Here is a 57671-nt window from a genome sequence, read left to right as displayed (position 1 = left end):
AACTCAGCGATAACATGACGCAACTGCATCTGCCGGTAGCGCCGCATCAAACGCCAATAGACGATACCACAATCCGCAATGATCATCAAGGTGAATAAGCCCCCCCAACTCCAGACCTGGAGATCAGTCGGCCCTAAAAATAGCGACATCTTGATCTGGAAGATCCCATTTTGTAAACCCGGGTTATTCGAGATCTCCTGGTTAACGATCATAAAGATCGACATGTTGAGCAACAATAACAAGATGACCGTTACTATCCCTTCACCAAAGAGCTCACTTTTTTCCCGGGCTGTCAATGAAAATTTCATCCGCTCACCTCATCAGCTTACCTAACGTGATTCTATCTTATAACCTACGCCCCAAACCGTTTGGATAACTTTTTCGCCACCAGTAGCTTCTTCGATCTTATCGCGCAAGTGGCTCACATGGACCATAACTGTTTTAGCTGAAACAACGGACTCCTGTTGCCAAACACGTTCAAAGATCTCATCTGCTGAAAAGACACGGTTAGGATGACTAGCCAAGAGATATAAGATCCCAAATTCTAAGGCTGTCAATGAGATCTCCTTACCGTTGACCGTTTCGACTTCATGGGAATCTTTTTTGATGATCAAAGAACCCACTTCGATCTGATCAGGCTCGTTATTTTTTACTTCATGTTGTGAACGGCGCAATAATGATTTGACACGTGCCATAACTTCCAAAGGGTTGAATGGTTTGGTCACATAATCATCGGCACCTTGAACTAGGCATTGGATCTTATCAAGATCGTCTGTTTTAGCCGATAACATCAAGATCGGGATCTGGCTATCTTTTCGCACAGCTCGCACAACTGCCATTCCATCTAATTGAGGCATCATCACATCTAAGATCATCAGATCGATATCTGGGTTAGTATTGATCTTCGTGATCGCTTCTTTACCATTGTAGGCTTTTTCGACATCATAGCCCTCATTTTTAACATATATACTTAATAATTCAACGATATCTTTATCGTCATCGACAATTAAAATCTTCATAATGTCTGGTCTCCCTAAAGAAAACTTAATTATATTTTTATTTTACCAAATACTTTGCTAAATATACTTAAAGAAATTCGTAAAAATTACGACTATTTTACCCAAAATACTTGGTCATGAATAAAGTCAAACGGCCGATGTAAAGTATTCACTTCGGGTGGACGATCCAACTTAGCGGTTTGCCAAAATTGTGGTGAATTCGTCGCCCCCTTAGCTTCACCGATCACGATAAGATCACCGGACCAATGATGAGCACGCAAAAAGTCCAAAATAGCACGATCACAAGTCGTTTGCTCCGGTGCCCACTCTAAAATAATGTTATCTACCTGCTGATAATAGGTTTGGACCGCTACCAAGGCATCACACTGTTTGACATCACACCACGGGTGCGGGCGCGTATTATCTTGCGCTTGCCAATCAAAGTCATCGACCGCGATCACATTAGGTAGATTAGCCGCTAAAACAGCATTGCCACACATCACCACTAGTGTTTTCCCGGGCTTTAATCGCTGTTTGAAAGCCGCCAACCATGCCTGCGAAAAAACGTGCCAGATCCCAAAATTTTCGATCAGTACTTGGCGCAACTCATTTAAACAACTGACCAATTCAAACAACTCTGGGTGTTTAGTCATATGTAATTCAAGATAGTGGGTCGAAAAACTCAGCTTCGGCACTACTTGTGGGATTTCATGTCTACTATAGGCTGTAACTACGGCTTGGACTTGGGTGATCTTTTGGTGGACGGTGGTCAAATTACCACACATCCGGTCATAATATCGTAACCTAGCTAAATACTCATGCCATTCCATCAAACAACTTCCTTATCCAATAAGCTAAAAAAAGACCCAAATGACGCGCGGGTCATCGGGTCTTTACTTGGCTCACACTTCTTAAACCTATTATAACAAAATTATTCTTAAATCAAATCTAAAACACTTACCTTTTTAGACCAGGCACAACCCTTGAGCCTGGATCGCAGCCATTATCTCATCTCGCGAGCTCTTCTGGGTTGCCAATTTATTTGAACCGATCTGGGTGGTAAATTCATCCACGCGACGGTTAGTATCACGCAGATCATAGTATTGGTGGACTGATTTATCGTAGTCTTCAAACTCAGCCAAGGGAAAATCAGCGGGATATTTATCATCAAAGACTGTAAATTCTAGGGGCAAACGCGGCTTTAATTGAGGACTTTGAGCCGGATGACCTAGTTGGAGCCCTAATACCGGATATGTCAATTTAGGCAACTCTAGCACCTCGACCAATTTTTTAGGTTCATTATTGATGCTCCCTAAGACGACTCCCCCTAAGCCCATGCTTTCAGCCGCTAACAGCGCATTTTGAACGGCTAAAACCGTATCATTGACTGCTTGAAAAAAGAGATCGGCAGTCTGTAGACGAGCGATATCTTTTCCCAAGTGCTGTCTGATCTTAGCATTGCGATTTAGATCAGCTAAAAAGATCAATAGCTCGCCATTGCCTCCGACATAGTCTTGTTTGGCGATCTCACTTATCGCCTTGCGCTTTACTTCATCTGTGATCCGCAAAATACTGAACTGTTGCAGAAATTGGCTAGTCGAGGTATGCCTTACCGCTTCATAGATCGCAGTAAGTTGTTCTTTAGCGAGCGGTTCTTTTTCAAAAGCTCGGATACTTCGATGGTTCAATTGCGTCTTTAACGTTTCATTAGTAATTTCCATCCACTTCACCTGCTTACTTTAAGTAATTAAAAGGTACTATACCACTTTTGGGGGAGAAATACAAATTCACACCCGAAACAGGTACATATAAGATAAGGACACGAAATAGCGACGATTTACCATATACTCCCGAGCTATATAGTGGAAACGTGTTCGCCAATGTAACGCCTAGTGAATAACAAGGGCTTCACCAAGCTGCAAGAAAACACATCATGGCAAAGCCCTTGTTATTCATACGGCGCTGAGCGCATTGGCTCACACTCTATCTTATTTGTCCCTGTCCGCTGATCACGTACTTGGTCGTAGTCAAAGCTTCTAAGCCCATCGGTCCACGCGCATGTAATTTTTGCGTCGAAATACCGATCTCGGCTCCAAAACCAAAGACAAAACCATCCGTAAAACGCGTCGAAGCATTGATATAAACACTGGAAGCATCAACTTCATTTACGAACCGTTGCCCATTTGCATAGCTATCCGTCACGATCGCTTCAGAATGCTTCGTATTGTGCGTGTTGACATGCACGATCGCCTCTGTTAAAGTATCAACGACTTTTACTGCTAAAATATAGTCATTATACTCTGTATCCCAGTCGCGTTCAGTTGCTGGAACGGCTGCATCCCCTAAGATCTCACAAGTCCGGGCATCTCCACGTAACTCGACATTATACTTAGCCAATGCTTTTGCGACTTGAGGCAAGAACTCTTCGGCCACATCTGCATGAACGACCAAAGTCTCGGCCGCATTGCAGACAGATGGACGTTGGCACTTAGCGTTGACTACGATCTTTTCGGCCATTGCTAAGTCTGCTTGACTATCTACATAAACATGACAATTTCCCGCTCCCGTTTCGATCACGGGCACAGTTGCTTTTTGAACGACGGTTTGGATCAAACGCGCGGAACCACGTGGGATCAAAACATCTAAATAGCCATTCAGTTGCATGAATTTTTCTGCTACTTGGTGCGATGTTTCTGTGATGATCTGGATCGCTTCTTTAGCGATACCATTTTCAACTAAGACTTGTTGTAAGACCTCAGCCAATTTGATGTTTGTTGCTAAAGCTTCCTTACCACCACGTAAGATCACCGCATTACCTGATTTAAAACACAACCCTGCCGCATCGACTGTCACATTTGGACGAGCCTCATAGATCATCCCCACGACTCCTAAAGGTACTCGACGTTGGACGATCTGAAGGCCATCTTGATTGATCCAACCTTTATCGACATTTCCGATTGGATCTGGCAAAGCCGCGACCTGCCTTAAACCTTCAGCAATATCTTTGATCCGTGCTTCATCTAAAGTCAAACGATCAACAAAACTGGATTTCATCTCAGTTGCTTTTTCTAGATCGACTTGGTTAGCTGCAATAATCGCAGCTGTATTATCTACTAAAGCTTGCGCCATCGCTTTTAAGATCGCATTTTTTTGTTCAGTGCTCAGCTGTGCTAATTTAAATGCCGCTTCTCTTGCAGCAATTCCCATTTTTTCCAAATCAAGTGCCATTATTTTTCCTCCTTTACAAATAGCGTCCCTAAAGGTTCACCTTTAACGAGATCAAAAATGATCGCTGGGTCTTGCCCGTTAGCTAAGATCATCATCTTGTCATTTTCAAGCATTCTTTGAGCTGCTTTCAACTTGGTCATCATCCCGCCAGTTCCAAATTTAGAACCTTTGCCACCGGCTGCTTCTAAAGCTGTCTCATCGATCTTTGTGATCCGCTCAAATAGTTTAGCATCACTGTACTTTCGCGGATTCTTATCAAAGAAACCATCGATATCGGATAACATCACCAAAAGATCGGCATCCACGATCGAAGACACGATCGCTGAAAGTTGGTCGTTATCACCAAACTTAGTATGATGATCCATCTCATCGACAGCGACCGTATCATTTTCATTGACGATCGGGATCACACCCCATTCCAATAAGCTATTGAACGTATTCAAAGCATTTTGGCGACTCAAAGGGTATTCTAAAACGTCATGCGTTAACAAGATCTGTCCGATCCGTTGACCGTAAAGTGAGAAACGTTGTTGATACACTGACATCAAGCCACTTTGTCCGATCGCTGCTAACGCCTGTTGAGCTGGGATCGATTCGGGTCGTTCGTGCAAGCCCACTTGTCCCATCCCAACACCGATCGCCCCAGAAGAGACTAGAACGACTTGTTTACCGTCATTGACAAGACCGGTCAAGACATAACACAATTGGTCAATGGCATGGAAATTCACTTTACCGTTGGGGTGAATCAAGGTGCTTGTCCCCACTTTAACTACGATCCTTTTTGCATCAAGCTGGCGTTTTTTTGCCATGTTTTTTCCTCCAAAATAAAATTCTTGATTTAATTATACTATATTTTGTGCTAACTGTTTTCTTTGAGTTTCTTAGTCTTTTGATTTTGATCTGGCTCTAAGACATAGCGATCAAGCAATTCAATGATCTGATCATTTTGTGGCAAGTCAGAATGCTGGGCATCTTTTCCCGTCACCGTGATCTGCGTAAAGTGCTTCACGATCCCCTGGTAGATGTATTTTCCCGCTTCAACACTGCGCTCGGGAACTAAGCCATCAGAGTCATAGGTCTCAGTCCCAGCAACAGTATAGACTGAAAGGTCAGTCGGGAGTTTCTTGCGATTTTTGATAAAATCAGCCAACATTTGCGTCTTTCGTTGTAATGACGTTTCCGAGAAGTTATACGGCGTTCCGACCGTCATCAAGACTTTTGCTTGAATATCATATTTAGGCAGGTAATTTTCTAAAAAGGCCGTATAGATCAGGCCACCATTGGAATGCCCAAATGCTTTGAAGTTATTGAATTCGTACTGTTCACTTAACTGCTTGAAAGCTTTATCAAACATTTTGGCCTGCTTTAAGATATTGCTGTAACCATCTTTGTTGTTCTCAAAACCGACCACGATAAACGGCTCATTATCTTTAGCGTTGATCTTGCCCGAATACTTGACCGTGCCATCGTTGTAGACTTTGACTTTTAACAAACTGTGCTTTTTTTGGCTCCGACTGTTGATCTTTTTGATCAGGGCGTCAAAACGATTTTCGGTAGCCGAACTTCCGGGGATCATGATCACTGGTGACAGGCGTGAATTATGCCACCGAGCCAGATCTTTAACATTTTGCCGCGCCCAAATAAATGATGGGAGCGCTAGACTAAAAAGGATCAACAACACCAGTAATGTTATCCCCATGCCACGCTTATTGATCTTCATTTAACTCACCTGCTCTCTTGCAATCATTATCTAAAGCCCCAGCGATCTTCTCTGCAAATCTGACAAAGGGTATATATAACAAGATATCGCATAATAACAAACCAAAAGTAAAGATCAACACGCCCCAAGAACCATTTGTCCCGATAAAAGCGTATAAAACACCTGGTGTCGTCGTCAAAACCGGATAAACCGCTGGGGGGACTAAGCCACATAAGAGAGCCAAGCCCCCGATCACCATATTAAATAACGGGATCACCAAAAATGGCAGTAAATAAAACGGATTGAACAATACCGGTAAGCCGATCATAAAGGCGACATTCGTATTGAACATGCTTGGAATAACGGTCCAATTCGCTAGTTTACGCGTATTTTGGCGCTTCGCTACTAAAAAGATCGCTAAGACCAAGCCTAAAGTCGCCCCCGTTCCCCCTATGGCGCCATAACTAAAATACAAGGTGTTGGCATTGAATTTTTCAGGAACTTTAGCTAGATTATTATGGCTCAAAGCATAACTCAAATTCTTCAACGCACTTTGATCACTATCAAAGGTATTTCCCGTATATGGCCCACTTAGCCCTAGCCACGCAAGTAATAACGTGATACTAGCAAAGAACATGACGGGCCAAAAACCGCTTTGCTTAGTTGCTTGGCCTTGTAGCCAACTTCCGACTTCCTCAAAGATCTGATACTTGAATAATAAGCCTAGTAAAATATTGCAGACTACCGCAAACAATAAGGTAAATGTCAACGGCAACAACCCTTTAAAAGAGCGACTCAAAAGTTCTTGTCCATGCTCAGTCCCTTTAATAGTCGGACCACTCAAATATTTAAAGACCCAGCCCACACAATAACCCACGGCTAGACCTAAAATTAACCCGGGAAATCCCAAGAGATCGAGGCGGAAATTAAATTGGCCGTTATTGCCCGTTGTGCGTTGATAACAGATCGCTAAAAAGACCAACAAACCGGTCAAACCGGCCAATTGTTCATCACGTTTAAAAAACTGGGCGGTGTATTTAGCCGAAACGCCCGCCGCTAACAAAGCGATCACCCCCGCAGTCAGCATATAGATACTGCCAAATAACTGGTTGGCAGCGCGATAATGTGGTAACCACTTGCTGATCTGGATCAAATTTCCGAGATAGCCATCGGGATGTAGTAACGAAAATTCGATCACTTGTGCAAAACTTCCCAATAGAATAAATGGAAATAACACTGCAAATGTGCGCTGAATTATTCTAAAAAAAGACCATTTGCGAATTCTTAGACCTAAAGCAATAATTCTTTGTTCCATCGCTCTTTCCCCCAAAAGTTCATTCTTTGTTCTAGTATAGCCTAATTTATGCTGCTTTAACATATGTAGCACGCAAAAGAAATCTTGCATTTTTTAGCAATTACGGTATATTAGATAACGTTGCTTTAAATCAATTTATATTGTGAGGTATTTTTCAGTGAAAACTGCATTAGATAACTTTTTTGATCTGACTGGTCTTAAAACCAACGTCAAGCGTGAGATCCTCGCTGGTTTTACGACCTTCATCTCAATGGCATATATTTTATTTGTCAATCCTGAGATCTTAGGCGCTTCTGGCATGGACAAAGGCGCGGTCTTTACCGCAACTGCTCTAGCTAGTGCGATCGGTTGTTTATTGATGGGGCTGTTAGCCAAATATCCGATCGCTACTGCTCCAAGTCTTGGGATCAACGCCTTTTTTGCTTATTCAGTTTGTATCGGGATGAACATTCCATGGCAAACAACTTTAGCTGGGGTCTTCGTAGCTTCGATCATCTTTTTACTGATCACCGTTTTTAAATTACGTGAATTGATCATCGATGCGATCCCAGCTGATCTAAAAGCAGCGATCTCAGCTGGTATCGGCTTATTTATCGCCTTTATCGGACTCCAGGGTGGTGGCTTGATCGTCGCTAACAAATCTACACTCGTTGGCTTAGGAAGCTTTTCTGGCTCGACTTGGGTCACAGTCTTTGGCTTGATCGTCGTTTCGATCCTAATGGTCATGCGAGTTCCAGGGGCTATCTTTATCGGGATGGTCCTTTCAGCGATCTTTGGCATCGCAACAGGTAATATTCAAATGCCCCATGCTTTTGTCGCACCGGCACCAAGCATGGATCAAACTTTCTTAGTTGCATTATCGCACTTAAAAGATATCAATACACTGCAAATGTGGGTCGTAGTGATCACTTTTTTATTGGTCACCTTCTTTGATACAGCTGGAACTTTGATCGCCTTAGCTCAACAAGCTGGCTTCTTACAAAATAACAAGATGCCCCGCGTTGGGAAAGCTTTGATGTCAGATTCAACTGCCATGCTCTTTGGTTCGCTTTTTGGAACTTCTCCAGTGGGCGCTTATGTTGAATCTTCCGCCGGGATCGCAGTTGGGGGCCGTTCCGGTTTGACCGCGGTCACGACTGGGATCTGCTTTATCTTAGGCCTATTCTTTTCACCGCTTTTGACAGTGGTAACTTCACAAGTTACCGCTCCTGCTTTGATCATCGTCGGTGTTTTGATGGCACAAAGTATGGCTCGCATAACTTGGACTAAACTTGAGATCGCGATCCCAGCCTTCTTGACCGTAGCTGGAATGCCACTGACTTACAGTATTTCAGACGGATTAGCCCTTGGCTTCATCGCTTATCCGATCACGATGATCGCAGCGCGTAAAAGTAAAGAAGTACCTGCTTTGATGTATGTTTTATTCTTTGTCTTTGTGATCTTCTTCTGGGTCTTAAATATCGAAAAATAAACAAAATGGACACTCTTAAAACGAGTGTCCATTTTGTTAACTATCGATCAGCATTCGTCTTTTTATTGACCCTAAAAACACTGTCTAAAATGTAAAGCAACGGGCCACCGCCTACCAAACAAATGATCAGAAAGATGATCATTTTAGGCGTTGTTAAGAATTGTAAAAAACTAGTCTCACGATCTCCCCAAAACCAAAGGCCAAATGGAATTGCCAGCGCTTCTGAAAGAGGGAAGATGACGTAGCGTTTATTTTCTTTGATCCCCCCGGCCAGCCACCATTTCCATAAGCGCCTCATTGGCTTCGCCTTCTTTCATATCTCTATTGTATTATGTCACGAAAAAATTAACTGTTTTTGTCAAATATCGCACTTTTCCATTCCTATTCGGGCTATCTGAGCGCTTAAGTATGAAATATTTCTTTACAGCACAAAAAATATGCCCAAACGTGTTCGCCGATCCAACGTCCAATAAATAAAAAGGCTCCTTCCACGATACAAGATCATGGGAGGAACCTCCTTATTTACGCGGGAATGACCGCACTGTCTTACACGCTAAGACTTTTATTTTTCGTAGCTGGCAGCTTTAGCTTGATACATTGCGATCTCATCTTCAGAACAACGAACATAATGTCCCGGTGTGATCTCATGTAACTTGCGTGGCTTACCTTGCTTATCGTCTTCGATCGAAGCATCGTATTCTTTTTGCTTACGATTGCGTTCAAACTCTGGATCTGGTTCAGGCACAGCTGAGATCAAACTAGCTGTGTAATCATGCAATGGCTTGTTATAAACATCATCTGCTGGGCCCACTTCCAACAAACGACCATAGTGCATAACACCGATCCGATCTGAAATGTACTTCACCATGGAAAGGTCATGCGCGATGAAGAGATAGGTCAGACCCTTTTCTTCTTGCAATTCCTTCAATAAGTTGACGACCTGCGCTTGGATCGAAACGTCCAACGCTGAGATCGGTTCGTCAGCGATGATAAAACGCGGTTTGACCGCTAAAGCACGTGCGATACCGATCCGTTGGCGTTGCCCACCTGAGAATTCGTGGGGATAACGACTGGCGTGATCTTTGTTCAACCCAACTGTTTCTAAGAGCTCTTCGACTTTAGCCCGGCGCTCTTCTTTATTTTTAGCGAGGCCATGGATATCGATCCCTTCGGCGATGATATCTTCGACCGTCATCCGGGGATTCAAAGAAGCATATGGATCTTGGAAGATCATTTGCATTTCACGGCAAAATTCAAGGTGATCTTTACGTGAGGTCAACTTGCTGACATCTTTACCGTCAAAGAGGATCTGACCGTCTGTTGGTTCATACAAATGGATCACACTTCGACCAGTCGTGGTCTTACCGGAACCTGATTCACCAACTAAGCCAAATGTTTCCCCTTCAAAAATGTGGAAACTAACATCATCAACGGCTTTGACCATGCTAGGCTTACCCACGCCGAAGTATTGTTTTAAGTGCTTGACTTCAAGCAATTTTTTGCGTTTTTCTGGCATGTTAAATTCCTCCTGGTCTATTCAGCATCCGCATGCTTCATCGCTTCTGCACGCCGATTTTTTGCAACTTCTTCTTGTTCTTGGATCTCACGCCAGATCTCAGCCCGACGCATGATCTCTGCTGGCGGCTCGATCTGGGGTGCATCTGGATGCAAAAGCCAAGTAGCTGCATAATGCGTATCTGACACCTTAAAGAATGGTGGTTTCTTTTGCGCATCGATCTTCATCGCATATGGATTCCGAGCTGCAAATGGATCACCTTTTGGCGGATCTAAGAGATCTGGTGGTGTCCCTGGGATCGCTTCAAGTTTGGTACTTGAAAGAGTCGGCATCGAGTTCAACAAGCCCCAAGTATATGGATGTTTTGGATTGTAGAAGATCTCGTCTACCGTTCCATATTCAACGATCTGCCCCGCATACATTACGGCGACCCGGTCAGCCATCCCAGCAACCACACCTAAGTCGTGCGTGATAAAGATGATCGAAGTCTCGATCTTAGCTTGCAATTCTTTCATCAAGTTCAAGATCTGAGCTTGGATCGTTACGTCCAAAGCGGTCGTTGGTTCGTCAGCGATCAAGATCTCTGGATAACATACCAAAGCGATCGCAATCACGATCCGTTGGCGTTGCCCACCTGAGAATTGGTGAGGATAGTTATTGAAGCGTTTTTCAGCATTGGTGATCCCAACTAATTTCAAGATCTCTAATGCTTGCGCCATTGCTTTTTTCTTATCCATATTCTTATGGACCATCAAAGGTTCCGCAATTTGGCGTCCGATCTTCATCGTTGGATCAAGCGAAGTCATCGGATCTTGGAAGATCATTGCGATATCTTTGCCACGGATCTTTTGCATCTCTTTTTCAGATTTCTTCAAGAGATCTTGTCCTTGGAACATGATCGAACCACCAACTACTTCAGCATTACTTGCTAATAAGCCCATAATACTCTTAGTTGTGACCGATTTACCTGAACCGGATTCACCTACGATGGCTAACGTTTCACCTTTATTCAAATGAAAACTCACATCGCGAATGGCTTTAACATCACCCGCATAGGTATGGAAATTGATTTTAAGGTTTTTAACATCTAAAATTCGTTCAGCCATACTACAACCTACCTTCTAGTTTTTGGATCAAATGCATCGCGGAGACCATCACCTAACAAGTTAAATGAGATCATCAACACACACAAGACGATCGCTGGATACCACATTTGATATGGTAAGAATTGGAAATTCTTTTGCCCTTCATTCAACAATACCCCAAGGGAAGTTTCTGGGGCTGAGATCCCGATCCCGATAAAGCTCAAGAAAGCTTCAAAGAAGATCGCAGTTGGGATCGTGTACATCGTTTGGATGATGATGATACTTGATAAGTTTGGCACCAAGTGTTTCCAAGCGATCTTAGTTGGGGATTGCCCTAAAGTCCGCGCCGCCAAAACATATTCTTGACTCTTTAACTGGAGCGTCTCGGCCCGGATCATCCGCGCCATCGTCGTCCAACTAGAGATCGCGATCGCCAAAATGATCGATCCGATACCTGGTTTGAAGACCACCAACATCAAAACAACGATAACTAAACTTGGGATGGAGGAGATAACTTCAATGATCCGCTGCATCACGTTATCCGTCCTGCCACCCTTCCAACCCGATACGATCCCGTACGTGACCCCGATCGTCAAGTCAAAGAAGGTAGCAACTAAAGCAACGATCAAGGAGATCTTGGTCCCATAAACGATCCGTTGCGCCAAGGAGCGCCCTAAGTAGTCAGTACCCATAACAAAGTATTTGTCTTTGGATACGCCAGCTTGCGCATATTTATCGACCCAAACATCGCCAACTTTAGCCTTACCATTGAACCCATTGATATTTACACCAGGGATCTTAGCTGGTAAGTTAGCATATTGTGGTTGTGATTTGACCAAAGTATCGCGGTTAACAAATGGTGTCGAACCAAACGCTACAACGATCATAAATAAAATGATAAAGAGCGAAATGACCGCCCCTTTATTCTTCTTCAAACGGCGCCATGCATCTTGGGTAAACGTCAAGGAAGGCGCAGCAATTTTTTCAGCATCAAGCTCTTCTTTTACTTCTAAAGCTTGAAAATCTTCTGGTCGTAATTTCATTTTTTCTTCCATAAAGCTTAGCCCTCGTTTCCAGCAAGTCTGATCCGCGGATCAATGATACCGTAGATGATATCCGTCAATAGGATAACCGCTACAAGTCCCGCAGAAAATAGCATCGTAACACCCATGATCGTTGGGTAGTCGTTAGTCATGATCGATTTAACGAACTGTTCCCCGATACCAGGGATCGAGAAGATATTTTCGATGACCATCGAACCTGTCATCAACGCAACCGTATATGGCCCGATCAAAGTTACTAATGGGATCAAACTGTTGCGCAAAGCGTGATGGTAAACGATCTGGAACTTGCTCAACCCTTTAGCCTTGGCAAGCTCGATATAATCAGAATTTAGCACATCGACCATCCCAGTTCGCATAAACCTAGATGTTTCAGCCAGTGGCCCTACACCGAGCGCGATCGTTGGTAAGACTGTATAGGCAAAGCCACCCCAATCAGCGATCGGGAACCAGCCAAGTTTCAAAGCGATATAGTATTGAAGTAAAACAGCTAACACGAAGTTTGGTACTGATTTACCGATGATCGATAGGATCGTAACACCAGTATCGATCCAAGTGTTGCGGTTGATCGCAGCAATCGAACCAAAGATGATCCCAAAGAAGACCCCAAAGATCATCGCTTGGATCCCCAATTGAGCTGAAGCCCCGATCCGGCTTGAGATCAAATAGGAAACTGGTTGATTACTAAATTGGAATGATGTTCCCATGTCACCATGTAACATCCCTCCAATATAGAGTAAATATTGCATCCAGATCGGTTTATCCAAACCATATTGTTGGTTCATGATCGCAATCTGTTCGGGTGACATTTTTTCTTGGTTTGAATATGGCGTCCCGGGCATGAGCTTCATCAAAAAGAAGGTGATAGTTGCCACTAAAAATAGCGTCAACGCCATATAGAAAACCCTTTTTAACAGGTATTTCTTCATATCGTATATCCTCTCGTTTCTGAGATGTCTTTTTTGCCAAACAACGCAGGATAGTTAGTCCTGCGTTGTTTGATATTTTAAATCATTTTAAGTCTGATCTTATCTACCGTCAACTAAAAACTAGTTACCTGAGATGTAAGCTTCCTTAAAGTTGTAGTTTACACCAGCAGAGTTAAAGATAACATTTTTCACGGAAGGTTTTACCATCCATGGTTTTGTACTTTGGTAAAGCGGAATAACACCTTGATCGTCCATCAAGATCTTTTCAGCTTGCACTAAATCATCCCAACGCTTAGCTGGATCATTAGCATCAGTTGTCTTAGAAGCTTCGATCAAGCGATCGTATTCTTCATTCTTCCAACCACCAGCATTTTGGGAGTTATCAGAAGTCATCAAGTCTAAGAAGGAGATAGGGTCAGCAAAGTCAGCACCCCAACCGGAAACAACGACGTCAAAGTTCTTTTGTTCTGTCCGTGCTAAACGTGTCTTGAATGGTACGTTAGAAACAGTAACTTTGACCTTATCTGAGCCAAATGTTTCAGTGATTTCACTTTGTAAGAATTCCGTTGCCTTCTTAGATGTATCAGTATCATCACCTAAGATAGAAAATTCGATCTTATCTTGGCCAACTTCTTTGAGACCTTCTTCAAAGAGCTTCTTAGCGTCTTTTTCATTATACTCAACCGCTGATTTTACATAAGCTGCGTCAACGAAATCTTTACCATTACGTTCAGCTAAGTCACTGGAGACAAATCCCTTAGCTGGTGTAGAAGCACCCGCTAAAACTTGTTTAACGTATTGTTCACGATCGATCGCTTTAGAGATAGCTTGACGGATCTTAGTGTTAGCAAATTCAGCTTTTTGTTCGTTAAGTTGTAAGTAGAATACGGAAGCTTCCTTACGGTCTGTATAACCAGTTTGGCCCTTGAGCTGACGTGCTTGTTCAGCCCCTAAAACAGTTGCATCCACTTTACCAGATTGGTATAAGTTGTAAGCTGTTGTTGTAGACTTATTAACTTTATAGTTGATCTCGTCTAACTTAACTTTGCTCTTATCCCAATAGTTCTTGTTCTTAGCTAAAGTCCAGCTAAGGTTTGTCCCTGTCCAATCTTTCAAGACAAATGGACCATTGTAGACCATGTACTTGGAAGCTGTCCCGTACTTGTCGCCGTATTCTTCGACCACTTTTTGATTTTGTGGGAAGAATACTGGGAAGCCCATCAATAACTTGAAGTATGGTACTTGCTTATCAAGTGTTACGACTAATTTATGGTCGCCGTCAGCTTTGATCCCTAATTCACTAGGTTGCTTTTTACCATCCATAATGTCCTGTGCATTAGCTACACCGTCAAAGAGGTAAGCATATTGTGAACCAGTCTTAGGGTCGACTGTGCGTTGCCAAGAATAAACGAAATCTTTGGCAGTTACAGGATCACCGTTAGACCACTTAGCGTTCTTACGCAAAGTAAAAGTATAGGTCAAACCATCATCAGAGACCTCTGTCTTCGTTGCGATCCCTGGTTCGATCTTAGAGTTCTTACCTAAGCGATAAAGACCCTCCATCGAATTATTCAATTGGTTAAAACTAACAGTGTCTGTTGCTTTGGAAAGATCCATCGATGGCAACTCTGCACTTTCGCTCCAGTTGAGCACTTGCTTGTCGCTGGCACTATTATCTGAGCTCTTGCCACAAGCAGCGAGAAAAACAGCTGACAACGCCACAACAGCGCCCGCTTTGGCTAATTTAGCTAATTTCATAGATTCACAACTCCTTAATAATTACTTAATGGCTCTAAATTACATCCTACTTTAATAACTTTTGACTTAAATAATATATGATAACGAAATTAAAATCAAGTGTTTATTCTAATTCAAAACGTATAAATTTATATATATAAAATTATATCTCATTCAAAAAAGTTGATATATCAACGATTTTTCCATTTATTTTAGCTAATTTTTGTCTAAATTTTTTTGGTAATTCGGAAATATTTCCATTTAAACCTAAATTAGAGACACGATAATTCGGAATGTGCAATTAACCAAAACTGAATTCAAAGAAAGCATTTTCTCATTTATACTCCGCCCCGACTAATTTACTAGTACAGTGGTATAATTTTAGTAATATCACTTGATCAAGGAGGATCTTTATATGACACCAGTTATCATTGCGGGTATCGAAAATGAACAAGAAAATTTTGACTATACGATGGCAGAACTAGCTTCTCTAGCTGAGGCTGCCAACATGGAAGTCACCCGCCAGTTCAAACAAAAACTCGAACGTCCGATCGCTGCTACTTACCTAGGCAAAGGTAAAGCTGAAGAGATCAAAACGGCTGGGGCAGTGACCGACAGTCAGATCTTGATCTTAAACGACGAATTGACACCCACGCAGATCCGGAATTTAGAAAATATCACCGAAATGCGCGTTTTAGATCGCACAGCCTTGATCTTAGAGATCTTTGCAGCGCGGGCTAAGACCAAAGAAGCCAAACTCCAAGTCCAAGTGGCTAAACTGCAATATCAATTGCCCCGGTTGCATACTGGGCTTACCGATAAACTCGACCAACAAACGGCCGGAAACGCTGGTGGTGGCTATACTAACCGTGGGGCGGGTGAAACTAAGCTCGAATTGAATCGCCGGGTGATCGAAAAAAAGATCAGCGCTTTGAACAAAGAACTCAAAACGATCGACAAAGAACATCAGACCCGTCGTAAACAACGCCAACGCTCTGGGATCAAGACGGCAGCGTTAGTCGGCTACACCAATGCCGGAAAATCGACTACGTTAAATGGACTCCTTCGGCTATTTGGTGAAACAGAAAACAAAGAAGTCTTTGAAAAAGATATGCTTTTCGCCACTTTAGATACATCTGTTCGCCGTCTCCGTTTTGATGACAACAAAGAGATCTTGCTAAGCGATACGGTCGGTTTTGTCTCCAAATTGCCACACCAGTTGGTCAAAGCCTTTCGGACAACTTTAGCCGAAGCTGCCAACGCCGATCTCTTAGTTCAAGTCGTCGATCTTTCCGATGACCACTACCAAGAGATGATCGAAACGACTGAAAAAACTTTGGCCGAGATCGGTGTAACTGACATCCCGATGCTTTATGTTTTCAACAAAGCAGATAAGCTTGCTGTCAGCTACCCTAGCTTAGCTGGCAGAGAATTGACCTTCAGTGCCCAAGATGACGAATCGTTAAAAGCACTAGCTGAACTATTGAAACAAGAGCTCTTCAAGGACTATCAGACGCATACGTATCTCATCCCATATGCCAAGGGAAATCTCGTTGAAGAACTCAATCAAAAGGCGACTGTGCTTGAAACTGAGTATCTCGCTGATGGGACTAAGCTCAAAGCCGAAGTTGCACCGGCTTTGGCTGGCCGTTTAGCTGAACATCAACTTGACTAAAAATAGACGTGTTTCTTCTTTTGTAAGGAAGAAATGCGTCTATTTTTTATCACATACCTATAAACATAAACGAATCAATAGTATTTCTTAGCTACTATTTCAAAAGCCAGCTACATCATGCCCACCTCAATTTATAGCCGATTTTGCTTAAAAAAATTATCTGAAATTCTAAAATAAACTTTCTTTAAAATCTAAAATATGCTAACTTTTATCTTAGATACTACAAAAAGGTTGGTAATTTATGAAAAAAAATGAGCAAGTTCACTTAGATCGTTCGATCAATCTATTTTCCGCATTAGCGTTAGTGATCGGGACCGTTATCGGCTCTGGGATCTTCTTTAAACAAGCTTCTGTTTTAAGCTACTCCCATTCGACGACCATGGCTTTACTTGCTTGGTTCTTCGGTGGCGTTTTGACATTGACCAGTGGCTTGACGATTGCCGAGATCGGCTCTCAAATGCCGCAAACTGGTGGCTTATACATTTACATGCACAATCTTTACGGTAAAGTTTGGGGCTTTTTATCCGGCTGGATGCAGATCACTGTTTATGGGCCTGCTGTCATCGCCGCGTTAGGTTCGTATTTGGCGATCTTGTTACAAGCCTTCTTTGGCTTTCCCGCTAGCTATACACCTTTTGTCGGAGTCTTATCCGTTGTTTTGATCTCTGGCTTTAACTTCTTATCTAACCGCTATGGGTCTGCACTACAGATCGTTACGACATTATGTAAGTTAGTTCCGATCGCTGCGATCATCATTTTTGGTCTGCTCTTTGGTGATCAAAATGCCGTGGGTCAAGTTTTAGCCGAACGATCATCTAGTGTGGCGGGTAATTTTGGGGTCGCAATTTTAGCAACATTATTTGCTTATGATGGTTGGATCTTGATCGCTAATATGGGTGGTGAGATCAAAAATCCTCAAAAGATCTTGCCACTCGCGATCGTTTTAGGTCTGTCAGCAGTATTGATCATCTATGTTTTAGTTTCTTACAGTATTTTCAAAACGATGCCGGCTGAGATGATCGCTCGCTATGGTGAAAATGCTACCCCACACTTTGCGGAAATGGCATTTGGCAAGATCGGGGGTAAGATCTTAAACATCGGGATCATCATTTCGATCGTCGGCTGTATGAATGGTAAAGTCATGACCATCCCACGGATCATGTATGCGATGGCTAAAAACAATGAGTTACCATTTTCCAAGCAATTAGCTTATCTCAACAAAACGATGCATACCCCAATGGTCTCGATCTCTGCGATCGCAGTCATCGCTTCCGGGATGATCTTGACCGTGGATGCTGATCGTTTGACTGAGATCTGTATTTTTACGATCTATTGTTTCTATGTAATGACCTTCTTTGGCGTCTTCAAATTGCGTAAAACAACGCCAAGAGCGAAACGACCATTCTCAACACCACTTTATCCCTTGACCCCGATCGTAGCGATCTTAGGAGCAGCGTTTGTCTTAGTCAGTGAATTATTCTCTGACCTAAGTGGCGTCGTGATCTCCCTAGTGATCGTCTTATGCGGTCTGCCGATCTATTATTATAAGAATAGAGTGTAAGGCAAAGTGGGAAATGCCGTATGAATAACGGGAATACCGCCGTGATGCGTGTTTTGCATCATGGTGGTATTTTTGTTATTCACTAAGCATTGCTTTGTCGCACACGTTTCAATAGGGTGTAAGAACTGACGGGTTGCACCGTACAGATAACTGAAAGATCGCCAGGATGCGCTTCTTGCATCGTGGCGATCTTTTTGTTATCTGCTAGGTGTTGTCAGTTCGCACACGTTTCGATAGAGTGTAAGGCAAAGCGGGAAATGCCTAGTGAATAGTAAGAGCCCGACCAAGATGTGTGTTTTGTATCATGGCCGGGCTCTTACTATTAGTGCTTATCAAATTTATTGCTGGTGATCAATTCGATCGTTTGATCCATCTTGGTGCGGTGATCTTTTTCATCTAAAAGTAGTGTCGTGATGATATCCACAATATAAGTCATCGCAAATTGCGAATTGATAAAGCGGACGTTATCCACAAAATTACTATTCTTGACTAAAAGTGCCAGATCACTCAATTGGTATAACGGACTATCCTCGATCCCGGTGATCGCGATCTATAATCAGATCACAACCCCAAAAGAACATTTGATCTTACCGGAATGCGGTCATGAAGATATGCATGTTGGGGTCAACGATCAAGTCTTTAACTGGTTATTTAAAACACAGATCACTGACTGCTAAATAAAGCGGGACTCACTACGATACACAGTGAGTCCCACTTTATTTATGTTATTTATCGCGGCGGCGACGTAAAGATATCTCAGCCGTTTCATCTGCTTTTTTTACCCGCTCGATATCTTCTCTGATCTCAGAGCCTAAATGAGCTGATTCCTCTTCTTTAGGTCGATATGCGATCTGGATCCCTAGTCTATATGGTTCATCTTTTTGCATCATCGTTGACCGACCGGCAAACTTATACGGCCCGCCAGTCAAAGCAACGGCAGCTAAAGAGAGACGATACCGCTTCAAGGCTTCGATCCCACGCAGTAAGCCCACTTGGGTCACTTCCCCGAGTTCTTGGCGCTCGATCTGATTGACGCCACCATAGACGAGTAATTTGCCATTGACCTCACGCAATTCATAATACGGCAAGGCTACGGGCTCATTTAGGGCAAAGAAACGGTCACCACTCTTTGCTTTTTTAAAGAGCTCTTTATCTTTTGCTCCCCCAAAATCAAGCTGGAGATACCCGACCTGTTCTAATTGAGCCACAACTTTTTGTAAATTTTCACGTTGCTTGTGGTTTGTCCGCAACGTTGATGGTAAAAATTCTTCATCTTTGAAGATCCCATTAGTCTGCATAAACCCTGAAGCTACCCCAGCATTTTCTGCAGCACGCGTGTCGGGGATCTTGACGCCCAACATTTTTTCAACTTTAGGCGAGATATCGAGCTTTGAGACCCGATCTTCCGTAAAGAAATATAAAATATTGAGATATGTGAAATACAGTAACGCTAAGAAAGCTAAGATAAACAGCAGACCACGAACGATAAAACCGTTCGCAAAAAAGCGGTAAGCAACGTAAAGCAAATAGAAATTACCTACACCCCCAACGATCGTATAGATCCGATTTTTGAGCGTGGCATTCATATTAAAATAACCAATATAACTATTGATCATCCCTAAAATACTAAACACATTCCTACCCCCTATTGCGCATTATTATCCTGCGTTGTATTGTTGTCATTAGTTTGCGCATTATTTTGTGCGCCATCTTGTTTGGTCGACTCACGCTCAGTTTGGTCAGTTTTTGCACTCGAGCTACTGCTTTGACGCGTGGTCGAACTTTGTGTTTGGCTATCATCTTGTGTCGTATCGTCTTCAACACTGCTTGATGTCTTAGCTGCTGAGCTTTCAGCCTCATCATCAGTCGTTGAAGACGAACTTGAACTGACTTTATCCGAACTTGAACTCTTATCCTCGTCATCACGCTCGCTACTACTTACTCGCTCACTATCTAGAGAGGTTGAGACCGAGCTGACACTGCTGGAGGAAACTTTTTCAACGGCTTTTCCTTCAGAGGTATGAGTCACTTTGTTGACCGCCACGTTGGTAGCCCCCAAGGCCAAAACGATCGACAGGATCGCAAATGGTGTCAACAAAGGTGGTGTACGATATGCCATTTTTACTACCCCCAATTTTTTCTTACTACTCTAATCCTACTACATCTGTGGACCTAGCTGTTTAAAGATTTGCTAAATTTTATTGTAACTTAGCACAGTTTGGACAAAGACCATAGAGTTCGAACCGGTGGCCTTCGATCACACAACCCTCCAATTGATCTTGAAAGATCGTCAAAGGGCACATCTTGACCTCACGCACGCGACCACAATTTTGACAGATGAAGTGGTGATGATGTAACCGATCAAAATCGCACTGGTATTTAACACAGGCTCCCGAAGGCTTATCCTTGGTCTCAATGATGCCTAATTCACTAAAATCCTTTAAATTCCGGTAAACAGTATTATAGCTCATCCCGGGATAGAGCTGTTTCATGTGCTCGGTCACTTGGGTAATACTGACATATTGTTCTTTAAAGCCACACAAGTACTCTAACAAGCTCCTTCTTTGCTTGGTGATCCGATAATGGTGACTTTGCAACACTCTGATCGCTTCATTGATCAATCCTATCCCCCCTAAAGAATAATTATTACTATTTAATATGATACCACGCTTTAAGATAAAATATCAGCCACAAGTTGTTCGAGTTTGGCATAGGTCTGCTGCAACTCGGCATTTTGTAGAACATGAGCTTTGGCACGTAATGCCGCGGGTAACTCAGCATCTCGCTTAGCCTCCTTGCTTGCCAGCCGTTGCTCGATCCTAGCCTTTTTATCACCTCGTGCATGCAAACGCTCGACTTGCACCGCCGTAGAAGGTAATTCTAAAAAAATGACCGTCAGTAACTCAGCGGGCAATTTATCTAAATAAGTCAAAACGCCCTTCGTGTCCAAAACTATCACCGCCCGCTTGTCATGCTTTAAAGCACGTTTCAGGCCTTCAAATGAAGAACCGTAGTAATTATCATCATAGGTAACGTACTCTAGATAGTGGTTATCAAAGAAAGTTTCTTGCGTTTCAAAATAATAATCTTTACCATCTCTTTCACCTTGTCGCTTTGGTCGCGTCGTATGCGTCACCACCTTGGTAAAGCCTAAATTCTCGGTCAAATACGCTTGGGCCGTCGTCTTGCCACTACCAGGGGCACCACAAATGATAAATAAATTTCCATCTAATGTTTCCAAAAAAATCACCTATTTACTCTATCTTAAACTAAACTTGATCCTTTTTTCTTGCAAAATAAAGGTATCCATTATAAAATTGTAAGCGTTGACAGATGCTATATCTATTTTTTTAGATACGATATTGCTGTCAACTTTATTCTATACTTAATGGAGGGGTATTACTATGGAATTTGGCGAATTTTCAAAAGCAAACTACTCGATTTCTCTGGATACAAAAAGCCAACTTTTCAGTGCCCGCTCAAATGATAACCCTAAATTTGAAGCAACGGGCGTGACGATTCAAGATGCACTCTCTGAATTGTCGAAGTTAGACGCTAAGATCCGCTTATAATCGTAGTTAATTAGAATATTCAACCTTGAGGCCACAATTTGATCGTGGCCTCTTTTTATTGAAAACTAATTGACATTTAATAATACAACCCTTATTATAAAGTAATTAATATTATGCAAAGAGGTATCTTATCTATGAGTATTAAGGAACGCGTCTTCAAGAAAGAAAGTTTAGATCGTTATTTGTCTGAAGACCGCAAGTTTAACAAAACGCTTAGTGCTAAAGATCTTATCTCAATGGGGATCGGAGCCGTGATCGGTACGGGGATCTTCATCTTGCCTGGGACTGTTGCAGCCCTTCACAGTGGACCAGCGATCACGATCTCCTTTGTGATCGCAGCGCTCGTTTGTTCAACTGCTGCAATGTGTTACGCTGAATTTTCTTCTGCTTTACCGATCGCCGGCAGTGCCTATTCATTTGGTAATGTCGTCTTCGGTGAAATCGTCGGTTGGTTTTTAGGCTGGGCTTTGATCTTAGAGTATATGCTGTCTGTTGCTGCGGTCTCGACTGGTTTTTCCGCCTATTTCAATTCCCTATTAGCCGGCTTGGGGATCCACTTGCCGAAAGCGATCACGGGGCCTTTTGATCCAGCCAATGGGACTTTTATCAATCTTCCGGCTGTTTTGATCGTTTTATTTATCGCCTATGTACTTTCACGTGGCTTACGGACTTCGATGACGATCAACTCGATCTTTGTGATCATCAAGATCGCTATCATCATCTTATTCCTATTGGTCGGAATGTTTTACGTCAAACCGGCAAACTGGGATCCATTCATGCCATTTGGGACTAAAGGTGTCCTAGTTGGCGCAGCTCAAGTCTTTTTTGCTTATCTTGGCTTTGACGTGGTCGCTTCTTCGGCAGCTGAAGTCAAGGAACCCGCTAAAAATATGCCTCGTGGGATCATTGGAACATTAGCGATCTGTACCTTACTTTATATCTTAGTTTCGATCGTCTTGACCGGGATGATCTCTTATACTAAGTTAAACGTCGCTGATCCCGTTTCCTTTGCGCTTTATGCCGTTAAACAAAATTGGGTCGCAGGGATCATCTCAGTCAGTGCCTTAGCTGGGATGTTCACGATGATGGTAACGATGGTCTACAGTTCTTCACGTTTGATCTACTCGATCGGGCGTGACGGTCTTTTACCTAAGTTCTTAGGTCAGATCAATGAAAAGACTAAAACACCAGAAAAAAGTATGCTCATCGTAACACTCATCATCGCTTTGACCGGTGGCTTCTTCTCCCTCAATCAATTGACAAACTTAGTCAATATTGGGACTTTATTAGCCTTTATGTTCGTCTCACTTGGGGTCTTACCATTGCGTAAACGAAAAGACATTCCAAATAAAGATGGTTTCAAAGTGCCATTTTATCCTGTCTTACCGATCATCTCAGCTATTCTATGTGCCGTGATGTTAGCGCAACTCTCCTTAGAAACTTGGACTGCTGCTTTCGTCTGGTTTGCGATTGGAATGGTCATCTACTTTAGTTATGGTATCAAACACAGTAAGATCAATGAATAAATAACAAGGGACCCACTACGCTCATCGTAGTGGGTCCCTTGTTATTATATTATCCTTTAGCTGCTTTCTTTTGACGCATGATAGCTTGCTTTAACATGAATGGTGCAATGATCGTTGTCAAAATTATCACGATGATCACGCCGGAATAGTATTGGCTCGTCAAAAGTTTGGCGCTATAGCCTACTTGAGCAATGATCAACGCCATTTCCCCCCGTGAGACCATCCCAGCCCCAATGATATCAGCTGAATGCCAGTCCATTCCCAAGGCTTTGGCACCAGCGCCACAACCGATCCATTTGGTCAACAAAGCTAAGATCGTCAATGGAATGATAAATACAAGATCTGATAAGAAACCATCAAAGGTCATATGCAAGCCGATGCTTACGAAAAACATCGGGATAAACACGGCATAGCCGATCGGTTCTACACTTTCTTCGACTTCACGCTTGTAACTAGTTTGAGCTACTGCGACCCCAGCGAAAAATGAACCAACAACGCCACTTAAACCAACTAATTCAGCCAAGTAAGCCATGCCTAAGCAGATCACTAATGACATCAAGATGACCGAAGCGGAGACTGACATCTTTTCACCGATCCGCATCAAAGTTGGGGTCACCCACTTGAAGACCACATAGATCCCTACAAAATACAAGACCTGTAAAGCGATCCCCAAAGCTAGGTTGGACTGAACATGCCCCCCGCCACTCTTAGCCACATCACTGAAGATGCTGACCAAAACGCTTAAAATGATAACGGCTAAAATATCATCGATCACGGCAGCCCCTAAGATCGTTGTCCCTTCCTTTGAATCAAGACGCCGTAATTCTTTGAGGACTTCGACCGAGATGCTGACCGAGGTCGCTGCAAAGGTGACCCCTAAAAAGATCGCCTGCTCATTGTTAAAATCAAATAAACGTCCTAAAACATAGACAAATGCCACTGGGACCACGATCCCACAGACTGCGACTGACATCGATGGCTTAAAATACTTCTTGAGTAAGCCCAGATCACTTTCCAGTCCGGCCATAAACATCAACAAGATAACACCGATCTCGGAAAATGTATGCACAAAATCATTTTCAACGACCCAGCCTAAAACCGCTGGCCCTAAGATGATACCAACTAATAATTGCCCAATTACGGCTGGCATACCGATCCGGCGACTAAAATGCCCAGCTAAAGCCGTTGCTAAAAGCACTAGACATAGGATTCCTAAATGTTCCATTATTATTTTCCCTTCTTCTCTTAAATCTACTAGTAGATATGGTCACATCATATTCGATAAAATTAATTATAACTAAAATTTAACCTTCTATCTACTAAAATACTTATACAACAATTAGAAAAAGAGCCAATATGATTATTACATCGGCTCTTTTTTCAGATTATTAAATTTACCTAAACACTATTTGAGTTCAACATCACGGTACAATAACACCGTCCCATATGGTGAAATGTTCAAGCCCTTGACCCGCGAGTTTAAGAGATAGGTCATAGCACCTTGATAAACAGGTGCAGTGTAGGTGTCATCTTTGATCAAATGCTTTTCAGCATCGATCAACAATTCCCACCGCTTAGCTGGTTGACTTGCGTATTCACCAGCAGCTTGATCAAGATCATTCCAGAATTCTTGATTTTGATAATCAGTATTCAAGTGATATTGACCACCATCGCTGATAAAGTTGACTGGATCAGCATAGTCGGGTTGCCATGTTCCATAAACCACATCATAATTATAAGCCGTCGTGGCTGCCAAACGTGATTTAAGTGGAATGGCGCGTAAGTTGACCTTTAAGCCAGGTAAATTTTGCTCCAATTGACTTTGAAGGTAATTCCCAACTTGTTTAGCTTCATTTGTGTCCGAAGTCAAAACTTCTAGCGTCAATTCATCTTGACCCAACTCTTTTTTAGCTTGTTCCCATTCACTTTGAGCGACTTTCTTGTCATATGGCAATAGATCACCGGCTTGTTTGCGGTATTCTTTACCCGTTTCAGAGTTATACGCAAAGTCAGCTGGTACGATCCCATTTAATGGTGTGCCTGCATTCAAGACGTTTTTCACCAATAACTTCTTGTCAAAGCCTTGAGCGATCGCCTTCCGTGCATGCACATTACCGGTGATATCTCGTTTTGTGTTGAAGCCTAAATAACCGATCAACGGGATCTTCTTAGAATGATAACCCGGGTTATTGGCATATTGTTTAGCAAATTCATTGCCTAAGATCGTGTAATCTAATTTATTGGTTTGGAATAATTTCCCTGCAGTTGACGTATCTTTGACCACTTGGATGTCAGCACGTTTTAATTTTACATTCTTTTTATCCCAATAATTATTGTTTTTTACATAGCTCCAAGTATCATTGGTTCCCTTCCAACCACTGACAACAAATGGCCCATTATAGACAGCTTGGTCGGAAGTCGTGCCATATTTGTCACCATATTTAGTAACAACTTTTTCATTTTTAGGGAAGAATGGTGCACCAGTCAAAAGCTCATCTAAATAGCTGATCGGTGCTTCAAGTTCAACTTGTAAAGTGTAGTCATCTAAAGCTTTGACACCTAATTGATCAGGTTGCATTTCACCCTTGCGGATCGCTTGAGCATTTTTGATCGAATCTAAACGTTGCGAGTTTGGTGAAGCTGTCGCAGGCGCGATCAAATTTTGCCAAGCATAAACATAATCTTTTGCTGTTACAGGATCGCCATTTGACCACTTAGCATCCTTACGCAACTTAAAGGTATACACGTCTTGAGCATCATTATGTGAAACACTTTGAGCACCAGCCAAGACAGGCTTTCCCTTGCTATCAAAGCGATATAAGCCTTCAAAAGCATTATCCATCGCTTCTAAACTGATCATATCACTATATTTAGCTGTATTTAAAGTTGCCATTTGATCACTGACAGCAGTTTTCATGGCTTGTGGATCTGAACTACTTTTACTATTATTACTGTTGCTACAACCGGCTAAGATCCCGCCAGCTAATAAGATCCCTACAAATGCCATGAGATTTCGTTTCTTCATCTCGAATTCATCCCCCTCGTCTAAAGTATCTAACAATATAATTTTGCACTATTTAATTGTATTTGGCAATAATTTTTACTTACAAATAGGAAATGTTTTTTCGAGTATCACCACTAGTATTTCTATGAGTAAACGACTATAATTGACACATCAACTCTACAAGGGGGCTTTTAGCATGAAGATCAACCAATTTGCGCATCTAGCTGCCGATGCAGAAACTAAGGCACGTGAACTCAATCAGATCGGCTTTTTAAACTGCGATGCACAACATAACGATGATCTAAATCATATCTGGATCCAATTTATCCTTGCTTGTTTGCCACATTTAAAAACGCCAGCGGCTAAAAAAGCGTACTTGAGCGATCTTTTGGCAACATCAACACTTGATGTCGTTGAATTCAAGCAAAGTCAAACGGTGGACTTAAAAACTTTTTATTTAGTCGCACTGCAATTACTGGATTTTGAAGCTGATGTGGATTTTGACATCAATGATCCACTTGCTTCAATGGATAAACTCGGACTTTACCATGCACAGCAGCTTGATGATCGCACCAATCTGATCAATGCGCTATATGATCTACTCTGCACCCATACTAAACACGGGCAGACTCTACTTGATCGCCTGGCAGCTTTAGGCTATTTCACAAAATTCTATGATCTACCTGCGATCAAAAAGCCACTGTTCTTTAACGGCAAGGCGCAACCGATCTTTGATACGAATAAGCTGATCCGTGAAGTCGTCTATGTTGAAAGCGATCTTGACACTGATCACGATGGCAAATTGGATCTGTTAAAAGTTGAGATCATTCGACCTAAAGATACGGAATACGGCCTCAAAGTCCCCGTATTATACACAGCTAGCCCCTACAATCAGGGGACTAATGATGTTTTAGGCGAAAAAATGTTGCATCCAGCGACAGAGAAATTAACACATAAAACTCCAACTACAACTAGCTATGCTGATATAAAATTCGAGGCCAAAACACCAAACTTACCAGCTAAGCGTGAAGTCGCTGGACGTTCGACCCGGGCCGAAGAGACTTTTGACCGGGAATTGAGCTACACTCTAAACGACTATTTTTTAGCGCGAGGCTTTGGCGTCGTCTATGCTGCGGGGATCGGGACGCGTGATTCGGAAGGCTTTCGTACCTGTGGCTCACAAGCAGAAACTAGCTCGACCACAGCCGTCATCGAATGGTTGACGGGAAACCGCCGGGCCTTTACCAATCGCAGTGAAAATATCGAGATCAAGGCCTGGTGGTGCAATAAAAAAGTTGCCATGACCGGGAAATCCTATCTTGGAACTTTAGCCACTGCGGCTGCCACAACTGGGATCGAAGGCTTAGAGACGATCATTTCAGAAGCAGCGATCTCCAGTTGGTATGATTATTACCGTGATGGCGGACTAGTCGTTTCACCTGATGGCTATGTTGGTGAAGACGCCGATGTTTTAGCCCAAGAATGCTTTAGCCGGCGCAAAGACCTAGCACAATATCAAAAGATCGCGGCTAAATGGCAAACACAATTGGACTCGATCACTGCTGGGCAAGACCGTCAAACCGGAAATTATAATCGTTTTTGGGATGAGCGTAATTATCTAAATAATGTCGCTAACATCAAATGCGATGTTGTCTTAGTACATGGTTTGAATGACTGGAATGTTAAACCGCGTAACGTCTTTAATCTCTATCAAGCGCTCCAAGAGCTGCCAATCAAGACTAAGTTGATCTTACATCAAGGGAAACATATTTATATCAATAATTTTCAGTCCCTTGATTTTACCGATATGACGAATCTTTGGTTGTCACATAAACTCTATGGGATCGATAATCAAGCTACAACTGTTTTACCTGACGTTTTGATCCAAGATAACGTTAAGCCTGACACTTGGAAAACTTATCCTACTTGGCAAGCAACGACTACAAGTAAACTTTGGCTGACACAAGCCGGGCAACTAGCCGACACCCCTGATACAGGGAGTTTGAGCTTTAACGATCAACTGACACCTAAGGCTTTTGCTGACTATCAAGCTGATCTTGATCTTTGGAAAAATGATCTCGTTAGCTCTGAGGCTTCCCCCCTTGAGCAAGCCCGCTTAAAATTCCAAACAGCTCCCCTCGAGCAACCATTGCTCATCAGTGGTGCGCCTAAGCTCAGTGTGAAAGTGGCGTGCTCGGCTGACTACGGTCTCCTCAGCTTCATGCTCGTTGATCTTGGTAAGGCAAAACGCTTGAATAATATTCCTACTGTGCTTGAGCCTAAGGGGATCTTGGCTGGCTATAATTGGCGGGAAAATGATCTCGTTGAATTTACGCTAGGCAAAGATACGCCCTTTAAACTCATCAGTAAAGGACATATCAACTTACAAAATCGCACCGAACTTTGGCGCAATGATGAGCTTTTAGCTGATAAATTCTATCAGCTTGAAGTGACCCTGCAGCCAACACACTATCAGTTACCAGCTGGAAGGCGCTTAGGACTGATCGTCTATGCTACCGACATGTTTGGTACGCTACGAGGAAATGAAGACATCAGCTATACCTTAGACCTAGCTGACTGCAACTTAGAACTTCCTTACTTCAATAACTAAAAATAACTCCGCCCCATTTTTGAGGCGGAGTTATTTTTAATTAGCGTAATTGATCTGTTGCGTCTCCAATAAGTCATAGCTAGTAAAGGTATGACCATCAAGATCGACTTTGTGCATGTCTAAGGCTGTGATCTGACTGTTTTCATATGTCTTGTAATAAAAGATCCCTTTGTCGGTGTTATAGCAATCAGAATAGATCGTATATTCATATTTGCCATTACCAACATCACAGCAACCCTTTTGTTGTTCAACAGAACCTAAGATGTGGAAATATTGACCAACACTGGAATTTTCATCTGGTTGGCAGACCGAATGAGCTTTCGTAAAGACTGCTTTGACAAAGCGAGAACTTGAAGTTAGATCTCCTGGTAAACCTAGAGTCCCCATGCCACGGCTATAAGTATCCAATTCGACCCCAGGATAAAAAGTATTTTCTGGTGTCTTAGGCGATAATGTCCGATAGTTATTCAAAGTAAATAATTGCTTATCAAAAGTTGGATTATTCGTTAACACACCCACTGGATCATCATAAACCTTTAAGCCATCAGCCATCGGTTCGACCACGATCGACTCTTTTTTATCTGAGATGATCCAATGCAAAGGCGATAATGGCAATTCAGGACTAAAGGCTTCATTTACCAAATTGATATTAGCTAACATTTCACGGGCTTCCGCTACAGTCTTGCATTGACCCAAAATATATGGAATAAATTCAAATGGTGTCACATTATCCATTTCTGGTTCAAATTCACGAAAGACTGCATTACCTTCAAAGTTGAGCCCTGCCATTCCTAAGCCATATTCATTGACTGCATCATAATACAATGGGGTGTCAGCAAAAACCGCAGCCACCCCGATCATTGCATAGTGCTCGCTTAAAGCAGGCAATTTTCTTAAATTAAAAACAAAATTCCGTGGAACAATAACTGCTTTCTCACCATAAGAAAGTTCTAGATCCAAATTTCTCCCAAAATAATGTGAATTAGTCTTAAACGATACTGCAGTACACATAATGTCGACCTCTTTCTATAAATTCTCTAAATTTTTCTCGATCCAACAGACAATATTTTGCAGACCTTGATTGTCTTTTAAATCAGTCAATAAAACTTCAGCTTGATCTTGATCAGCTGCCACTTGTGCTTGTAAGGTAGCCAGATCGATCCGATGGTATGTAGCAAGGTCGATCTTATTGAGTAAGATCAAGCCCCGCAAGTTTGGAAGTCGCGGAGACTTAGCGCTTGCATCTAGTAAATAGATCACAGCATCGGTCTTGATCTTAGCCGGCTGTAGCTCAGGTCGCTCAACAAAAATCAAATCTATTTTACCACTCAGATGCAACAGATTCAATTCATCAACTAGATCCATATCCTCTAAAGTAGTTGGTGGTACATAATTTATCTTCTCTACCGTAAAAACACCATTAGTTAAAGTTGCTATGGTATACCTATGCGCAAGGATCTCGGTCACCCGCTTGATCAACAATGTTTTACCAACATCTTTTGGCCCACAAATGCCTAGCGTTAACGTCTTTGTTTTAGTCATTGGCTGCCTCCATGTTAGATTACGGTCCTTAACCGGTATATATCATGCGAAACCGCTCGATGTTAGACATGAGGATATAAATTGAATGTTCGCACCTATGAAACAACAATTTGAACATCTTGCTAGCTCACTAAATATAACCAAGCTTGTCACTCTTATGCCTTACAAGTAATAATTTACGCCATGTAGGCGATAGCAAATATTCTTTGTTTTTACATATTTACAAAAAAACGTGTTTCTCCTTAAAAACAATGGATTTCTTCCTACTAAAAATTCTTACATGTCAAGTAAAAAAGGCTCATGTTTCTCTTCAAAATCATTTTTAACGCTTTCATAAAGGTTAAAAAAACGCCAAATTATGCAAATTTAAAAAAATCCCCGTTTCACATTTAATTATTAAAAAAATAATCTAAAAGTTATAAATAAAGCCTGTCATTTTTGCGTATTTGTTAATTGTGCGCAACTATAACAGTAATTGGTAAAAAGTTCAGAATTATTATATAATTTGTTTGTTTAAAATTTTTATGATAACTTAAAAAAATTTCGTCAGAGGGGGCTTTATCATGCACAACGAACAACTCTTTGATCATAAAGGGCTGCAGATCTACTCGTTGCTACTATTATTGCATTTACATAATAATCATACCCACAAATCCGAGCTCTGCACCGCGCTTAAGATCACCTCGCCGACATTGAGCCAGTTGACTGAGCAGATCAATGCTTTTGACCCACAACTTCTCACCGTTACTCGGCATGAAGTCATTTTGAATTTGCCTTATAATGGTCAAGCTGTCAATGCTTTAAATGCTCAGATCTTAGCCTCTTCGTTGCGCTTTCAGCTCCTAGATCTTTACTTCAAGTATTCACACTTGACCCGTGAAGAAACCGCCCGGATCTTGAATATCAGTCTGACTTCAACTAACAAACTGATCGGCGAATGCAACGCACTTTTAAGTGAATTTAAGCTTGAACTAAAACAAAATATGCTCCGTGGATCAGGCATTCAGTTCTTCTATTTTTACTTCAATTTTTATTGGAATAATCATGCTAAAGGGTCTGCGCTTAAAAATGTCGTTATTTCTGATCATGATTTTAAAGAATATGCTCAGCAAAAATTAGGTTCTCAGCTCAACATTATTCAAAATGACCAGATCAGCTTATGGCTCTCCTTGCTCAGCAGTAAGCATGAACTGATCCAAAGTTATTTTAGCCAAGAAGAAACTAAACCTTTGTTCTTTGAGATCAAAGAAACACCCTTATACGAAGCTTTATTAAAGTACTTCAAACAAAATTGGATCTTCTTAGATAAAGAACTCGTTGAATATTATAGTTATTTGACCTTTATTTTCTTAAATACATACAATATCATCAGTTATCCTGTCACTGAGATAAATTCACTATCTAAACACTCAAAGTGCCAACAACTACTAGAACAAGTAACTACGATCCTAACTAATAGTTATAATTTTAATACTGACTTTAATTCTTTGCGCAGTAGTTTATATTTTACGATCAATAAGTTGTTGTTGCTTGAAGGTTACTACTATTCAAATAACAGTCTTAACTTAGAAGCTAAAAAAGAAGTCTCCCAACCGTTTGAAGAGAAAGTGATCGCTGAGATATTAAATATCCCACTCGCTAAACAATTCAGCCTCGAACCACATAAACTTCAAGCGATCCAGGATAATCTAAAAATGATGATCTATCCGCATAAAAATATGAAACGCAACTGTATCAGTATTGGTGTTGTCTCACAACTCACGATCGCGACCCGCTACGCCTACATCAGCTTTTTTGACTGTCATCCGACTAGTTTTGAATTCTTTAGCTAAAGTGTTTTGGTCGGGGAGCATACTCCCTGCTGGATACTTTTCCTCAATGATCTGTGTCTTTATCGTCTCTAAAATGTGTTTATATTTTGGCTCCATGTTCTATTCCCTCGCACCCTAGAATTTGTATTTACTTTAACCATATAATAGCAATACTTATAACTCTATGTAAAGCTATAAGTAGACCTAAAAAAATAACACCCATTAAAAAATGAGTGTTATCTTTGATCAATTTGCAAAATCACTAAATTTTGTTTTTAAAACTACTTTTAGGCCTAAGTAAACAGCTAACAACCCTAGCAACATGTTAAGGACAATATATAACAAACCTACTGCCACCTGCGAAGCATCAAATAAATTGACGATCCCATCAGCAAACGAAGAAAAGGTCGTTAAACCACTACAAAAACCTGTTGAGGCTAGTTTTCCAAATTCAGCTGAAAGCGTCTTTTTAAATAATCCAGCTGAGATCAACCCGATCAAAAAACAACCGCTAACGTTAACGACCAAAATAGCGAAAGCCTCTGAAACACTAGGTCCGATCAAGGTCTCACAAACATAACGCAAGGCTCCACCAAAGAAGCAACCACAGCCAACAAGCAATAATTCTGTTGATTTTTTCATTTTTCCACCTGATCCTTATCTAAAATAGCTTTCCAAGGGCTAGGCCTAAATAGACACAAGCTAAGCACAACACGACACTACCGCACCAATAAAGCACAGCGTGGCCTGTTTTACCTTGTTTGAAGTACTTGAGATTTTCTAATGAAAAGGTCGAAAAAGTCGTTAAACCACCACAAAAGCCACCTGCATGCAATGTATTAGCCATTTGTGAAAGTTCACCCTTTGCCACTAAAGCAGCAAAGATCCCGATCAAAAGCGAGCCTAGTAAGTTGGCAGCCAAGGTACCATAAGGAAGATAAGCTTTAGCATGATTGAACCAATCAGAGAATAAACTCCGCAGACAACCACCAAAAAAAGCTCCTAGTCCAGCAGCACCAAATCCTAACCAAAAAGTTCCTGTCACAATCATTCACTCTTTTCCAATTAATTATCCGCCCGATCATTTTTCCGAAGCTTCAATGGCGCACAGCCCTTGAATTCTTCACGATAAAATTCGATGAATTGATTTTGGATCTGACGATTGGTATAACCATCATATCCCAAGATCCGTAAAACCGCTCCATTTTCTTCCAGTAACGAGATCCCAAATGAAACATCAGATCCAGGAAGCTCGATCACTTCACGAGCTTTCTTCACAAAATCTTGGTCGATATTTTTGTCGATCAAAATAACCCAATTCGGTTAATTCATAGACTTGTGGCGTACACAACAAGTAATCATTATACACTAATTTGCCCGTAACTTTAATCCGTATCCGCATACCAACATCTCGATACTAAAATGATTTCTCATCTGGTGACCAGCCACTAGTCAAACCATCAGTCGGGGTCAACGAAACATTCTCAGCTAGATCAAGCTCCATAAACTGGCGATAGTAGGCATTCTTATACGGAATGACTTCATCCATATTTCCAAAAATGCCCCTGACCGAGTTTGATCTGGGGCTCTTGACACGTTTGGCGTAAATTATCACACTTATACACATAATTTGGTATCTGCTTTATCAAAATGGCATGAGCATCATCTTCAAGTGTGAGCTTTACCTAGTATTACTCACCTTCTGTAAAACCACCAATTGTTGCCCACATTCGTTTGCTTCATAAAAGTAGAAGTTACCAGTTTAAAGCTTTAAAAGTCGATGCTGCTTTGTTGAATGAAACTAAGCAAGTCGCTAAGCTCTTTTGTCTTTCAAGATAGTGATGTGCAACTCTTCAATATGAGCATGCACGAAGAATTAGCTTTTGGTCCCCAGCAATTAGAGTTGATAGACGAGTCGCTTTGTTTTCAGAACAACATCAGATCCAAAAGATAATGACTAAAGTCGAGATCTTAAATGACCCAACAGAACTAGCTCATTTAAGTGTTTTATGATCACAAAAGAGGCCCTACCACGATGCAGATCCGCATCATGGCAGGGCCTCTTGTTATTTATACGGAACTAGCCGTATGTCTCACATTATTTAGTTTCAGCTTCCTTAGCTAAAAGCAAGCAACCTGTGATCCCAGCATCATCACCTAGATCAACGTGTACGATATAATCATCTAGATCCGGTGTTTGAACGTAGTCATTCAACTGTTCAGCAAATGATTTTCTGATCATTGGGAAGAGTTGTTCTTGTTTAGAAACACCACCACCGAAAATGATCTTTTCAGGGGAAAGTGTCAATGTTAGATCTACACAGGCTTGGGCCAAGTAATAAGCCACGATCTCCCAAGCTTTGTCATCTTTAGGGATCTCATAAGCTTTGACGCCACCTTGACGTGCTTCGATCGCTGGACCAGCAGCCAAGCCTTCTAAGCAATCATGGTGGAATGGACAATGACCTTCATAGTGATCTTCTGGGTGACGGCGCATTACGATATGCCCGATCTCAGGATGACCATAGCCTTCGATAACTTTGCCGTTGATCACAACACCACCACCAACGCCAGTTCCGACTGTCAAATAGACACAGCTATCCTTACCTTTAGCTGCCCCGCGTTTTAATTCGCCATAAGCAGCCCCATTAACGTCTGTCGTCCAAGCATAGTCAACGTCAAAACGCTTCTTCATTTCACCTAAGAAATCGTAATCTTTCCAACCTGGCTTAGGTGTGTTGGTGATATAACCATAAGTTTCTGATTTACGGTTAACATCGATCGGACCAAAAGAAGCGATCCCGATCGAAACAACATCATGTTTTTCAAAGAATTTAAAGACATCTGTCATCGTTTCTTCAGGAACAGTCGTTGGGATCGAAACACGTTCTAAAATATTTAAATCTTCATCAGCTACAGCACAAACAAACTTTGTCCCACCAGCTTCAATAGCTCCATATAATTTACTCACTATACTTTCCCTCCAAAATAGTAATCGTTTTCTTATAACTATCTTATCGCAAAGTAAGCGTTATGAAAAGAGAAAAACGCAAAATATGTTAAACGTTTAACAGAAAATTAGCCAGACTGGCTTTTTTTATCTAAATCTGCTAAACTCAGTAACGTTGAAATCGAAATAAGGGACGCAAAATCGCCGGGTTTTGCCAAAAAATAACATATCGGAACTTTCTAACAGGCGATCAATTTTGATAGAGGAAAGTTCAGTTTATGGAGGGATTTTTTTGCAAGATTCTACACCACAGATCCGGCGTGAAGTCGGGCAATATATCATTCGCAATATTTTTGCTTCATCCGGACTGTCACTTTACGTTCTAGTCGATACGGTCTTCATTGCAGCCGCGGGGGGGATGCTCGGCTTAGCAGCTTTGAACATCTCGCTACCCATGTTTAATTTCTTTAACGCACTTGGTCTGTTATTTGGGATCGGTGGTTCAACGATCTACTCGATCCACAAGCTCAAACAACCTGAAAAAGTCGCGACCCTTTTTGGGCAGTTACTCATCTTTTGTTTTGGGCTAGGGAGTTTATTGGCGCTTTTGCTAAATCTCTTCCCGCAGCAGATTTTGACGCTGTTAGGGGCCGATTCGCAGACCATGGGGATCGCACTGGGCTATTTTAGGATAATTTCGCTCGGAGCCCCATTTTTCATGATCAATTACGTCTGTGTCAACTTCATTAGAAATGATGGCAACCCGCAATTGACCATGATCGCAACTTTGACTGCTACATTAGTGGTCGTTTTTTTAGATTGGCTCTTGATCTTTGTTTTCCAGCTACACATGATTGGGGCTGCGATCGCAACGATCTTTTCACCCCTGACTAGCTTAACGATCTTAACATGGCACCGGAAGTATCCCGCACGTAAATTGCAATTAAAATTTGCTCTACCTGAGTTCAAAAATCTCAAACAGGCTGCTAGCCTAGGGATACCGTCCTTTTTAACGGAAATGAGTACAGGGGTCAGTATCTTTGCCTTTAACTGGGTCTTACTCAAACTGAGTGGCAATGCAGCCGTAGCAGCTTACGGTGTCATCGCTAACATTGCGATCGTCGTCTTAGCTCTCTCAAATGGGATCGCACTAGGTGTTCAACCGATCGCTAGTCGTGAATATGGCAAACGCGACCTTAAAAACGTCAAAACTGCGATCAGACTTGGCTTACAGATTGCTCTTGGCCTTTCGTGTATACTGTATTTTATCTTAGTTTTCTTCAAAACACCGATCGTCAGTGTCTTTAACCACGATCACTCCGCACAACTAGCGCAGATCGCAATACATGCTTTGCCACTGTACTTTATCAGTGTCTTCTTTGCTAGCCAAAATCTCGTGATCATGTTATCACTGGTCGCAATCGAAAAAGCTAAATCAGCCTTTACCCTCTCATTACTGCGGGGCTATTTTATTTTGATCAGTGCTGTTTTTATCTTTGCAGCACTCTTTGGCCTAAATGGTGTTTGGCTCAGCGTACCCTTTACTGAAGCGTGCGTCTGTGCTCTAGGCCTGTACTTTTTAACTAATGCTTTAAAAAATATTGATCAGAGGTGACCTCTTTGAAAATCAAACGTTTAGATCATATCGTTTTAACGGTCAGCGATCTGGCCCGGGCAACTCGCTTTTACCACGAAGTTTTTGATATGCCCATCTTAGAAGAAACAGAAACCGTAGCAACTTTGCGCTGTGGACATCAACTGCTGAAACTCCAGACCACTACACGTAAAGATGCTTTGATCGCCAAAACGCCCACAGTCGGCAGTGCTGACTTATGCTTAGTCACAGGCGATGACCTCGACGATGATATCAACCATCTCAAAAGTTATTTTGTCGATATCATTGCCGGACCCCTCACTAAAACTGGGGCTAACGGAAAGATGACTTCGATCTACATCAACGATCCCGATGGTAATTTGATCGAGATCTCAGAATACTAAAAAAATCGGCGCTGATCATTTCAGATCAGACGCCGATTTTTATTTTGATTATTTATCTTCTTTTTTGCGCTTAGTTGTAACAAATCCCAATAGACCCGCTAAAGTAGCTAACATAGCTCCCACAAAGGTCGTTTTTTCAGTCGCAGCATCGCCAGTTTGTGGCAATTCTGTGACAGTTTGACCTTCCTTAATTGGCGCAGTCTTTTCTTTGTCCACTGAAGAAGTTTGTGTTGTTGTTACTTGTTTTGGTGGCTCATTTTGTTCTTCTTGCTTTTCATCAGACCCGATACCTGGCTCTTTATCCACCGTCTCAGTTGGTCTCTCTGGTTCAGGCGTTTCATCGACTGCTGGTTTTTCATCCAACATATAGTAAACGGTTTGGCTTTGGTTTTCCATCGTTGGCGTTAAGATCCGTTCAGCGATCATTGTCTTATCTGGAGTATAGCCTGAGATCTCAGGGACTTGACTTGCCTCGATCACACCATCTCCACTCCAAGTCGTTTCGATGATATCACCTGTCACCGCATCGACCGTGTAAAGTGGCACAAAGGTCTTCGTCACGACAACTGCTGGGCTCACAGGCTGACCTTGCTTAGGTCCATTTCCGTAAATGTAGTTGATCGTATCGGTTATGATCACTGGAACACCAGTCACTTGTTGCATTTTATGCGTCAAGTAAACGTAGTAGTGTTGGTCAGTTTCACGATCAGCATCAAATACGCCTGCACTTGCTTCTGGTTGAGCTTTTACTAACTCATAACCGGCTTGTGCATAATTCCAGAGTACATTGTCATAGCTTTCATCAGTAGTTCCCGTGAGTGTTTGAGTCTGAGCTAGCAATTCACGTTCTTGATCACCATAGACATCAATATAATGGACTTTAACGACCTGTGAATCGGCGGTATATGACACGATCAGCGTTTGATCAGGTGTCGTATGCGTGATACTTTGGCTGGCCATTGCCTCTTTATCAGCACTGTACCCAGCGATCCGTGGACTTGTGATCGCAGTAGTCATCTGAGCCGGGCTCCAAGCAATCGCTAAGACTTCACCTGTCACTGCATCAAGCGTTTCAGTTGCAGTAAAGATGTAAGTTTGCACCACAGCCTGAGTCACTGGTTGGCCTTGCTTAGGCCCATTGCCATAGATATATTCTACTGTCTGCGTTACGGTCTTAGTCTGACCAGCAACTTGCTTAGTATCGTGAGTCAGGTAAACATAGTAGTTTTGTTCGACTTCAGGATCTTCATCAAAGTTCCCTGTACTTGCTTCTGGTTGAGCTTGAACTAGCTTGTAACCAGCTTGCGCGTAGTCCCACAAAGTATTGGTATACGTCGAACCGGCTGCCCCAGCAAAGTTTTGCATTTGAGCCGTGAGTTCCTTACCTGCACTTAGATCAGTTTCAGTCCCGTAAACATCAACATAGTGAACTTTTACACGCTGCTCACCCGCCCGTATAAGTCACAACTGTTGTCAGTGGTGCTGAAGCATGCGTAATGTTTTGCCCGGATACTTCGGCTACATTTGGAATATAACCGGTGATATTTGGACTTGGTACGGTGGCTGTCATTTGGGCCGCACTCCAAGTCGTTTGGATAACTTCGCCAGTCACGACATCGATCGTATCGACCGCAGTGAAGTTGTAGTCTTTAGTCACCGTCTCTGCCACTGGTTGGCCTTGCTTAGGTCCATTGCCATAGATATATTCCACCGTCTGCGTTACGGTCTTAGTTGGACCGGCAACTTGTTTAGTAGCATGAGTCAAGTGAACATAGTAGTTTTGTTCAGCTTCTGGATCTTCATCAAAGTTCCCCGCACTTGCTTCTGGTTGGGCTTGAACTAGCTTGTAACCGGCTTGTTCGTAGTTCCACAAGACATTGGTGTACGTTGAACCAGCCGCCCCAGTCAAGGTCTGCATATGATCTGTGAGTTCTTTACCAGTAGTTAGATCAGTCTCATTCCCATAAACATCAACATAGTGTACCTTGACTAGCTGTTCCCCAGCCGTATAAATGACCGTCTCTTCTAACCCGACCGAATCTGCCATCACTTCTTGGCTAGCGATCGTGGCTTTATCAAAGATATAACCTGTGATCACTGGACTCACAACAGCATCTGTCAATCGGGCGGGACTCCAAACGGTCGCCAAGGTCTCACCAGTTACCGCATCAACTGTATCAACTGACGTAAAGCTGTAGTCTTTGTGCACTTGAGAAGCTGCAGTTTGTCCTTGTTTTGGACCATTACCGTAGAGATAATTTATAGTTTGAGTTACCGTCTTGCTCTTACCAGCAACTTGTTTGGTTCCATGTGCTAAATGGAGCGTTACATTTTGATCGACCGCATCGTCAGCATCAAAATTAGCTGGTAAACTTTCGGAACTTACAAGCACATATCCTTGAGCTTCGTACGCTTCAATGATATCGCGGTATTTATCCGTAACAGCGTTCGGGATAACACTTGTACTATCGCCACTTGCCAAAAGCTGCTTATCAACTAAAACTTCACCGGTAGTATCGTCGATCACCGTGTAGGTCAAACGTTGCTCGTTAGCTTCGTAGTAGACCGTCACTGTGCTATCTGCGGAACTTGGATCGACGGTCAGCGCTTCGATCATCGCTTTATCTGCCGTGTAACCTGTGATCGTTGGGCTGGTGACCGCGCTAAATTCGGCGGTCGCTGGTGCCCAAACTGGTTCACCGACATTTTGTTTTGTCACTTGATCGACCGTATGCGTTGGGACAAATGTGAGTGAGCTTTGTTGGCTTGGACTTGCGATCTGCTCAGCTTTAGGACCGGTCTTGTAAACATAATTGATCGTTTGGCCAACTGTCACTGGAGTTCCTTGAACTTGTTCCATTCTATGCGTCAAGTAAACATAGTAGCTTTGTTCAGTATCAGGATCTTCATCAAAGGTCCCTGCACTGGCCTCTGGTTGCGCTTGGAATAACTCATAGCCAGCCGCTGCATGATCCCATAAAGTATTGGTATAATTTGCACCTGCTTCACCCGTGATCGTTTGCATTTGCGCAGTGAGCTCTTTACCAGCAGTCAGATCAGACTCTGTTCCGTAAACATCGATATAATGCACTTTGACTGTCTGCTCGCCCGCCGTGTAAGTCACGACTGTCGTCAACGACGCCGAATCATGCGTGATCTCTTGACTTGAAACTTCAGCGATATCAGGCGTATAACCTGTGATACTTGGACTTGTGACTGGTGTAGTCATTTGCCCATCACTCCAGACAGTCGTAAGGACTGCGCTGGTCACAGCATCTATGGTATCAACTGAAGTGAAAGTATAGTCTTTAGTCACTGTTTCAGCTGCTGTTTGACCTTTTTTAGGACCATTACCGTAGACATAAGTGATCGTTTCCGTTACGACCTTACTTGCCCCGGCTTGTGTTCTTGTCCCATGCGTGAGATGCAAAGTGACTAATTGATCTTTAGCCGGATCATTATCATAGTTAGTTGGCAATTCAACTGGTTCCACGAGCTCATAACCTTTATCGAGATACTGTTTGATCAAAGCTTGATAGTCATTGAGCGTTTGGTCGCTGACTTTTGCCCCAGCTAGTCCTTGACCTAACAACTTATTTGTGCGGAGCTCTGTTTTAGTAGTATCATCAATGATCGTTATGCGTAAAGCTTGGATATCTTCAACATAGTTCACTTGATAAACTTAGATCGCCTGATCAGTATTTCCCAGGTTATCAGTATTATCAAATGTCAATTTAGCAGCCAAGGCTTCTGCCATATTGGCATAGGTCTTTCCATCTGGAGCGACTACCGTGTAACGATAACCAGCCCGTTCAAATAACGTATCGGAAAGCACTGGAGCTCCTGTTTGATCATAGAACATCAAGCCAGCAGTCTGACCATCATTGAAATACGGAGCTGTCGTAGAAGCTTTTTCAACAGTCTCTGGGACCTGTTTTTGTGGATCATTAGTACTGATCACCACTGCTTTTTGGAAATCAGCGGTATATTTGACGATGAAGTTTTGCGTTGCAACTTGCCCATCGGTCTTATCATCAAAAACTCCCCAAACATCCAAAGCTTCTGCTAAACTAGTATATTCCTTGTTGCTCAATAAAGTACCATTTTGATCAACAACCGTGATCTTGTAGGTATAGCCCGGCTTTTTCAACTGAGCATCCGTCACTGTAAATTGGATCTCACTGACCCCAGTTGGTGTTTGACTACCGTTATTTGCTTGCGGATCACCAGTGGCTTGGTCAAGTAATTTACCTTTGAGCGAATCTTCAAACAAGCGAGCCTGTTCGACTTGATAGACCCGAGTGATCACAGTTGATCCATCGGCTTTAAAGACCGTACTTGAATATTGATTTTCAACGAATTTATAACCTGTGATCGTTGGTAGTGTTGGTAATTTCAACGCTTGCCCTGATGCACCTAAAAGATAATTATTTTCTAGTTCATATTCACCAGTCGTCTCATTTAGCGTAGCTTTTCTTACTAGATCAGGGTAGCCATTGATCAAATTGCCATTTTGATCAACATGCTTGATAGTCGCATAGGCCCCATAGGCATACGTGATCGTACCGATGACTAGTGCCTTTTGACCAGTGTAACCACCTACTTGACGCAAGGAGACTTTCTTGCCCATATTCGTTTCACTAGTTGGTGAATAAGCTTGGAAATGATAAATGATCTTATTACCCATACTCAAAGTTGGGATATCCATCACTAACGCTTTGATCGTACTCCAGTCAGTAACTTGATCAGCAGTCAACAACTCACTTGGGACTGGCTGTCCACTCTTCCAAGTCGTGCCATCTTCAAATATCAAGGTCGTACCATCTGTGCTTAAAACCGCAGCTTTAGTTGAATAATAAAGTGTATGCGCATCATGCAAATGATTATTCGTCGTGTCCTTAGCAAGTTCACCTGCCGCACTGAGGTTGAGTGTAAATTCTTGTACGGCACTTGGAATATTGCCATCAGTGATCCCTGCTTGAGGGAGATTCATGACTGAGATCACATTTTGCAATGGGGTCGCTAAGTTGTTGACTATCCCCATTTGTAGGGTCTGGAGCCCTTTTAGCTGCCCGTCTTTTGTCAGGTAGTCTTTAGCTGGATAATTGAGCCCCTTTTCCGACAACGCATAATTTCCCGTACCCATGATCAATGGAGCCGGCTTGATCTCTTCGGTAGTAACGATCTTAAAATAGACCCTATCATTTGGATCATTGACCAAGGTCGTTTGTGCAACTGAGCCATCATCAAACGTGATCTGGGTCTTTAAGCGTGGCGCTAATTCTGTATTGCTCGTATCGCCACCGAGTTGGATCCAACTGGTATTATTAACGTTATTGACATTAGCTTTATAGACTTGAAGCCCTTCTGTTGACACACCTAATTTTTTAGCTGATCAGCTGTATATAGATCACTCTCTCCACCATTTTTCTTATAAACATAGAGATCCTGTTTCGATAAGCCCGTATCAAAACCATTGACCGCATCAGAAACAACCTGCAAGTTGAACAGCACCCGCATCTTTGGTTTTAGTTCAAAGCCAGTTCCCGTCCAATCCAAGACCATCACTGTCTTACCATCAGCATTTTGTTTTTGGGTGATCTTTGGTTGTGGGGCAACTTGATTTTTATCGAATGTTACCTGATAAAATTGGTCGCTATTTTTAAAATTCGTCAAAGTCGTTTGATCTGGGAGCGTCAAATACACGATTGGTTCTTTGATCGTTCCATATTCGACCGCTAAAGCATGTCCTGGAAGGTCAGTCGTCGTTTTATTGCCCTTACCAGTTAAAACGCCTCCAGCATCTAAGTTTTTTCCGGTACCGGATTTAGAGACTGTCCCTAGTGTTTCTAACCCTAACGTAAAGGTATCACCTGGTTTATAGGTCGTTGGCTCTTTGTTTCCAAGGTATGATTCCGGTCCACCATAGCCCTGAACTGGTAATTTCAACGGTTCTGAAACTTCTACTTGGAAATTAGTCGTTAAGCGTTTATTCTCGGATTCGACCTGGATCTTTGACTTATAGGTCTGCCCCAATTGAGCTTTTGAATTTAGATGGCCCAAAATATTGATCAACCCGGAATTGATATCGTTTAAAGCTTCACGATTTGTAGTCCCATTGATCGAATTTTGGTAAGCATTGGCATAATATTTAGCATCTGGCGTTACATCATAAGCTACGATCCTAACGCCCGCTGCTAATTTTTTACCTGTTCTAAATTCACCAAAATGATCGATCTGGCCTGTCAACGGATCGTAATTTTCCCCCGCTTGGAGACGTTGGGTGATCTTTGTTCCATCCGAACCAGTAACTACGACCGTATAGCCACTTTGCGCTGGATTATAGGACTTAAAATCAGCATGATCATCAGTCACGTTGTTGAGCGGCAAAGTGATCCCTGTCGTTGTGATCTCCTCTGGAAATTCAAAATGATATGTCGGGGTAAACTCAGTCAAACCATTAGCCAGCAACCCAACTGCGTATAACACAGGTGCTGAGCTATCGCCATTGGCTAAGACTGGACGTTTGACTGGGTCGATATTGCCTTCACTCGTACCCGTATCAGTTTTGACACTATTATAGTCAGAAACAAGCGTCACATCTACGTTGCTACTTTGTTCACTGTTTGAATAGTGAATGATGACTCCATAATTTTCATGCACTGTCGGGTCTTCTTTTGGTAAGACTTTTTGGGCAAAGCCACGTGCTTCAGGTGAGATCGCACTCGGATCCAAAGCTTCACCAGTATCGATATTTACTGCTCCAAAGTAGTGTTTCTTACCATCTCCCAAGTCGACCCAACCAGAAGGTGCTTCACTTTGGCCCGAAGTTTGGGTACTCGTATAACGCCCGATAAATGACAATTTAGCACTGTTATTTGTAAATACGATCGGGGAAGTAGTCGTCATAATGATCGGCGTTCCGGCTCCACCAGGCTGACTGACCTTGAGATTACCGTTTAAAAACGGATCACTAGTATGCATCAAATACTTACTCGTTTCATCTGCATCTAAGATAAAGTTTTCTGGGACAGGGACCTGAACTGTAGCCAAACCACGAACGGCTGGAACAGTTCCAGCGAGCAAGCTATCATTGATGGTCGTGACTTCATAGACATAATTAGTGTCGACTGTCACATTGGTCTTGCCATCGGTCACATAAGCATCTGCTTTAGTCTCTACTTTAGCCCCAGTAACATTTAAACGCTTCTCTAAGATGATCTTGATATTTGAACTAGTTGGCGCCGGGACATCGTTGATCAAGAAACTGATCTGATAATTATCACCACTGACCAAGAGATCATTGTTTAAACTCGAATTTAAATAGGGCTGGTAAGCCTCAGCACTGTTTCTGAGTTCTTCAGTAAAAATATTACTTGATTTAACGGTCTGTTTTACCGTTACATTGGTATTGGCAGCCCCACCGGTTATCGTCCAAGTATATTTGTAGCTTCCATCCCCTAAAGCAGTCTTTTGGGGCGAACCAGTGGCATCTAAATTGGCAGCTAGCCCGAGCTCGCCACCTTTAGCAGCATTAGGTTTTACGATCATACTGAAAGTATCACCATTTTGCCCGGTGTACTCAAAAGTCATCCCGATCTTGCCCGCACTCGAACGGGTATTATCAGTTGTAAATGTATACTCTGTCGAACCATCAGCGGCGGTTTGGGATGACAGATTCCCGCTATTGTCTGCAGTGACCGTATTTACATGGACCGCTCTATCCTCGGTCGCATTAGCTTGGGCAACCGTACTTTCAGCTGCTACTTTACGAAAACCAGAAGTTGCTGGCTGTTCTGCTGGTGTGGCGGTTGGAGTATCTGTTTGCGTGTCAGTTTGCGTAGAGTCTGCTTCAGTCGCTGTATCGGTTGACGTTTGCGGCGTCACTTCAGCTTCTGGAGCCGTGGTTGCTTGTGCTTGGGTTTGCGCACTTTCGACTGGTGTTTCTGCTGATCCTAAAGTCTCAGACTCAGCTTCGGGTGGCTTAGCTTCAGGGGTCGCATGGACCGAGGTCGTATCCCCTAAAGTCAAAGCCGTCGTTTCATCTGCCAAAGCTGGCATCTGCATTAAAATAGCCGAGCTAAACATCGTTATTCCGGCTACGACCCAAGTTTTTTTACGTTTGTAGAGTTTATATCGTCGCTTTTCTTCGGTAGTATATTTTTTTAAGTGTATATTTTTCACTTTGATCACTCCCTTGGATTAAAATCGCAGTTTCTTGGTGAACTTTTATAAAATATCTAAAAGATATCATTTAATTGTAATGATGATACAAAGATTGATCTTATGCCAAATGAATTGGATCGAACCATTTCGAAACAGCTTTATTTAATTAATATCTTTAACCATAATATAAAGTTAAATTATAATTTTTTCAACATGTACGTACTGTTTTTTATCCAATTTTAATAGTGCACAATATAAATATATATGTATTATTACCTTTTTTCTATGGTATTATTTATACTATATTACAATTAGAAAGTTAGGTTGAAGTATGAAATCACTTAATATTTTTACAAATAAAATCACGTATCTATTATTCTTAATTTTAATTACTATAAGCTGGTTATCAGCTATTCGTTCTCCTAATTTGAATATTGAATATATTTCAAATGATCTATTAATTGCACTTTTAGTCTTAGGACTTGTAATATTCGTAATTTTAAAGCTATTTCCTAAAATATCTAAATTCTTTAAGAAATGGCAGACCTTAGCAGTTTGCTCTGCTATAGTTTTTGGATTCCAGCTTTACTTTGTACTTAGTTCTAGCACAAAAATCGGTTACGATGTGACATCTGTATACAATGCTCAATGGCAACCAGACGATGGCTTTATAAAGTTTTATTTTAGTTTAAACCCAAATAATTTAAATATTTTATTCTTACAGATGAAATTACGTGACATTTTAGGCTTAGGTCTTTCTTGGCAAAATTTAGGCTTACTTACCCTTGCCCTCGTTGATTTAGCTGTTGTTTTCAATACTTTGACTGTAGCAATGCTAAATAAAAAACTAGTCTTACACAGTATCTATATTCAGCTAACGGGGCTATTGGTCTTTCCATATATAATTGTTCCTTACACTGATACTTGGTCGATGTTTTTTGTGGCGCTCTATCTATTTATTTTTATCTTAGCTAATAAAACAGAAAAGCTATCTTTAAAAATCATTCTCACTTTATTTTTAGGGATAATAGCTGCATTGGCTTGTTTTATTAAACCATCTGCAGTTATTCCTTTTATTGCTATTGTTATTTGGTGGTTGATAAGTACTGACAAGATATTTCCACGAATTATCTTACTAGTCTTCACGCTTCTGACTTTTGTAGGAACAACCTATACATTATCAAATAAAATCTCAGGACAAAATTATATAACGATAACCCCAAATAAAAGCAAACCATTGCTTCACTTTATTTCGATTGGAATGGAAGGAACTGGTGGCTATTCTCTTGAACAAGATCAAGCAATGATGCGTGCTAAAAATATGCATGAACGCAATGAATATTCTCTTAAGCGAATTGACAAAAATCTGAAACAAATGGGACCAGTTGGCTATATTAAATGGCTACTATTCAAGCAAAAAAATAATACTGCTGACGGTTCATTAGGATGGATGGCTGACGGTAATTTAGCAGAGGCTACACCTAAAAACTGGATCCAAAATATCTACTACACTACCGGAAAATATATTAAAGATTTTCAGTTCGTCGCTCAACTCTGGTGGATAGCACTTTTGACTTTTATCTTTTTAGGTTTTAAGAATAAGACCTCAGGAGTTCAATTTTTTAGACTTGCTCTTTTAGGTGGTTTTATCTTCCTATTGATTTTCGAAGGGGGCAGAAGTCGCTACTTGATTCAATTTATGCCTTGCTTTATTATTCTAGCCAGTCTCTGTTATCCAAATACTAGCTCATTACTAAAAGGATTTCTCCAAGTAATAAAAAAATAACATCATACACCTAAAAAGCTGATCAAATTTATTTTTGTGAAATTTGATCAGCTTTTTTCTAGTTTAAATTGTAATATTTTAATTCACTTAATAACTTAGAGCTCTTTGTCGATTAGCATTCCAGTGCTTGTAGAATTGATCCGCAGTCATAGACTCTTTTTTAGCCGTCCAAGGATTGTTGTAGTAGATCACCCCATTGCGATATCCTGTCAGTGTGATCGCATGGTTTACAAAGCCATTCATATTAGCCATCCAAACCACAACTAGGCGCCCATTCAACAACTGTCGATAAATATCCGACCAACTTGCACCCGTCATAACTTTACTTGTTCCCATATATTTATTGACTACTGGTGCTACACCTGTTGGAAAGACCCACCACCCAGTTACACTGAATGGATCACCAACAAAACCATAATCACCATTGTTACTTCTCGGCATTTCATGAGCTAGTTGGATCTTATTGACATTTTTTCCAGCATAACGTAACATCATTGTCACTGCTGTTATCTCACAACCTGTAGGTAACTCTGGATTTTGCCCAATTACTTCAGCATTATTGAATACTCCTTCGATCGAACCAGTGACTTGGTCAGCATAGTAAGTTATACGCCCTGCTTGGATCATACCGTACTGCATCTGCCCATTTGAAGCATAATAAACAAACTTAGCTTGATCTTTGATCCATTGCAATCCTGTTTTCATCGCTCCATCGAATGTATCAAATAAGTACCAATGTCCAGCTATCAACTGTTGGCCATATTGCATCTGCCCCTGTTCATTGTAATAGACAGTTTTGTTTTGTCCGTACTCTTTCAGATCCTTGAAACCAGTTTGAATAGCACCATTTATCTTATCAAATAAATACCATTTTCCAGCTAAGTTTAGTTGCCCATATTTCATCTGAGCTGTTTCAAGATCATAATAGACCTGGCGTTTATCGCTTAAGATCTGCATCCCTGTCAGCAATTGATCATTATCACCAAATAAATACCATTTCCCAGCTATCTTTGCTTCACCTGGTGCATTTATCAAAGCACCTTCTTCCGTAAAGCCATACATTTTTCCTTCGATCAAGACATTTACCCCTTGAGCAGCAGAACCGTCACCGGTAAAATAGATCAACACTTTGTTATCTTTATCAAAAACTAAAGCATTGCGCTTCATTGCTCCATCAAACGTATCAAAGTAATACCGTTTACCTGCGATCGTCTGATACCCATATTGCATTTGGCCATTTGGTGCATAATAAACTACTTTATTTTGTCCATAACGATTTAGATTTTGAAAACCAGTCTGCATTATACCAGCTTCGTCAAATAGATACCAATTCCCATTGATGTTTTGTTGTTTATTCTTACTTTGTGTTCCATTAAATGTATCAAAATAATATGTCTTTCCCGCAATATTTTGAAAACCATACTGCATCTGACCTCTGTTATTACCATCAACAGCATAATAGACCCATTTATTTTGATTTGCTATATATTGAAAGCCCGTCTTCATCGCACCATCAAGCGTATCAAAGTTATACCATTTATTAGCGATCCGCTGTTGTCCATAAAGCATATGTCCTTGATCATTATAGTAAACAGTCTTATTTTGTCCATATTGATCCAGATTTTGAAAACCTCGTTGCATCTGGCCCTGTCTATCAAATAAATACCAGTGACCGTTGATATTTTTTTCACCGGTAGCCATTGCTCCATTGAACGTATCAAAATAATGTGTGGCATTGTTGACCCACTGCCATCCGTAAAGCATCCAACCATCTTTATTGTAATAAACAGTCTTTTTTTCATCGCTATTTTCTAGCGTTTGAAATCCCCGTTGCATTTGGCCTTGTTCATTGAAGAGATACCAATGACCATTGATGTTTTTTTCACCGATCGCCATTGCCCCATTAAATGTATCGAAATAATGTGTGGCATTATTGACCCATTGCCATCCATACTGCATCTTGCCTTCATTATTGTAATAAACAGTTTTAGCCTGCTCCTCTAATCTTTGAAAACCTGTTGCTTTTTCACCAGTCTCTTTATCGATCAAATACCAATCATTCCCCTGTTTTTGTTCGACCAATTGTTTTGTTTCTTCTTTTTGAACTGGTTCAGTTTCGCTTTCAACATTCATTAATGTTTTTTCTGTATCTTCTTGTGCTGTCAGTTCAGTTGTCTGCGCGGCTTCGGTTTCTTTTGAAGTAGCCCCTATCGTTGTGTTTTCTGATCGCTCCGAGTCAGTGGTGCTTTCTACATCAACTTGTGATGTTTCTACTTTAGAGTTTTCTTCTACCTTTTGTACCTCAGACTGTTCAGTTTGAACCTGAGTACTTTCTGTTGTGGCAGTTTGATCTGCTTGTATCACTTGCGGTGAATATATACCTGTTGCTAATAAAGCTACGGTCGCACTTGAGATATAAAAAACTTTTCGTTTGGCCATCATATTTTGTGCATTCAAGATCTGCTTGAGTCGTCTATCCATCATCTCATCTCCTTGATATCGCATTATTTTATCCTGATTTTATCAAAAATAGACTAGAAAAGTCACTTCAAGAGCCACTCTTCTAGCCTAATTTATTATGCCTTAGCTGCACCCCAAGTTACAGTTGCTTCAACATTTGCAACTAAAGGTTCACCATATTTGGCATTCTTATTATCATTGTAGAAATTCCATGCTTTTTGTTCAGCCGTTTTACCTTCAGTAAACCAGAAAACATAGTGATAAGCATCACCATTATCAGCATAATAAGTTTTAGAACCTTCTAAAGCAGTAGTCATACCACCCAAACCACTTGCGATCTTCTCTAAATTTTCTTGAGTAAATGCGCCTGTTCCGCTAAGCAATTCATTTGCCGCAGCAGAAAGGGGTTCGACCATATCAGAAGCAGTAAGCGTGGAGCCTTCAGCGATCCCATCTTTTAAAGCTACATTATTACTATTCCACACCTTATTTACCTTAAAGCTGAGCGTGGATGTTGCTTTTTCAGGTGCTTTTGGTGTTTCATAACCATGTAAGAAACCATTGTACATCTTCAATGATTGAAGCGGATGTCCTAGATCGTCGAATAAGGCTACGTTATCCCAGGTTGAGCCACCCCAAGTTGGTTGACCATTGTAATACATCACACTATCTGGAGCATAACCAACTGCATATTGCGAAGCCCAACCAGTACCGTACTTATCAGATGCATCCTTGTTAAATTGCCAGTTTTCCCAGCCAGCCTTAACTGGGATCCATGCTGGTTCCCACCAGAAACCGCCTAAACCGCCTTGAGCGACTAAAGCTTTATACATATCTGACATCGCATCAACTTGTCCTTGTGGATCATGGCTATATGCTTGGATCTCTGAATCAGGTCCGATCGAGTTACCAGTACCATCCGAATCACGAACATTATTGATCCAACCGGTTTCCAATACAACTACTTGCTTGCCATATTCTTGCTTAGCAAGTTTTTCGATACCTTCCAAACTCTTAGGTGTGTTAGCACCCCATCCCATATCAACATCATCATACCAACCATTGCCATCATGTGTTGACCAGAATGGATAATATGACGTACCTAAAATATCATAATCAACGTTATTATCACGTAAAGCATTCATAATATTAGTATATTTAGGTACATTTGGTGTTTCTAATTGAATAGCCACTTTAGCTTCAGGTAAAACATCACGAACCGCTTTAGAACCCGCATTCAAATATTGAGAAATTTGAGCTGCTTTTTCTTTGTTGCCCCAGATATTTAAATATGATTCACCGCGGTCACGATTGGAATAGATACCAAAGACACCATTTGTGATCTCATTACCAACTTGGACCATTCCAACATCAACACCAGCATTCTTTAAATCAGTCAAGACTTTACTTGTATAATTGTAAACACTCTTAGCCAATGAGTCGCCTGTTTGATCTTCCCAAGCTTTAGGTAATGGTTGCTTAGCAGGGTCAGCCCAAAAATCAGAGTAATGGAAATCAAGTAAGACTTTCAACCCATACTTAGAAGCATCTTTTGCCATTTGAACAACGTTAGCTTCACTACAATCGCCACCAGCATATGTGTTGTTATTAACATCGTATGGATCATTCCAAACACGTAGTCGGATCCAGTTGACCCCAGCATCCTTTAAAACCTTATAAATTGGAGCTTCATTCCCATCGAAGTCATAGAATTTAACACCTGCGTTGATCAAAGATTGATAGCTACCAATATCGACCCCACGGATCATATCCTCGGTCATTCCTTCGATCGGTTTGACCGTAACAGCATCATAGCGCAAACCGGTATTTGTCCCTGTCTTATAAGCAAGATCGATCTGTTCATCTGTCATTTGACTGGTTGGAACACCTGTAATACCTGTTGAGACTGCAACTGGAGCACCCCACGTTAGAGTAGCAGAATAGCTGACCTGCAATGGTTCACCATATACAGCATCTTTATTTGCAGCTAAAAACGCCTCTTGCTTACCAACTTTTTGACCAGCAAAAGTATCATTTAACCAGAAAACGTAATGATAATCATTGCCATCTGTACCCTTATAAAGTTTCTGACCCTCTAGTCCTGATTCATTACCTGGTAAACTACTAAAGATCAATTTCAAGTTTTGTTCACCGATCTTTTGTCCCTTAACACCGTTCAACAAGCTTGGAGATACTTTAAAGGTATTGCCCAATTCACCTGCACTGATCGTTTCTCCGGCTTGCAAACCATCACTAGCTTGTGCATTAACACCCGGTGCTGTATAAACATCAGATACCTTAGCAGTAAGTGTCGAATCAGCCATTTCTTCCTTGGATGTGTCATTCTTGCCTGGTGTAAAGATAATGATAGCAACATTTATACTATCATTCATTTCCTTAGCACCAACACCGATAGCTGATTTAGATAAGTCAGTCCCCGGTGCAAAAACATTCATAAAATCATTTGCGGCTTGATTGATAGCTTGTTGCATGTCTTTATAACTCTTAGTCCACACCACATTAGCTGTTCCTGTGAACAAAGCATTATTCGCTAAATTCTTTTGCACAGCTTCAGAAGTTGCTGCTAAATTATTACGTGCAACTAATTGGGCTGTGTCATGTAACATGAAAGCCAGATAATCATCATTTTGATTATTCCAATCATAGTCAATATTTTGACCATAAGTTTTTTGAATATCATCGGCTACTTCTTTAGCAACCATTTCACGATAATTTTGGATCGTTAATGGCAATAATGTACCATCATCATTAAAGGAGTAATCTACTCCATCGATCAAATGACTCCCCGTATACATCGAACCATCAAAGGTGTCAAAGTAATATTTATTATTAGCGATCGTTTGCCAACCATATTGCATACGTGCAGTATTTGGGTCGTAGTAGACTGTCTTATTTTGATCCTTGATCTCTTGGAAGCCAGTCAAAACTTCTCCCTTGTTAAACAAATACCAGTTGCCATCAAGCTTTTGCTGCCCATCCATATTCTCTAAGGCACCATTATATGTGTTAAAGCTATATGTCTTACCAGAAATATTTTGCTTACCATATACCATCCAGCCATCTTGATTATAGTACGCAATTTTCTTATCTTCTGGTAGATATTGGAAACCGCGTTGCATTGCTCCGTTTTTATCAAACAGATACCAGTGATCATTGATCTTCTTTTGGCCGATCGCCATTGCACCATCGAATGTGTCAAAATAACGGGTCGCATTGTCCAGCCATTGCCAGCCGTATTGCATCCATCCATCTTGATTATAGTACGCCGTCTTATCTTCGCCATAATCCTTTAGATTTTGGAAGCCACGTTGCATTGCACCGTTATTATCAAACAAATACCAGTGTCCAGTGATCTTCTTTTGGCCGATCGCCATCGCACCGTTGTATGTGTCAAAATAACGGGTCGCATTATCCAGCCATTGCCAGCCGTATTGCATCCATCCATCTTGGTTATAGTACGCTGTCTTATCTTCGCCATAATCCTTTAGATTTTGGAAACCGCGTTGCATTGCTCCATTCTTATCAAACAAATACCAATGATCGTTGATCTTCTTTTGACCGATCGCCATCGCACCATCGAATGTGTCAAAATAACGGGTCGCATTATCCAGCCATTGCCAGCCGTATTGCATCCATCCATCTTGGTTATAGTACGCTGTCTTATCTTCGCCATAATCCTTTAGATTTTGGAAACCGCGTTGCATTGCTCCATTCTTATCAAACAAATACCAATGATCGTTGATCTTCTTTTGACCGATCGCCATTGCACCATTGAATGTATCAAAGTAACGGGTTGCGTTATCCACCCATTGCCAACCATATTGCATTTGGCCCTTAGAATCATAGTAGACCGTCTTATTTTGGTCAGGTATCTTTACAAATCCTGTCTTCATTGCACCATCGTAAGTATCAAAATTATACCAAGCACCCTTGATCTTTTGCTGACCATACTGCATTTGACCATCGTCACATTTGTTGGCCAGTCGTTTCATTAATTAAATACCAGTGATCATCACGCTTTTGCTCAACTAAATTATCATTAGCGTTATCAGTCTTGGCATTATTATCGACACTTGTACTGTCGACCACTGCACTCTCTTTTACTTTACCTTGAACCGTTGTATCCTTAGCAGCATCTTTTTCAGGCGTATCCGTCTCTAACTGTTTTGGATCTGGGTCTTCTTGTGTTGTGCTAGTTGTAGCACTTGTTCTTTGTTCATCATTTTCAGATCCTGCTATATCAGAGTTTTCCTTGATCTCCTCTGCTGGCACTTGTACCTTAGATGTCTCAGAAGCATTGACTTGGTCCGCTGAAACATCCTGCTGATTATAAGTACCAGCTGCCAATAGAGCGATCGTTAAACTAGAGATATAGATAAGTTTTTTAGATTTTACCTTTTGAGTAGCCAGAATTTTTTCTAACCGTTCAATATCCATTACTAAAGCCTCCCAAATTACTATAAACAGATTAATTTTACCACCAATATTAATAAAAGTGTATTTTAAAAAAATACACTTTACTGAAAATGTCCTATTCTCGATCCTTATACAAAAAAGCCCTACGAAACAGTAAGCTGCTTCATAGAACTTTTTTCTTTTATTTGATCAATCTTCCATCTTTATCGAAATTATATTCTGTTCCATTGATCTCTTTTTTCTGATTTTTGATCATTCTACCATATTGATCGAAGTAGTATGTTGCCCCATCTCGTGCAGTCATAAATCCATTTCTAAATGAAACCCCATTATCCATAAAGAAATATACTCCGCTGTATTCTGGATCATCCAAAATCACAAAACCATTATTAGACTCACCATTCTCACGGACCATGTGACCATCATTATCGAAATAGTACCAGTTACCATCTTTTTCTAAAAATTGGTTCCGATATAACTTACCCTCTTTAAAGTAACTAATACTTCCATCTTCATTTTTGACAAATACACTGTCTAGTGAAGAATTTTTAAGTTGTGTTGGAAATCCATTACGGTCAACATTGAAATATACTCCACTATTTTCATCCTTCAACACATAGCCGGCACCTCTACTCAAGATATTAGTACCATTCATGTATTTAGCTGACCATTCTTTGATTTGAACGTCGCCATTGATCGGAACACCAGTTGAGATCTGAGCTTTTTGGAATAGTTGTGGATACTTTTGCTTCAACTCTTCTAAGAATGCTCCACCAAACTTACTTTGGTATTCTCCACCTCCACGAGTATTAGCAACATACAATGTATCATTGATTTGAGACCCATCAATGTAATTTCCATGATCATCTACTCGAGTAGCCGCAACGACTTCTTTGCCTGGCAAAGCATAGACTTGATCTGGGACCCAGTCAGCAATTGCTTGTATCCCAACTTCATGTAAACTGCGCAATGCTTGGCGTAGATCACTATCTGTTCCATATTTGGTTGGTTCACCAAAACCTAGATCGTAACGATCTGTGAAGGCATAGCCATTACTAATAATCGAATCGATAAAAGTACCATCCGTACTTGAGCGATATTGCGGTGCAAATTCGAAGCTTGTGATCCCCCATTGCTTGAAGAGATCGACATTCTTAGCGATCACCACATTGGCTGCTTGCTCTGGACTTGCTGGTGGAGCTTGGAAGTTAGAAAAGCCTTCATAGATAACGTTCGAATCTGTTGCAGCATTTGATCTAAACATCTCATCACTGCCATGCTTTTCGGTTGATGCTGTTGTTCGCGCATCTTGATCACTTTCAGCACCTACTGGGACCCAAACCGCAAGATAACCTGTTACAAATGGATTAGTTACTCCTCTAACACTTGTGTTAGCCAACACATTTCCATTAACTACAACATCTTTATTGCTAAAAATCAAATCACCGTTATTATCTGTATACATAATTGGTGCATCAGTATCTGATGTATAGTTTTCAATACCATCATTTGTTGAAAGTACAACTGGACGATATGCTTGGTTGCGATGTGCTGCTCCCATGTGCAATACTACTTGTTCATTATCGGAAAGTTTTAAATCAGTATTGTTAGAAATAATGACCCCGATACCTTCTGTTCTAGTTTCATCAGTACCTGCATCACTTACTTTCATTGCACCCTTACCAAAACGAACACTCGTCAAAATATCATGTTGATCAACAGCCATAGTTTGACCACCGGCTACATATTTGACCCTAGAACGTAGTAAATTATCAATAACATCGTAGTAGATCGACTTTTGGGACATATATTGTCCACCATCAGTAAAGACATCACCATAGTAAACACGTGGAATGCTATCTTTATTTGTCAGTAACAACGCATATGAGCTTGGAATATTGTAGCGATTGTATTTTTTCACAGTTTTTGCTTGATCGGCATTATATAATTCCAGACCTTTTGCTAATTGATCCCAATTAGAATGATTTGCTTCTGCACCAGTAGCATCAGTCGTTGCTTGTTGCACCATATCTTGAACAGCATAATCATGCGCTCTAACAAAAGCAAAACTAGGGATCGCGACATTCTCACTATCATCATGACTACGATCGACCATATACCATTCAAGGAAACGACCCATACGATCATTTCCGCCTTGTTGCTTACTTAGAGAAGCTGTTATCTGAGTTACAGTATGGTTATCAATAGAGATTTGTGGCGTTCCGATCTTTTTGGTGTACTCAGCATCGTTGATATTCCAATCTTCTAAAATTGAAAGATGCTTATTGGCATTGGCATCATTTTCGGAAGTCCCATATGCTGCACGCATATAATCCCCCGCAATGGATAATAGATCAGCATCAACATTATCCACCGCATCGATCCTAATTCCGTCAAAGTTTGCTTGCGAATCATTAGCAGTAATATTACCAAAGTTCAATAAGTAGTGTAACCAATTCAATTGTTCTGCTTGAACGACTGGATTAGAGTTATCTATATCATTTGCTAATAAGAACTCTGCCCCTTGATCCCCTTTTCCATCAACATTTATTGGCTGACGACCCATCAATCTCCAATCAGATGCAGTATCTGGTACGAGATCATTATTAACATATTTCAAGAATCCGCCTTGGAATTGGAAGCCAAAGTAGGCAGGATCTTCGCTCTCACGATTCCACATAGGTTGTGTAGCAATAAAGCTGCTCAACGTTTCTCTGAGCCAATCTGTTTTCCCATTCTCAGATGAGATCTTCTTTTCAATATTCTTTTGAACTTCTTCAGCAGCTCTTTGTAACTCCTTGCTATCGTCACTAGTTGAGAAGTTATTTTGTTGTAATAGCCCTTTATCTGCCATAAAATTGAGATAATTTACTTTTACTTCTTTATTAGGCCACCATACCATTAATAGCGGACGTTTATCATTCGTAGTTGAAAGGCGCCAATGTTCACCATTATCTAAAATTTCTTTTGGTCGGTACCATGAATCAGCAGTTAGATAACCATCAATGTTTTCAATATTTTCCCCATCATGTGAATAAAGCACATTGCCATTACGATAATCATCACTCACCGCGAGATCAGTCAGCATATAAGAGTTAAGTTGTTTCTCGCTCCCAATACCTGTTTGACTATCAAAATAATACCACTTGCCATTATCATTAAATAAAAAGTTCTTTTTATAGCTAGCAGTTTTAGGATCTACATATACAATGTTTGAATCGATCTTTTGTAAACCTGTCTTCAACTGTGCAGTATCCTTATCGAAAAATAACTTTTCACCATTTACTTCTTGTTCACCTGTCAAAACATCACCAGTGTTTCCAAATAAGAACCAGTGATCAGATATATTATTTAAACCTTTAGCTTTTAAAGCCCCATTAAATGTATCAAAGTAATATTTCTTATTGCCTACTGTTTGTTCACCATACTGCATCCAACCATCGTGATCATACGATACTAATTTATTTTCTTTAGGTAAATATTGCAGACCACGTTGCATTTCACCTTGATCATTGAAGAGATACCAGTGACCA

At 41.3% G+C, this 57671-nt stretch carries 48 protein-coding genes (1 of these 48 only partly in view); 11 read left to right on the top strand and 37 right to left on the bottom strand.

What is annotated here, in order from left to right; translation table 11 throughout:
• The 8 genes from FC30_RS06835 to FC30_RS06800 form a co-directional block, all read right to left on the bottom strand.
• Window positions 1-308 carry the start of a sensor histidine kinase gene (locus FC30_RS06835; protein ID WP_010690339.1) on the bottom strand. It extends 841 nt beyond the left edge of the window, so only the first 308 of its 1149 coding nucleotides appear in the window; its start codon is at window positions 306-308; the stop codon falls past the left edge of the window.
• Between the two features lie 21 nt (window positions 309-329).
• A complete protein-coding gene (gene croR / locus FC30_RS06830) occupies window positions 330-1019 on the bottom strand; it encodes a response regulator transcription factor CroR (protein WP_010690337.1) in 690 nt (229 codons plus the stop codon).
• A 92-nt stretch (window positions 1020-1111) separates the two neighbouring features.
• Window positions 1112-1828 carry a hypothetical protein gene (locus tag FC30_RS06825; RefSeq protein WP_010690335.1) on the bottom strand — a complete coding sequence of 239 codons (717 nt, stop codon included), beginning with the start codon at window positions 1826-1828 and terminating at the stop codon, window positions 1112-1114.
• A gap of 135 nt (window positions 1829-1963) precedes the next feature.
• A complete protein-coding gene (locus tag FC30_RS06820) occupies window positions 1964-2719 on the bottom strand; it encodes an NADPH-dependent oxidoreductase (protein WP_010690333.1) in 756 nt (251 codons plus the stop codon).
• A gap of 262 nt (window positions 2720-2981) precedes the next feature.
• Window positions 2982-4226, bottom strand: coding sequence for a glutamate-5-semialdehyde dehydrogenase (locus FC30_RS06815; protein ID WP_010690331.1), 1245 nt, complete (start codon window positions 4224-4226; stop codon window positions 2982-2984).
• Window positions 4226-5035 carry a glutamate 5-kinase gene (proB, locus tag FC30_RS06810; RefSeq protein ID WP_010690328.1) on the bottom strand — a complete coding sequence of 270 codons (810 nt, stop codon included), beginning with the start codon at window positions 5033-5035 and terminating at the stop codon, window positions 4226-4228. Before proB ends, FC30_RS06815 begins: the two co-directional genes overlap by 1 nt.
• Window positions 5036-5085: 50 nt before the next feature.
• Window positions 5086-5946: an alpha/beta hydrolase gene (locus FC30_RS06805; RefSeq protein ID WP_010690326.1), complete on the bottom strand. Its 861-nt coding sequence runs from the start codon at window positions 5944-5946 to the stop codon at window positions 5086-5088.
• A complete protein-coding gene (locus tag FC30_RS06800; protein WP_033193039.1) occupies window positions 5933-7240 on the bottom strand; it encodes a PTS transporter subunit EIIC in 1308 nt (435 codons plus the stop codon). Before FC30_RS06800 ends, FC30_RS06805 begins: the two co-directional genes overlap by 14 nt.
• Before the next feature lie 157 nt (window positions 7241-7397).
• Between FC30_RS06800 and FC30_RS06795 the strand changes: the two genes are divergently transcribed.
• A complete protein-coding gene (locus tag FC30_RS06795) occupies window positions 7398-8711 on the top strand; it encodes an NCS2 family permease (RefSeq protein WP_010690322.1) in 1314 nt (437 codons plus the stop codon).
• Between the two features lie 40 nt (window positions 8712-8751).
• On the opposite strand, the gene FC30_RS06790 is transcribed toward FC30_RS06795, so the two are convergent.
• The 6 genes from FC30_RS06790 to FC30_RS06765 form a co-directional block, all read right to left on the bottom strand.
• Complete coding sequence (locus tag FC30_RS06790) at window positions 8752-9009, bottom strand: DUF5976 family putative bacteriocin (protein WP_010690321.1); 258 nt, start codon at window positions 9007-9009, stop codon at window positions 8752-8754.
• Window positions 9010-9273: 264 nt separating this feature from the next.
• Entirely contained in the window at window positions 9274-10227 is a 954-nt protein-coding gene (locus tag FC30_RS06785; protein WP_010690319.1) for an ABC transporter ATP-binding protein, read from the bottom strand.
• 17 nt (window positions 10228-10244) lie between these two features.
• Window positions 10245-11333 carry an ABC transporter ATP-binding protein gene (locus tag FC30_RS06780; protein ID WP_010690318.1) on the bottom strand — a complete coding sequence of 363 codons (1089 nt, stop codon included), beginning with the start codon at window positions 11331-11333 and terminating at the stop codon, window positions 10245-10247.
• 8 nt (window positions 11334-11341) lie between these two features.
• The gene (locus FC30_RS06775) at window positions 11342-12367 is read right to left on the bottom strand and encodes an ABC transporter permease (RefSeq protein WP_010690317.1); all 1026 of its coding nucleotides are present in this window, start codon (window positions 12365-12367) and stop codon (window positions 11342-11344) included.
• Window positions 12368-12372: 5 nt separating this feature from the next.
• A complete protein-coding gene (gene opp3b / locus FC30_RS06770) occupies window positions 12373-13302 on the bottom strand; it encodes an oligopeptide ABC transporter permease (RefSeq protein WP_010690316.1) in 930 nt (309 codons plus the stop codon).
• Window positions 13303-13422: 120 nt separating this feature from the next.
• Entirely contained in the window at window positions 13423-15060 is a 1638-nt protein-coding gene (locus tag FC30_RS06765) for a peptide ABC transporter substrate-binding protein (RefSeq protein ID WP_010690315.1), read from the bottom strand.
• A gap of 394 nt (window positions 15061-15454) precedes the next feature.
• On the opposite strand from FC30_RS06765, the gene hflX reads away from it, so the two are divergent.
• The gene (gene hflX, locus FC30_RS06760) at window positions 15455-16714 is read left to right on the top strand and encodes a GTPase HflX (protein ID WP_010690314.1); all 1260 of its coding nucleotides are present in this window, start codon (window positions 15455-15457) and stop codon (window positions 16712-16714) included.
• Between the two features lie 241 nt (window positions 16715-16955).
• The gene (locus FC30_RS06755) at window positions 16956-18275 is read left to right on the top strand and encodes an APC family permease (protein ID WP_056938495.1); all 1320 of its coding nucleotides are present in this window, start codon (window positions 16956-16958) and stop codon (window positions 18273-18275) included.
• A 322-nt stretch (window positions 18276-18597) separates the two neighbouring features.
• On the opposite strand, the gene FC30_RS06750 is transcribed toward FC30_RS06755, so the two are convergent.
• Complete coding sequence (locus FC30_RS06750) at window positions 18598-18747, bottom strand: hypothetical protein (RefSeq protein WP_179854471.1); 150 nt, start codon at window positions 18745-18747, stop codon at window positions 18598-18600.
• Window positions 18748-18760: 13 nt separating this feature from the next.
• Here FC30_RS06750 and FC30_RS09365 point away from each other — a divergent pair, with 13 nt between their 5' ends.
• Window positions 18761-18952, top strand: coding sequence for an acetylxylan esterase (locus FC30_RS09365; protein ID WP_179854470.1), 192 nt, complete (start codon window positions 18761-18763; stop codon window positions 18950-18952).
• Between the two features lie 48 nt (window positions 18953-19000).
• Here the strand turns inward: FC30_RS09365 and FC30_RS06745 are convergent, their stop codons facing one another.
• From FC30_RS06745 to FC30_RS06730, 4 genes are all read right to left on the bottom strand, one after another.
• Entirely contained in the window at window positions 19001-19909 is a 909-nt protein-coding gene (locus tag FC30_RS06745) for a DUF6681 family protein (RefSeq protein ID WP_010690309.1), read from the bottom strand.
• Window positions 19910-19920: 11 nt separating this feature from the next.
• Window positions 19921-20394 (bottom strand): hypothetical protein, encoded by a 474-nt coding sequence (locus tag FC30_RS06740; protein ID WP_010690308.1) that lies wholly within the window; start codon window positions 20392-20394, stop codon window positions 19921-19923.
• Window positions 20395-20473: 79 nt separating this feature from the next.
• Window positions 20474-20896, bottom strand: coding sequence for a Fur family transcriptional regulator (locus FC30_RS06735; protein ID WP_010690306.1), 423 nt, complete (start codon window positions 20894-20896; stop codon window positions 20474-20476).
• 50 nt (window positions 20897-20946) lie between these two features.
• Window positions 20947-21525 carry a guanylate kinase gene (locus tag FC30_RS06730; protein WP_103050379.1) on the bottom strand — a complete coding sequence of 193 codons (579 nt, stop codon included), beginning with the start codon at window positions 21523-21525 and terminating at the stop codon, window positions 20947-20949.
• A 154-nt stretch (window positions 21526-21679) separates the two neighbouring features.
• Between FC30_RS06730 and FC30_RS09610 the strand changes: the two genes are divergently transcribed.
• Together FC30_RS09610 and FC30_RS06725 are read left to right on the top strand one after the other, a co-directional pair.
• On the top strand, window positions 21680-21847 hold the full coding sequence (locus FC30_RS09610; protein WP_004050845.1) for a hypothetical protein: 168 nt from the start codon (window positions 21680-21682) through the stop codon (window positions 21845-21847).
• A gap of 134 nt (window positions 21848-21981) precedes the next feature.
• Complete coding sequence (locus FC30_RS06725) at window positions 21982-23373, top strand: APC family permease (RefSeq protein ID WP_010690301.1); 1392 nt, start codon at window positions 21982-21984, stop codon at window positions 23371-23373.
• 49 nt (window positions 23374-23422) lie between these two features.
• On the opposite strand, the gene FC30_RS06720 is transcribed toward FC30_RS06725, so the two are convergent.
• Together FC30_RS06720 and FC30_RS06715 are read right to left on the bottom strand one after the other, a co-directional pair.
• A complete protein-coding gene (locus tag FC30_RS06720; RefSeq protein WP_035446827.1) occupies window positions 23423-24598 on the bottom strand; it encodes a cation:proton antiporter in 1176 nt (391 codons plus the stop codon).
• A 180-nt stretch (window positions 24599-24778) separates the two neighbouring features.
• Complete coding sequence (locus FC30_RS06715) at window positions 24779-26398, bottom strand: peptide ABC transporter substrate-binding protein (RefSeq protein ID WP_010690297.1); 1620 nt, start codon at window positions 26396-26398, stop codon at window positions 24779-24781.
• A gap of 175 nt (window positions 26399-26573) precedes the next feature.
• On the opposite strand from FC30_RS06715, the gene FC30_RS06710 reads away from it, so the two are divergent.
• On the top strand, window positions 26574-28988 hold the full coding sequence (locus tag FC30_RS06710; protein ID WP_010690296.1) for a Xaa-Pro dipeptidyl-peptidase: 2415 nt from the start codon (window positions 26574-26576) through the stop codon (window positions 28986-28988).
• A 36-nt stretch (window positions 28989-29024) separates the two neighbouring features.
• Here FC30_RS06710 and bsh read toward each other — a convergent pair whose 3' ends face one another.
• Window positions 29025-29999 (bottom strand): choloylglycine hydrolase, encoded by a 975-nt coding sequence (bsh, locus tag FC30_RS06705; protein ID WP_010690294.1) that lies wholly within the window; start codon window positions 29997-29999, stop codon window positions 29025-29027.
• 15 nt (window positions 30000-30014) lie between these two features.
• Window positions 30015-30530: a P-loop NTPase family protein gene (locus FC30_RS06700; protein ID WP_010690292.1), complete on the bottom strand. Its 516-nt coding sequence runs from the start codon at window positions 30528-30530 to the stop codon at window positions 30015-30017.
• 563 nt (window positions 30531-31093) lie between these two features.
• On the opposite strand from FC30_RS06700, the gene FC30_RS06695 reads away from it, so the two are divergent.
• Window positions 31094-32362: a helix-turn-helix domain-containing protein gene (locus tag FC30_RS06695; RefSeq protein WP_235804185.1), complete on the top strand. Its 1269-nt coding sequence runs from the start codon at window positions 31094-31096 to the stop codon at window positions 32360-32362.
• On the opposite strand, the gene FC30_RS09360 is transcribed toward FC30_RS06695, so the two are convergent.
• From FC30_RS09360 to FC30_RS06675, 6 genes are all read right to left on the bottom strand, one after another.
• Window positions 32282-32458, bottom strand: a complete 177-nt coding sequence (locus FC30_RS09360) for a GntR family transcriptional regulator (protein WP_235804184.1) — start codon at window positions 32456-32458, stop codon at window positions 32282-32284. The genes FC30_RS06695 and FC30_RS09360 overlap by 81 nt on opposite strands.
• Before the next feature lie 129 nt (window positions 32459-32587).
• Window positions 32588-32983: a fluoride efflux transporter FluC gene (locus tag FC30_RS06690; RefSeq protein WP_010690288.1), complete on the bottom strand. Its 396-nt coding sequence runs from the start codon at window positions 32981-32983 to the stop codon at window positions 32588-32590.
• A 19-nt stretch (window positions 32984-33002) separates the two neighbouring features.
• Window positions 33003-33392 (bottom strand): fluoride efflux transporter CrcB, encoded by a 390-nt coding sequence (gene crcB / locus FC30_RS06685; protein ID WP_225362229.1) that lies wholly within the window; start codon window positions 33390-33392, stop codon window positions 33003-33005.
• 14 nt (window positions 33393-33406) lie between these two features.
• Window positions 33407-33649, bottom strand: coding sequence for an urease accessory protein (locus tag FC30_RS06680; protein ID WP_010690283.1), 243 nt, complete (start codon window positions 33647-33649; stop codon window positions 33407-33409).
• Window positions 33650-33758: 109 nt separating this feature from the next.
• Complete coding sequence (locus FC30_RS09550) at window positions 33759-33890, bottom strand: urease accessory UreD/UreH family protein (RefSeq protein ID WP_010690281.1); 132 nt, start codon at window positions 33888-33890, stop codon at window positions 33759-33761.
• 549 nt (window positions 33891-34439) lie between these two features.
• On the bottom strand, window positions 34440-35312 hold the full coding sequence (locus FC30_RS06675; RefSeq protein WP_010690279.1) for an ROK family protein: 873 nt from the start codon (window positions 35310-35312) through the stop codon (window positions 34440-34442).
• A 271-nt stretch (window positions 35313-35583) separates the two neighbouring features.
• On the opposite strand from FC30_RS06675, the gene FC30_RS06670 reads away from it, so the two are divergent.
• Entirely contained in the window at window positions 35584-36906 is a 1323-nt protein-coding gene (locus tag FC30_RS06670; RefSeq protein ID WP_010690278.1) for an MATE family efflux transporter, read from the top strand.
• A 5-nt stretch (window positions 36907-36911) separates the two neighbouring features.
• Complete coding sequence (locus FC30_RS06665) at window positions 36912-37289, top strand: VOC family protein (RefSeq protein ID WP_010690277.1); 378 nt, start codon at window positions 36912-36914, stop codon at window positions 37287-37289.
• 48 nt (window positions 37290-37337) lie between these two features.
• Here the strand turns inward: FC30_RS06665 and FC30_RS06660 are convergent, their stop codons facing one another.
• From FC30_RS06660 to FC30_RS06645, 4 genes are read right to left on the bottom strand one after another with little or no spacing between them, the layout of a single operon-like run.
• Complete coding sequence (locus FC30_RS06660) at window positions 37338-38747, bottom strand: mucin-binding protein (protein ID WP_235804186.1); 1410 nt, start codon at window positions 38745-38747, stop codon at window positions 37338-37340.
• Window positions 38734-40962: a mucin-binding protein gene (locus FC30_RS06655; protein ID WP_056938494.1), complete on the bottom strand. Its 2229-nt coding sequence runs from the start codon at window positions 40960-40962 to the stop codon at window positions 38734-38736. The genes FC30_RS06660 and FC30_RS06655 overlap by 14 nt, the downstream gene beginning before the upstream one ends.
• A gap of 9 nt (window positions 40963-40971) precedes the next feature.
• The gene (locus FC30_RS06650; protein WP_010690273.1) at window positions 40972-42666 is read right to left on the bottom strand and encodes a hypothetical protein; all 1695 of its coding nucleotides are present in this window, start codon (window positions 42664-42666) and stop codon (window positions 40972-40974) included.
• A gap of 2 nt (window positions 42667-42668) precedes the next feature.
• A complete protein-coding gene (locus FC30_RS06645; RefSeq protein ID WP_010690272.1) occupies window positions 42669-45473 on the bottom strand; it encodes a KxYKxGKxW signal peptide domain-containing protein in 2805 nt (934 codons plus the stop codon).
• Between the two features lie 313 nt (window positions 45474-45786).
• Here FC30_RS06645 and FC30_RS06640 point away from each other — a divergent pair, with 313 nt between their 5' ends.
• Window positions 45787-47241: a glycosyltransferase family protein gene (locus FC30_RS06640; RefSeq protein WP_010690271.1), complete on the top strand. Its 1455-nt coding sequence runs from the start codon at window positions 45787-45789 to the stop codon at window positions 47239-47241.
• An 87-nt stretch (window positions 47242-47328) separates the two neighbouring features.
• On the opposite strand, the gene FC30_RS06635 is transcribed toward FC30_RS06640, so the two are convergent.
• From FC30_RS06635 to FC30_RS06620, 4 genes are all read right to left on the bottom strand, one after another.
• The gene (locus tag FC30_RS06635; RefSeq protein WP_010690270.1) at window positions 47329-49746 is read right to left on the bottom strand and encodes a C39 family peptidase; all 2418 of its coding nucleotides are present in this window, start codon (window positions 49744-49746) and stop codon (window positions 47329-47331) included.
• Between the two features lie 71 nt (window positions 49747-49817).
• Entirely contained in the window at window positions 49818-53678 is a 3861-nt protein-coding gene (locus tag FC30_RS06630; RefSeq protein WP_010690269.1) for a glycosyl hydrolase 53 family protein, read from the bottom strand.
• Between the two features lie 10 nt (window positions 53679-53688).
• Entirely contained in the window at window positions 53689-54159 is a 471-nt protein-coding gene (locus FC30_RS06625; RefSeq protein ID WP_010690268.1) for a hypothetical protein, read from the bottom strand.
• A gap of 160 nt (window positions 54160-54319) precedes the next feature.
• Window positions 54320-57671, bottom strand: a 3352-nt coding sequence (locus tag FC30_RS06620; RefSeq protein WP_275452789.1) for a glycoside hydrolase family 70 protein, incomplete at its 5' end; no start/stop codon positions are given.

Origin of the sequence: Ligilactobacillus animalis KCTC 3501 = DSM 20602, from assembly GCF_001434535.1 — a bacterium.
GTDB lineage: Bacteria > Bacillota > Bacilli > Lactobacillales > Lactobacillaceae > Ligilactobacillus > Ligilactobacillus animalis.
The sequence above is the reverse complement of the archived record's forward strand: the minus strand, read 5'-3'. Positions and strand labels throughout refer to the sequence as shown.

Excerpts from the sequence above, each read along its gene's own strand:
- croR (WP_010690337.1), bottom strand. The coding sequence starts at position 1,019 with ATGAAGATTTTAATTGTCGATGACGATAAAGATATCGTTGAATTATTA.
- FC30_RS06825 (WP_010690335.1), bottom strand. The coding sequence starts at position 1,828 with ATGGAATGGCATGAGTATTTAGCTAGGTTACGATATTATGACCGGATG.
- FC30_RS06820 (WP_010690333.1), bottom strand. The coding sequence starts at position 2,719 with ATGGAAATTACTAATGAAACGTTAAAGACGCAATTGAACCATCGAAGT.
- FC30_RS06815 (WP_010690331.1), bottom strand. The coding sequence starts at position 4,226 with ATGGCACTTGATTTGGAAAAAATGGGAATTGCTGCAAGAGAAGCGGCA.
- proB (WP_010690328.1), bottom strand. The coding sequence starts at position 5,035 with ATGGCAAAAAAACGCCAGCTTGATGCAAAAAGGATCGTAGTTAAAGTG.
- FC30_RS06805 (WP_010690326.1), bottom strand. The coding sequence starts at position 5,946 with ATGAAGATCAATAAGCGTGGCATGGGGATAACATTACTGGTGTTGTTG.
- FC30_RS06800 (WP_033193039.1), bottom strand. The coding sequence starts at position 7,240 with ATGGAACAAAGAATTATTGCTTTAGGTCTAAGAATTCGCAAATGGTCT.
- FC30_RS06790 (WP_010690321.1), bottom strand. The coding sequence starts at position 9,009 with ATGAGGCGCTTATGGAAATGGTGGCTGGCCGGGGGGATCAAAGAAAAT.
- FC30_RS06785 (WP_010690319.1), bottom strand. The coding sequence starts at position 10,227 with ATGCCAGAAAAACGCAAAAAATTGCTTGAAGTCAAGCACTTAAAACAA.
- FC30_RS06780 (WP_010690318.1), bottom strand. The coding sequence starts at position 11,333 with ATGGCTGAACGAATTTTAGATGTTAAAAACCTTAAAATCAATTTCCAT.
- FC30_RS06775 (WP_010690317.1), bottom strand. The coding sequence starts at position 12,367 with ATGGAAGAAAAAATGAAATTACGACCAGAAGATTTTCAAGCTTTAGAA.
- opp3b (WP_010690316.1), bottom strand. The coding sequence starts at position 13,302 with ATGAAGAAATACCTGTTAAAAAGGGTTTTCTATATGGCGTTGACGCTA.
- FC30_RS06765 (WP_010690315.1), bottom strand. The coding sequence starts at position 15,060 with ATGAAATTAGCTAAATTAGCCAAAGCGGGCGCTGTTGTGGCGTTGTCA.
- hflX (WP_010690314.1), top strand. The coding sequence starts at position 15,455 with ATGACACCAGTTATCATTGCGGGTATCGAAAATGAACAAGAAAATTTT.
- FC30_RS06755 (WP_056938495.1), top strand. The coding sequence starts at position 16,956 with ATGAAAAAAAATGAGCAAGTTCACTTAGATCGTTCGATCAATCTATTT.
- FC30_RS06740 (WP_010690308.1), bottom strand. The coding sequence starts at position 20,394 with ATGGCATATCGTACACCACCTTTGTTGACACCATTTGCGATCCTGTCG.
- FC30_RS09610 (WP_004050845.1), top strand. The coding sequence starts at position 21,680 with ATGGAATTTGGCGAATTTTCAAAAGCAAACTACTCGATTTCTCTGGAT.
- FC30_RS06725 (WP_010690301.1), top strand. The coding sequence starts at position 21,982 with ATGAGTATTAAGGAACGCGTCTTCAAGAAAGAAAGTTTAGATCGTTAT.
- FC30_RS06720 (WP_035446827.1), bottom strand. The coding sequence starts at position 24,598 with ATGGAACATTTAGGAATCCTATGTCTAGTGCTTTTAGCAACGGCTTTA.
- FC30_RS06715 (WP_010690297.1), bottom strand. The coding sequence starts at position 26,398 with ATGAAGAAACGAAATCTCATGGCATTTGTAGGGATCTTATTAGCTGGC.
- FC30_RS06710 (WP_010690296.1), top strand. The coding sequence starts at position 26,574 with ATGAAGATCAACCAATTTGCGCATCTAGCTGCCGATGCAGAAACTAAG.
- bsh (WP_010690294.1), bottom strand. The coding sequence starts at position 29,999 with ATGTGTACTGCAGTATCGTTTAAGACTAATTCACATTATTTTGGGAGA.
- FC30_RS06700 (WP_010690292.1), bottom strand. The coding sequence starts at position 30,530 with ATGACTAAAACAAAGACGTTAACGCTAGGCATTTGTGGGCCAAAAGAT.
- FC30_RS06695 (WP_235804185.1), top strand. The coding sequence starts at position 31,094 with ATGCACAACGAACAACTCTTTGATCATAAAGGGCTGCAGATCTACTCG.
- FC30_RS09360 (WP_235804184.1), bottom strand. The coding sequence starts at position 32,458 with ATGGAGCCAAAATATAAACACATTTTAGAGACGATAAAGACACAGATC.
- FC30_RS06690 (WP_010690288.1), bottom strand. The coding sequence starts at position 32,983 with ATGAAAAAATCAACAGAATTATTGCTTGTTGGCTGTGGTTGCTTCTTT.
- crcB (WP_225362229.1), bottom strand. The coding sequence starts at position 33,392 with ATGATTGTGACAGGAACTTTTTGGTTAGGATTTGGTGCTGCTGGACTA.
- FC30_RS09550 (WP_010690281.1), bottom strand. The coding sequence starts at position 33,890 with ATGGATGAAGTCATTCCGTATAAGAATGCCTACTATCGCCAGTTTATG.
- FC30_RS06640 (WP_010690271.1), top strand. The coding sequence starts at position 45,787 with ATGAAATCACTTAATATTTTTACAAATAAAATCACGTATCTATTATTC.
- FC30_RS06635 (WP_010690270.1), bottom strand. The coding sequence starts at position 49,746 with ATGCGATATCAAGGAGATGAGATGATGGATAGACGACTCAAGCAGATC.
- FC30_RS06630 (WP_010690269.1), bottom strand. The coding sequence starts at position 53,678 with ATGCAGTATGGTCAGCAAAAGATCAAGGGTGCTTGGTATAATTTTGAT.
- FC30_RS06625 (WP_010690268.1), bottom strand. The coding sequence starts at position 54,159 with ATGGATATTGAACGGTTAGAAAAAATTCTGGCTACTCAAAAGGTAAAA.